The 56,799-nt window shown below is 71.7% G+C and carries 51 protein-coding genes, 6 tRNA genes and 1 other RNA gene (1 of these 58 only partly in view); 22 read left to right on the top strand and 36 right to left on the bottom strand.

The window, feature by feature from the left end; all coding sequences use genetic code 11:
- On the top strand, positions 1-643 hold the 3' portion of the coding sequence (locus ACWC24_RS34510; protein WP_450666842.1) for a TetR/AcrR family transcriptional regulator. Its footprint begins 167 nt before the window's first position; the window shows 643 of its 810 coding nt (coding positions 168-810); its start codon lies off the left edge, out of view; the stop codon is at positions 641-643.
- Positions 644-666: 23 nt separating this feature from the next.
- Here ACWC24_RS34510 and ACWC24_RS34505 read toward each other — a convergent pair whose 3' ends face one another.
- Positions 667-1,137 carry a PPOX class F420-dependent oxidoreductase gene (locus tag ACWC24_RS34505; protein WP_450666841.1) on the bottom strand — a complete coding sequence of 157 codons (471 nt, stop codon included), beginning with the start codon at positions 1,135-1,137 and terminating at the stop codon, positions 667-669.
- Between the two features lie 22 nt (positions 1,138-1,159).
- Complete coding sequence (locus ACWC24_RS34500; protein WP_450666840.1) at positions 1,160-1,513, bottom strand: STAS domain-containing protein; 354 nt, start codon at positions 1,511-1,513, stop codon at positions 1,160-1,162.
- Between the two features lie 223 nt (positions 1,514-1,736).
- Here ACWC24_RS34500 and ACWC24_RS34495 point away from each other — a divergent pair, with 223 nt between their 5' ends.
- Positions 1,737-2,471: a GAF and ANTAR domain-containing protein gene (locus ACWC24_RS34495; RefSeq protein WP_450666839.1), complete on the top strand. Its 735-nt coding sequence runs from the start codon at positions 1,737-1,739 to the stop codon at positions 2,469-2,471.
- 35 nt (positions 2,472-2,506) lie between these two features.
- On the opposite strand, the gene ACWC24_RS34490 is transcribed toward ACWC24_RS34495, so the two are convergent.
- The 3 genes from ACWC24_RS34490 to ACWC24_RS34480 all read right to left on the bottom strand — a co-directional run bounded on the left by ACWC24_RS34490 (position 2,507) and on the right by ACWC24_RS34480 (position 6,448).
- A complete protein-coding gene (locus ACWC24_RS34490; protein WP_450666838.1) occupies positions 2,507-3,328 on the bottom strand; it encodes a YceI family protein in 822 nt (273 codons plus the stop codon).
- A 107-nt stretch (positions 3,329-3,435) separates the two neighbouring features.
- Positions 3,436-5,943 (bottom strand): MFS transporter, encoded by a 2,508-nt coding sequence (locus ACWC24_RS34485; RefSeq protein WP_450666837.1) that lies wholly within the window; start codon positions 5,941-5,943, stop codon positions 3,436-3,438.
- Positions 5,944-5,956: 13 nt separating this feature from the next.
- The gene (locus tag ACWC24_RS34480; protein WP_450666836.1) at positions 5,957-6,448 is read right to left on the bottom strand and encodes a MarR family winged helix-turn-helix transcriptional regulator; all 492 of its coding nucleotides are present in this window, start codon (positions 6,446-6,448) and stop codon (positions 5,957-5,959) included.
- Between the two features lie 205 nt (positions 6,449-6,653).
- Here ACWC24_RS34480 and ACWC24_RS34475 point away from each other — a divergent pair, with 205 nt between their 5' ends.
- Complete coding sequence (locus tag ACWC24_RS34475) at positions 6,654-6,854, top strand: hypothetical protein (RefSeq protein WP_450666835.1); 201 nt, start codon at positions 6,654-6,656, stop codon at positions 6,852-6,854.
- Between the two features lie 69 nt (positions 6,855-6,923).
- On the opposite strand, the gene ACWC24_RS34470 is transcribed toward ACWC24_RS34475, so the two are convergent.
- The 10 genes from ACWC24_RS34470 to ACWC24_RS34425 form a co-directional block, all read right to left on the bottom strand.
- The gene (locus ACWC24_RS34470; protein WP_450666834.1) at positions 6,924-7,520 is read right to left on the bottom strand and encodes a hypothetical protein; all 597 of its coding nucleotides are present in this window, start codon (positions 7,518-7,520) and stop codon (positions 6,924-6,926) included.
- Between the two features lie 298 nt (positions 7,521-7,818).
- Entirely contained in the window at positions 7,819-8,712 is an 894-nt protein-coding gene (locus ACWC24_RS34465; RefSeq protein ID WP_152893627.1) for an RNA polymerase sigma factor SigF, read from the bottom strand.
- A gap of 410 nt (positions 8,713-9,122) precedes the next feature.
- Entirely contained in the window at positions 9,123-10,091 is a 969-nt protein-coding gene (locus tag ACWC24_RS34460) for a SigB/SigF/SigG family RNA polymerase sigma factor (protein ID WP_450666833.1), read from the bottom strand.
- Positions 10,092-10,286: 195 nt separating this feature from the next.
- Positions 10,287-10,580 (bottom strand): Dabb family protein, encoded by a 294-nt coding sequence (locus ACWC24_RS34455; RefSeq protein ID WP_450666832.1) that lies wholly within the window; start codon positions 10,578-10,580, stop codon positions 10,287-10,289.
- A 103-nt stretch (positions 10,581-10,683) separates the two neighbouring features.
- Positions 10,684-10,863, bottom strand: coding sequence for a hypothetical protein (locus ACWC24_RS34450; protein ID WP_152893628.1), 180 nt, complete (start codon positions 10,861-10,863; stop codon positions 10,684-10,686).
- 221 nt (positions 10,864-11,084) lie between these two features.
- Positions 11,085-12,725, bottom strand: coding sequence for a hypothetical protein (locus ACWC24_RS34445; RefSeq protein ID WP_450666831.1), 1,641 nt, complete (start codon positions 12,723-12,725; stop codon positions 11,085-11,087).
- A 411-nt stretch (positions 12,726-13,136) separates the two neighbouring features.
- Positions 13,137-13,221 (bottom strand) — tRNA-Ser (locus ACWC24_RS34440).
- Between the two features lie 81 nt (positions 13,222-13,302).
- Complete coding sequence (gene tadA / locus ACWC24_RS34435) at positions 13,303-13,734, bottom strand: tRNA adenosine(34) deaminase TadA (protein WP_450666830.1); 432 nt, start codon at positions 13,732-13,734, stop codon at positions 13,303-13,305.
- Positions 13,735-13,790: 56 nt separating this feature from the next.
- Positions 13,791-14,342 (bottom strand): tRNA adenosine deaminase-associated protein, encoded by a 552-nt coding sequence (locus ACWC24_RS34430; protein WP_450666861.1) that lies wholly within the window; start codon positions 14,340-14,342, stop codon positions 13,791-13,793.
- Positions 14,343-14,644: 302 nt separating this feature from the next.
- Positions 14,645-14,839 carry a hypothetical protein gene (locus ACWC24_RS34425; protein WP_450666829.1) on the bottom strand — a complete coding sequence of 65 codons (195 nt, stop codon included), beginning with the start codon at positions 14,837-14,839 and terminating at the stop codon, positions 14,645-14,647.
- A 138-nt stretch (positions 14,840-14,977) separates the two neighbouring features.
- Between ACWC24_RS34425 and upp the strand changes: the two genes are divergently transcribed.
- On the top strand, positions 14,978-15,613 hold the full coding sequence (gene upp, locus ACWC24_RS34420; RefSeq protein ID WP_152893632.1) for a uracil phosphoribosyltransferase: 636 nt from the start codon (positions 14,978-14,980) through the stop codon (positions 15,611-15,613).
- Positions 15,614-15,975: 362 nt separating this feature from the next.
- Here the strand turns inward: upp and ACWC24_RS34415 are convergent, their stop codons facing one another.
- The 6 genes from ACWC24_RS34415 to ACWC24_RS34390 all read right to left on the bottom strand — a co-directional run bounded on the left by ACWC24_RS34415 (position 15,976) and on the right by ACWC24_RS34390 (position 19,606).
- Entirely contained in the window at positions 15,976-16,623 is a 648-nt protein-coding gene (locus tag ACWC24_RS34415; protein ID WP_450666828.1) for a LytR C-terminal domain-containing protein, read from the bottom strand.
- Between the two features lie 98 nt (positions 16,624-16,721).
- Positions 16,722-17,018 carry a type II toxin-antitoxin system VapB family antitoxin gene (locus ACWC24_RS34410; protein ID WP_004943146.1) on the bottom strand — a complete coding sequence of 99 codons (297 nt, stop codon included), beginning with the start codon at positions 17,016-17,018 and terminating at the stop codon, positions 16,722-16,724.
- Between the two features lie 624 nt (positions 17,019-17,642).
- Positions 17,643-17,798 carry a hypothetical protein gene (locus ACWC24_RS34405; RefSeq protein ID WP_450666827.1) on the bottom strand — a complete coding sequence of 52 codons (156 nt, stop codon included), beginning with the start codon at positions 17,796-17,798 and terminating at the stop codon, positions 17,643-17,645.
- Positions 17,799-17,856: 58 nt separating this feature from the next.
- Positions 17,857-18,198, bottom strand: a complete 342-nt coding sequence (locus ACWC24_RS34400; protein ID WP_450666826.1) for a hypothetical protein — start codon at positions 18,196-18,198, stop codon at positions 17,857-17,859.
- Positions 18,199-18,288: 90 nt separating this feature from the next.
- Positions 18,289-18,960: an HdeD family acid-resistance protein gene (locus ACWC24_RS34395; RefSeq protein ID WP_450666825.1), complete on the bottom strand. Its 672-nt coding sequence runs from the start codon at positions 18,958-18,960 to the stop codon at positions 18,289-18,291.
- Positions 18,961-19,021: 61 nt separating this feature from the next.
- Positions 19,022-19,606, bottom strand: coding sequence for an HhH-GPD-type base excision DNA repair protein (locus tag ACWC24_RS34390; RefSeq protein ID WP_450666824.1), 585 nt, complete (start codon positions 19,604-19,606; stop codon positions 19,022-19,024).
- 310 nt (positions 19,607-19,916) lie between these two features.
- Here ACWC24_RS34390 and ACWC24_RS34385 point away from each other — a divergent pair, with 310 nt between their 5' ends.
- From ACWC24_RS34385 to ACWC24_RS34370, 4 genes are all read left to right on the top strand, one after another.
- Entirely contained in the window at positions 19,917-22,052 is a 2,136-nt protein-coding gene (locus ACWC24_RS34385) for a penicillin acylase family protein (RefSeq protein WP_450666823.1), read from the top strand.
- Positions 22,045-22,659 (top strand): GNAT family N-acetyltransferase, encoded by a 615-nt coding sequence (locus ACWC24_RS34380; RefSeq protein WP_450666822.1) that lies wholly within the window; start codon positions 22,045-22,047, stop codon positions 22,657-22,659. Before ACWC24_RS34385 ends, ACWC24_RS34380 begins: the two co-directional genes overlap by 8 nt.
- A 292-nt stretch (positions 22,660-22,951) precedes the next feature.
- Complete coding sequence (locus tag ACWC24_RS34375; protein ID WP_450666860.1) at positions 22,952-24,787, top strand: copper resistance CopC/CopD family protein; 1,836 nt, start codon at positions 22,952-22,954, stop codon at positions 24,785-24,787.
- A 380-nt stretch (positions 24,788-25,167) separates the two neighbouring features.
- The gene (locus tag ACWC24_RS34370; protein WP_450666821.1) at positions 25,168-25,983 is read left to right on the top strand and encodes a lamin tail domain-containing protein; all 816 of its coding nucleotides are present in this window, start codon (positions 25,168-25,170) and stop codon (positions 25,981-25,983) included.
- A 122-nt stretch (positions 25,984-26,105) separates the two neighbouring features.
- Here ACWC24_RS34370 and ACWC24_RS34365 read toward each other — a convergent pair.
- Positions 26,106-26,193 (bottom strand) — tRNA-Ser (locus ACWC24_RS34365).
- A gap of 72 nt (positions 26,194-26,265) precedes the next feature.
- Between ACWC24_RS34365 and ffs the strand changes: the two genes are divergently transcribed.
- The 6 genes from ffs to ACWC24_RS34335 all read left to right on the top strand — a co-directional run bounded on the left by ffs (position 26,266) and on the right by ACWC24_RS34335 (position 34,945).
- Positions 26,266-26,364, top strand: an RNA gene (ffs, locus tag ACWC24_RS34360) — signal recognition particle sRNA small type.
- A 45-nt stretch (positions 26,365-26,409) separates the two neighbouring features.
- On the top strand, positions 26,410-28,689 hold the full coding sequence (locus tag ACWC24_RS34355) for a DNA polymerase III subunit gamma and tau (protein WP_450666820.1): 2,280 nt from the start codon (positions 26,410-26,412) through the stop codon (positions 28,687-28,689).
- Positions 28,690-28,817: 128 nt separating this feature from the next.
- Positions 28,818-30,071: a phosphoribosylamine--glycine ligase gene (purD, locus tag ACWC24_RS34350; RefSeq protein ID WP_450666819.1), complete on the top strand. Its 1,254-nt coding sequence runs from the start codon at positions 28,818-28,820 to the stop codon at positions 30,069-30,071.
- A gap of 289 nt (positions 30,072-30,360) precedes the next feature.
- Complete coding sequence (locus ACWC24_RS34345) at positions 30,361-32,145, top strand: hypothetical protein (protein ID WP_450666859.1); 1,785 nt, start codon at positions 30,361-30,363, stop codon at positions 32,143-32,145.
- Between the two features lie 332 nt (positions 32,146-32,477).
- Complete coding sequence (locus ACWC24_RS34340; RefSeq protein ID WP_450666818.1) at positions 32,478-33,980, top strand: N,N-dimethylformamidase beta subunit family domain-containing protein; 1,503 nt, start codon at positions 32,478-32,480, stop codon at positions 33,978-33,980.
- A gap of 68 nt (positions 33,981-34,048) precedes the next feature.
- A complete protein-coding gene (locus ACWC24_RS34335) occupies positions 34,049-34,945 on the top strand; it encodes a phosphoribosylaminoimidazolesuccinocarboxamide synthase (protein WP_450666817.1) in 897 nt (298 codons plus the stop codon).
- A gap of 109 nt (positions 34,946-35,054) precedes the next feature.
- Here the strand turns inward: ACWC24_RS34335 and ACWC24_RS34330 are convergent.
- From ACWC24_RS34330 to ACWC24_RS34295, 8 genes are all read right to left on the bottom strand, one after another.
- A tRNA-Gly gene (locus ACWC24_RS34330) sits at positions 35,055-35,130 on the bottom strand.
- Positions 35,131-35,153: 23 nt separating this feature from the next.
- Positions 35,154-35,768 (bottom strand): response regulator, encoded by a 615-nt coding sequence (locus tag ACWC24_RS34325; RefSeq protein ID WP_450666816.1) that lies wholly within the window; start codon positions 35,766-35,768, stop codon positions 35,154-35,156.
- Positions 35,765-37,189, bottom strand: a complete 1,425-nt coding sequence (locus ACWC24_RS34320) for a sensor histidine kinase (RefSeq protein WP_450666815.1) — start codon at positions 37,187-37,189, stop codon at positions 35,765-35,767. The genes ACWC24_RS34325 and ACWC24_RS34320 overlap by 4 nt, the downstream gene beginning before the upstream one ends.
- Before the next feature lie 18 nt (positions 37,190-37,207).
- Positions 37,208-38,005, bottom strand: a complete 798-nt coding sequence (locus tag ACWC24_RS34315) for an ABC transporter permease (RefSeq protein WP_450666814.1) — start codon at positions 38,003-38,005, stop codon at positions 37,208-37,210.
- Entirely contained in the window at positions 38,002-38,952 is a 951-nt protein-coding gene (locus tag ACWC24_RS34310) for an ABC transporter ATP-binding protein (RefSeq protein ID WP_450666813.1), read from the bottom strand. The genes ACWC24_RS34315 and ACWC24_RS34310 overlap by 4 nt, the downstream gene beginning before the upstream one ends.
- A 126-nt stretch (positions 38,953-39,078) precedes the next feature.
- Positions 39,079-39,154: transfer RNA gene (locus ACWC24_RS34305), tRNA-Gly, on the bottom strand.
- Positions 39,155-39,239: 85 nt separating this feature from the next.
- A tRNA-Gly gene (locus ACWC24_RS34300) sits at positions 39,240-39,311 on the bottom strand.
- 125 nt (positions 39,312-39,436) lie between these two features.
- Complete coding sequence (locus ACWC24_RS34295; RefSeq protein WP_162469301.1) at positions 39,437-39,754, bottom strand: Lsr2 dimerization domain-containing protein; 318 nt, start codon at positions 39,752-39,754, stop codon at positions 39,437-39,439.
- 339 nt (positions 39,755-40,093) lie between these two features.
- Here ACWC24_RS34295 and purS point away from each other — a divergent pair, with 339 nt between their 5' ends.
- The 6 genes from purS to purM all read left to right on the top strand — a co-directional run bounded on the left by purS (position 40,094) and on the right by purM (position 47,289).
- Positions 40,094-40,357: a phosphoribosylformylglycinamidine synthase subunit PurS gene (gene purS, locus ACWC24_RS34290; RefSeq protein WP_015659417.1), complete on the top strand. Its 264-nt coding sequence runs from the start codon at positions 40,094-40,096 to the stop codon at positions 40,355-40,357.
- Positions 40,354-41,034, top strand: coding sequence for a phosphoribosylformylglycinamidine synthase subunit PurQ (purQ, locus tag ACWC24_RS34285; protein ID WP_450666812.1), 681 nt, complete (start codon positions 40,354-40,356; stop codon positions 41,032-41,034). Before purS ends, purQ begins: the two co-directional genes overlap by 4 nt.
- Complete coding sequence (gene purL, locus ACWC24_RS34280) at positions 41,031-43,289, top strand: phosphoribosylformylglycinamidine synthase subunit PurL (RefSeq protein ID WP_450666811.1); 2,259 nt, start codon at positions 41,031-41,033, stop codon at positions 43,287-43,289. The genes purQ and purL overlap by 4 nt, the downstream gene beginning before the upstream one ends.
- A 291-nt stretch (positions 43,290-43,580) precedes the next feature.
- Positions 43,581-44,378: a sterol carrier family protein gene (locus ACWC24_RS34275; RefSeq protein ID WP_450666810.1), complete on the top strand. Its 798-nt coding sequence runs from the start codon at positions 43,581-43,583 to the stop codon at positions 44,376-44,378.
- A gap of 270 nt (positions 44,379-44,648) precedes the next feature.
- Positions 44,649-46,178 carry an amidophosphoribosyltransferase gene (gene purF, locus ACWC24_RS34270; RefSeq protein WP_162469303.1) on the top strand — a complete coding sequence of 510 codons (1,530 nt, stop codon included), beginning with the start codon at positions 44,649-44,651 and terminating at the stop codon, positions 46,176-46,178.
- A 43-nt stretch (positions 46,179-46,221) separates the two neighbouring features.
- Positions 46,222-47,289: a phosphoribosylformylglycinamidine cyclo-ligase gene (purM, locus tag ACWC24_RS34265; RefSeq protein WP_450666809.1), complete on the top strand. Its 1,068-nt coding sequence runs from the start codon at positions 46,222-46,224 to the stop codon at positions 47,287-47,289.
- A 112-nt stretch (positions 47,290-47,401) separates the two neighbouring features.
- Here the strand turns inward: purM and ACWC24_RS34260 are convergent, their stop codons facing one another.
- Positions 47,402-47,662, bottom strand: coding sequence for a DUF3073 domain-containing protein (locus tag ACWC24_RS34260; RefSeq protein WP_450666808.1), 261 nt, complete (start codon positions 47,660-47,662; stop codon positions 47,402-47,404).
- A 309-nt stretch (positions 47,663-47,971) separates the two neighbouring features.
- Positions 47,972-49,069 carry a Leu/Phe/Val dehydrogenase gene (locus ACWC24_RS34255; RefSeq protein ID WP_450666807.1) on the bottom strand — a complete coding sequence of 366 codons (1,098 nt, stop codon included), beginning with the start codon at positions 49,067-49,069 and terminating at the stop codon, positions 47,972-47,974.
- 245 nt (positions 49,070-49,314) lie between these two features.
- On the opposite strand from ACWC24_RS34255, the gene ACWC24_RS34250 reads away from it, so the two are divergent.
- On the top strand, positions 49,315-50,166 hold the full coding sequence (locus tag ACWC24_RS34250) for a hypothetical protein (RefSeq protein WP_450666806.1): 852 nt from the start codon (positions 49,315-49,317) through the stop codon (positions 50,164-50,166).
- Positions 50,167-50,707: 541 nt separating this feature from the next.
- Positions 50,708-50,914 carry a developmental transcriptional regulator BldC gene (gene bldC / locus ACWC24_RS34245; RefSeq protein WP_003949541.1) on the top strand — a complete coding sequence of 69 codons (207 nt, stop codon included), beginning with the start codon at positions 50,708-50,710 and terminating at the stop codon, positions 50,912-50,914.
- 545 nt (positions 50,915-51,459) lie between these two features.
- Here bldC and ACWC24_RS34240 read toward each other — a convergent pair.
- The 4 genes from ACWC24_RS34240 to ACWC24_RS34225 form a co-directional block, all read right to left on the bottom strand.
- Positions 51,460-51,651, bottom strand: a complete 192-nt coding sequence (locus ACWC24_RS34240; RefSeq protein ID WP_450666805.1) for a DUF6274 family protein — start codon at positions 51,649-51,651, stop codon at positions 51,460-51,462.
- A 455-nt stretch (positions 51,652-52,106) separates the two neighbouring features.
- A tRNA-Asp gene (locus ACWC24_RS34235) sits at positions 52,107-52,181 on the bottom strand.
- Between the two features lie 92 nt (positions 52,182-52,273).
- The gene (gene hrpA, locus ACWC24_RS34230; protein ID WP_450666804.1) at positions 52,274-56,242 is read right to left on the bottom strand and encodes an ATP-dependent RNA helicase HrpA; all 3,969 of its coding nucleotides are present in this window, start codon (positions 56,240-56,242) and stop codon (positions 52,274-52,276) included.
- A 69-nt stretch (positions 56,243-56,311) separates the two neighbouring features.
- A complete protein-coding gene (locus tag ACWC24_RS34225; RefSeq protein WP_450666803.1) occupies positions 56,312-56,677 on the bottom strand; it encodes a hypothetical protein in 366 nt (121 codons plus the stop codon).
- Between the last annotated feature and the right edge of the window lie 122 nt (positions 56,678-56,799).

Raw genomic sequence — 56,799 nt, 5'->3', positions numbered from 1 at the left:
GGTCCGCCTCCTGGACGCCGAGGGGCTGGCCAGGTTCTCCATGCGGCGGCTGGCCGCCGAGCTCAACGTGACCGCGATGTCCGTCTACTGGTACGTCGACACCAAGGACGACCTCCTCGAACTCGCCCTGGACGCGGCCTTCGGCGAGCTGGACCTGCCCGATCCGGACGCCGGGGACGCGAAGGACTGGCGCGACGGGCTGCGGACACTGGCCGCCGGGTACCGGGCGCTGCTGGTGCGGCACCCCTGGCTGTCGCCGCTCGCCGGGCGGTACTTCAACATCGGCCCCAACTCGATGGCCTTCTCCCGCCAGGTGCAGCGCGTCGTGCGTCGCACGGGGCTGCCCGCGCACCGCGTCACGGGCGCGATCTCCGCCGTCTTCCAGTTCGTGTACGGCTACGGCACGATCGAGGGCCATTTCCTCGCTCGCGTCGCCGACGCCGGTGTCGGCCCGGACGACTACTTCCGGCAGGCCATGAGCGCGGCGGACGAGGCCCCGGACTCCGCCGACGTGATCCAGGAGTCCCGGGACCTGATGGCCGCCCGCGGCGGCGACACGGTCGCGGAGATGCTGGACCGCGACTTCGCCTTCGCCCTGGACCTGCTGGTGGCGGGCATCGAGGCGATGGTGGAACGCGGCTGACCTGGGCCCGCTCGCCCGGCCCGCTACTCCTCGGGCGCGAGCCGTGCCGGGAAGCCACCGGTCGCCACCGGGCCCCAGCGCTCCGGGGTGATCCGGATGATCGACTTGCCCTGCTTGACCATCGCGGCCCGGTACTCGTCCCAGTCGGGGTGCTCGCCGGCGATGTTGCGGTAGTACTCGACCAGGGGCTCCACGGAGTCGGGGCTGTCGATGACCTCGGCCGTGCCGTCGACCTGGACCCAGGGGCCGTTCCATTCGTCGCTGAGCACGATCACGCTGACCCGGTCGTCCCGCCGGGCGTTGCGGGTCTTGGCCCGCTCCGGGTAGGTGGAGACCACGATCCGGCCCGAGTCGTCGACCCCGCAGGTCAGCGGCGATCCCTGGGGACCGCCGTCGGCCCGCCGGGTCAGCAGCAGGGCGCGATGGCGGGGACGTACGAAGTCGAGCAACTCGTCCAGCGTCACGGAGGTGTTGGTCGCGATGTTCGGTGCCATGGAGCCAGCCTAGGACAGCGGCTCAGGCCGACCGGGCCTGCGACGCGTCGTCGTACACGGGCACGTCGCGGCGTACCCCGGTCAGCTCCAGTACGCGGCGCGGCACCCCTGAGGGTGAGGCGGCGACCCGGAGCGGGACCCCTGGGCCCAGCAGCCGGCGTACGTCGTCGACCAGGCGGGCGCCCTGGGAGTCCATGAAACGGGTGCCGGTGAGGTCCAGAATCAGCATGGCCAGCCGGTCGCCACGGGCATGCACGGCGTCGGCGACGGCGTCGAACACCGCGGTCGCGTTGGAGAGGTCCATTTCCGGGGGAAGGGTCAACAAGGTGCAGCCGGGCAGGTCGCGCACCCGGCAGGGTGTCGGGAGGTAGGTCACGTCACTCACCTGGCAGAAGGCGTACTCGTCCGGACTCCGGGGAGGCCACTTCCTGACCTGCCGCCCATTCCACCATGCCCGCGGCCGCTGTGAAAGGGCGGCCGGACGCCCCGTCAGCCGGGCGTCACCTCTGCCCGACGGAGCGGATAAAGTGCTCTTCGTCCTTTGCTCGCAGTCGGGAATGTGCTGCGGAGCTCTCCTGCGCGCGACCGGTCGGTCGTGCATGCCGAAGAGGTTCGTGGTGACTGCGTCCGAGTTTTCTGAATTGCCCCGATTTCCGGTCGGCTTCGAGCTGGCCGAGGCCCTGACGACGGCGGCTCGGCAGCTGCACGACACGGACACCCCGCACGGCACCCTGCGCACCGCGGTCCGGCTGGCCGTGCACCTGCTGCCCGGGGCCGAGCACGCGGGGATCTCGGTGCTCGACGGCGCCGACCGCAGGCACGCGGTCGCCTGGTCCGACGACGTCGTCCGTGCCGCCGAGTCCCCGGCACGGTCCGGTGCCGAACGACCGTACTGGCACCGGTTGTGGAACACACCGGTCGTACGCCTCGACGACAGCGAGTCCGTGGACGGCGAGGGCGAGGGCGACGCCGAGCTGGCCGGTCTCGGGCTGCGTTCGGCGCTGGCGCTGCGGCTGCGGGCCGACCGGCAGCGCCTGACCGTGCTGACCGTGTACGCCCGCAAGCCGCGCACCTTCGACGAGGCCACCACCCGCGTCGGCCGGCTGTTCACCGCGCACGTCGGCCTGGCCCTCGACTCGGCGACCGTGCGCGAGCAGCTCACCGAGGCCATGCGCACCAGGGACCTGATCGGCCAGGCCACCGGCATTCTGATGGAGCGTCTGAACATCGACGCGGCGGAGGCGTTCGACAGTCTGGTACGCGCCTCGCAGCGCGAGAACATCAAGCTGCGCGACCTCGCCCGCACGGTCGTGAACGCGAACCCCCGTTCCTGAGCCGGGTCTCGCGAGCCCGGCCCGTCCGGCCGCGGTCAGGCCTGTGGCAGCGACTCGCCCTGCACCGCCTGGATGTCCAGCTCGATCCTGAGAGTGGTGCCGATGGCCGCGATGCCCGCCTGGACGACCTGGTTGTAGTTCATGGCGAAGTCCTCGCGGTGCAGCTCCGTGGTCGCCCGGAAGGCGGCCCGGGTGCCGCCCCACGGGTCGGAGCCGGTGCCGAGGTAGGCGAGGTCCAGGTCGACGGGCCGTACGACCCCGCGCATGGCCAGCTCGCCGTGGACGGTCCAGCGGTCGGAGCCCGCCGCCGTCAGGCCGGTGGAGCGGAAGGTGATCTCGGGGAAGACCTCGGCGTCCAGGAAGTCCGCGGAACGCAGGTGGGCGTCGCGCGTCCCGTTGCCGGTGTCGATGGAGGCGGCGCGGATCACCGCCTCGACCCGGGACTTGGTGACGTCGTCCGGGGCGATCTCCACCGTGGCCGCGAACTCCGTGAACCGGCCGCGCACGCTGGAGATGCCCAGGTGCTGGGCGATCGCGCCGACCGTGGAGTGCGCCGGGTCGACGGTCCACGGCCCCGGCGGCGGCAGCTCGGTGCCGCCCTGCCGGGCCAGCGTCACCGTCCCGACCTCGGCCCGCCCGCTCGCGGTGACGATCGCGCTCGCGGCGGCCGGCGCGTACCCGACGGCCGTGACGATCACCGTGTACGCCCCCGGCACCAGCGGGTTCGCGTCCCGCACCGCGCCCTCGGCGTCCGCCTCGGCCCGCAGCACCTGGCTGCCGGTCATGTCGGTCACCGTGACGACCGCGTGCGACACGGCCCATCCGTCCCGGGTGCGGATCCTCGCGGTCAGTCCCATCCCGTTTTCTCCCTGCAAAGCATCAGAAATTGGTCGTAATGAAACCGGCCCGTGGCAGGGGCGCGCCGCCGCTCCGGGCGCGCCGACCGCCACGGGCCGGAGTGTGACTACTCGCCGGGGTGGGCGAGCCGGATGTCGTGTCCGTCGACGCCGGGACCGGCGACCTTCAGCGCGGTGGCCACCGGCGGGTAGCCCGTCGCGATCACGGTGTAATCGCCGCCGTCCAGGTCGGTGAAGGCGTACGCGCCGTCCGTCCCGGTGGTGGCCGTGCCGACCACGTTGCCCGCCGCGTCCACCAGCGTGACGCGGGCATCGGCCAACGGACCCTGCGGGGCCCGCACCACACCCTGGAGCCGGGCGCCCGGGGCGAGGTCGATCTCGATCCGGGTGACGCCGGTGCCGCCCACCTCGACGGGCAGGGCGCGGGGCCGGTGGCCGTCGGCGTTGACGGCGAGGGTCACCGTGCCGGGCACCAGCTCGGCGAAGGAGAACTCGCCCTGCTCACCGGTGGCGGCGGTGGCCAGCAGGTCCCCGCGCACATCGGTGACGATCACCATCGCGTCCTTGACCGGCAGCGCGCTCTCGGCCTCGCGGACGACACCGGTGAGCCCGCTGGTGCCGCTGAGCAGGATGTCGTACGCCACCGGCTCGCCGTCCACGACGATCGTGGAGGCCTGCGGCTGGTAGCCGTCGGCGGAGGCGATCAGGACGTACGAGCCCGTGCCGGGCGCGTCCACCGCGTAGGAGCCGTCGGCCTGCGCGACCGACCGGCCCAGCTGCTGTCCCGCCAGGGAGATCAGCGTGACCGCGGCCCGCGGGACGGGCGTGCTCTCGGCGCCGCGCACGAAGCCGCGCACCGGGGTGCCGCCGCCCGTGGCCTCGCCTGCGGCCGGCGTGGCGACCGCGGCCAGGCGCTGCGTGCCCTCGGGACCGGTCTGCGCGAGGGCGGGCTCGGGAGCGGCGGCCGGGGCCGGAGCGCTCTCCTCGGCCGGGGACGCGACCTCGGCCGGGGCCTCGGCGGCGGAGTCCTCCGAGGCGGCCTGCGCCAGGGAGCCCTTGCTGCGCAGCGGGACCTCCTTGATGAACAGCGTGATGAGGAAGGCGAGCAGTGCCAGACCGGCCGCGATCAGGAAGACGTCCGCGATGCCGTGGCCGTACGCGCTCTCCATGACGGTGCGCAGCGGCGCGGGCAGCGTGTCCATGTCGGGGATGCTGCCGGTGGAGTTGGACGCGGCGGCGGCGTACTGCGGGCCGAGGCCGCGCAGGCCGTCCATGACGTAGTCGGTGATGCGGTGGGCCATGACCGCGCCGAGCGCGGAGACGCCGATCGCGCCGCCGAGGGAACGGAAGAAGGTGACCGTGGAGCTCGCCGCGCCGATGTCGGAGGGCGCCACCTGGTTCTGCGTGGCCAGGACCAGGTTCTGCATCATCATGCCGATGCCGAGGCCCAGCATGGCCATGAAGACGGCCATCTTCCAGTAGTCCGTGTCGTACCGGATGGTGCCCAGCAGACCGAGACCGGCCGTCACCAGCACACCACCGCTGACCAGCCACGCCTTCCACTTGCCGGTCCGGGTGATGAACTGGCCGGACACGGTGGAGGAGACGAACAGACCGCCGATCATCGGGATGGTCAGGACGCCGGACATCGTCGGGGACTTGTCGCGGGCCAGCTGGAAGTACTGGCTGAAGAAGACCGTGCCGCTGAACATCGCGACACCGACGAAGAGCGAGGCGAGCGACGACAGGGTGATGGTGCGGTTGCGGAACAGGCGCAGCGGGATGATCGGCTCGCTGGCCTTCGACTCGACCAGGACGAACAGCAGTCCGAGGACGATCGAGCCGCCGACCATCGTCCACGTCTGCCACGAGATCCAGTCGTACTTGTCACCGGCGAAGGTGACCCAGACCAGCAGCAGCGAGACCGCGGCGGAGATGAAGAACGCGCCGCTCCAGTCGACCTTGACCTGGCGCTTGACGACGGGCAGGTGCAGGGTCTTCTGCAGCACGATCAGCGCGATGACCGCGAAGGGCACGCCGACGTAGAAGCACCAGCGCCAGCCGAGCCAGTCGGTGTCGGTGATCACGCCGCCGAGCAGCGGGCCGCCGACGGTCGCGACCGCGAACGTGGCGCCCAGGTAGCCGGAGTAACGTCCGCGCTCACGCGGGGAGATCATCGCGGCCATGACGATCTGGGCGAGGGCGGACAGACCGCCGACACCGACGCCCTGGACGACACGGCAGGCGATGAGCATGCCGGGGTTCTGCGACAGACCGGCGGCGGCCGATCCCAGCACGTAGATGATCAGCGCTATCTGGACGAGCGCCTTCTTGCTGTACAGGTCGGACAGCTTGCCCCACAGGGGGGTGGTCGCGGTCATCGCCAGCAGCGAGGCGGTGACGACCCAGGTGTAGGCGGACTGGCCGCCGCCCAGGTCTCCGATGATCTTGGGCAGGGCGTTGGAGACGATCGTGGACGACAGGATCGCCACGAACATGCCGAGCAGCAGCCCGGAGAGCGCCTCCATGATCTGCCGGTGGGTCATCGGGGCGTCGGAGGAGCCTCCCCCGTGCTTGGCGTGAGCCCGCACACCGGCTGGTGTGGTCGTTGCCATGGGCTTCCTTCTCTTACGTGCTTGCGGGTGTACGGGTGGTCGTCTCGAGTGCGGGAGGCGGCAGCCGGGGCGAGGAGCGGCAGTCGCCGAAGCTCGCTCTCAGGCGTGTCATCAGCCCTATGAGCTGTCCGACCTCGTCGTCGGTCCAGTCGCTCAGCCGGTCGGCGAGCAACTGGGTGCTCCGCCGGTACAGCGTGTCGAGCTGGTCGCGGCCCGTGTCCGTGAGGTGCAGGATGCGCGAGCGCTTGTCCGCCGGGTCGGGGGACCGGTCGATCCAGCCCCGCTCGGCGACGTGCGCGACGTGCCGGCTGGTGACCGACATGTCCACGGCGAGCAGCTCGGCGAGCTTGCTCATGCGCATGTCTCCATGACGGCCGAGCAGCGTCAGCACGGCCGCCGAGCCGGCCGGGCAGTCGTGCGGCAGGATCCGCCCGAGGTCCCGTTTCACGGCTCCGACGGCGCTGAGCTGATGGGCCAGCTCCTGGAACTGCGCCTGCTCGGCCATCACACCTCCGGTATTCGTTGCTTAGGGCAACCATAGGGATGTTGGTTGCTACAGGCAAATAAAACGGCGGGGTGTGGGCTCAAAACTTGGCAAAGGCAAGTATTGCTAACGTAAATCCGCAGGTGGGTCCGGGTGACGGGGGGAGGGTCCGGGACCGGAGCCCCCACTTGGGCCGGACCCGCCGAATTCGCTAGTGTCCTGGCCCATGGCTAACTCCCAGAACCCGCAGGGCAACCACGACCCCGCCGGCAGCACCCAGATGTTCCGCGCGTTCGTCGACGAGGCCCCCCAGGGCCGTCAGCAGCAGGCGGTGGCCTCCTCGGGCGGTCCCCGTATCGGCCTGATCGTGGGCGTCGTCGTCGCCGTCGCGATCGTCGCCGCGGTGGCCTGGCTCGCCCTCAAGTAGGCCGGACCACCACCCCCGCCCCCACCACCGCTACCGCATCCGTTCCAACCGTCACGTCCGTCGTGTCCGTCACTCCCATTCGACGGACACGTCCCGCGTCTCCACGTGCATCCCGAGCGGCACGCGCCACGCGTCGACGCACACCGTCCAGGTCCGCTCCTGGCGGGCGCCGGCCTCGATCGGGACCGGAAGCCCCACGGTCGACCCGATCGTGGCCCAGTCGACGCCCAGCGCGCCGATGATGTGCGTCCCGAAGGTCACCGTGCCCGAACGCACCTCGGTTCCGCCGGTGTTGCGCAGCGCGAGGCTCACCTTCTCGCACCACCGCTCGTCCGCCGCCGTACGCACCGGCTCGCCCACGCTCAGGGCGGCGGGTGCGGCGGACGCGGTGGGCGCAGAGGGTGCCGACGGCGGGTGGGAGCTCGTACCGGATCCGGCCGGGACGGACGGCGGTGCCCCGGGGCTCGTGCCACCGGAGGATCCCGCGTCACCGGCCATGCCGCTGCCGGCCGAGGAGCCGCCCGCGGGAGAGCCGTCGGATGCGGAGCCCACCCTTCCGGTCGTGGTGCCCGGCCCGGAGCCGGCCGCGCGGCCGTCCCTCGGACCGTCCTCGGCACTCGGCGAGCCGTCCCGGCCGCCGGTCCCGTCGAGCGGCACCAGCGTCACGTCTCCCGTCGGCCGCACCGCACCGCCCGGCGCCGGTGACGGACCTCCGCCCGCACCGACCGCGGCGTAACCCCCGCCGCCCCCGTCGCTCCCGCAGGAGCCCAGCACCGCGCCCAGACAGACGACGACGGCCGCCGACGCGCCCAGTGCGGCGCCCCGGCGGCCGGATGTCGATGTCGTCCGTACCTTCCGTACGGCCCGTACAGCTCGTTCAACCCGTGCAGCCCGTGTCGCTCGAAGCATCGCGCCATGGTGACCGACGCTCCGGCAAAGAGGAAGCCTCGCGACCCGGGCGGACTCAGTCCGAGATGAGCCCCTCGCGCAGCTGTGCCAGCGTCCGGGTGAGCAGCCGGGAGACGTGCATCTGGGAGATGCCGACCTCCTCGCCGATCTGCGACTGGGTCATGTTGGCGAAGAAGCGCAGCATGATGATGCGCCGCTCCCGGGAGGGGAGCTTGGCCAGCAGCGGCTTCAGGGACTCCCGGTACTCCACGCCCTCCAGCGCGGTGTCCTCGTAGCCGAGACGGTCGGCCAGGGAGCCCTCGCCGCCGTCGTCCTCGGGGGCCGGGGAGTCCAGCGACGACGCCGTGTACGCGTTGCCCACCGCGAGGCCGTCGACGACGTCCTCCTCCGACACGCCCAGGACGGCGGCGAGTTCGGTGACGGTGGGGGAACGGTCCAGCTTCTGGGAGAGCTCGTCGCTGGCCTTGGTGAGGGCCAGCCGCAGCTCCTGGAGGCGGCGCGGCACCCGCACCGACCACGAGGTGTCGCGGAAGAACCGCTTGATCTCGCCGACGACCGTCGGCATCGCGAAGGTCGGGAACTCCACCCCGCGTTCGCAGTCGAACCGGTCGATCGCCTTGATCAGGCCGATGGTGCCGACCTGGACGATGTCCTCCATCGGCTCGTTGCGGGAGCGGAAGCGGGCGGCCGCGTAGCGCACCAGCGGGAGGTTGAGCTCGATCAGGGTGTCCCGGACGTACGCGCGCTCGGGGCTCTCCTCGTCGAGGGCGGCGAGCCGCAGGAAGAGCGAGCGGGAGAGGGTGCGGGTGTCGATCGCTCCCGAGGTGGGGAGCGCCGGGGCCGGCACTGCCTCGAGGGCCGTAACGGCGTCGAGCACGTCGGGCACGACGGGCGCCTCAGCACTCTTCGTGAGTGTGAGCACCTTCGAGCTGCCCTGGTCTTCGGACATGCCACCCCCTTTGGGTCGCGGGACGGTCGCGGCGGAAGTTCCGGCGAGGAACATCAGCTTTCACCTGAATACCGGAGCCGGAGCCGCGGCAAACGCTCTTCCCGCAGAATGTCACATGTCGGCAACGCGCTGTAGTGACATGTCGACATGTGAGTAACGAATCAGCCCTGGAAAGACGGGGTCTGACGATCTTTCACCGCACAACTGTCGGGAACGCCCCTGGTGAGCGATTCGCTCTCGAAGGTGACCGTTCGATCCCGCGTGCGGTTATGCCTTGATCCCGTGTCCGGTGCGCCCGTGCCGTGATCCGGTGCGCGGTCGTGCCGTGATCCGGTGCGCGGTCGTGCCGTGATCCGGTGCGCGGTCGTGCCGTGATCCGGTGCGCGGGCCGGTCGTGGGCCGGTGCGCGGTCACGCCTCGATGCGGTTCGCGGAGCGCAGTCGCTGGAAGCTGCGCGCCAGCAGCCGTGAGACGTGCATCTGGGAGACGCCGAGCTCCGCGCTGATCTGCGACTGGGTCAGATTGCTGTAGTAGCGCAGCAGCAGGATTCGCTGTTCGCGTTCGGGTAGTTGGACCAGGAGGTGGCGGACCAGGTCGCGGTGCTCGACGCCGTCCAGCGCCGGATCCTCGTAGCCGAGCCGGTCGAGCAGCCCGGGCAGCCCGTCGCCCTCCTGCGCGGCCTCCAGCGAGGTGGCGTGGTACGACCGCCCGGCCTCGATGCAGGACAGCACCTCGTCCTCGCCGATGCGCAGCCGTTCGGCGATCTCGGCGGTGGTCGGGATGCGGCCGAAGGCGGTGGTCAGGTCCTCGGTCGCGCTGTTGACCTGCACCCACAGCTCATGCAGCCGGCGCGGTACGTGGACCGTGCGGACGTTGTCCCGGAAGTATCGTTTGATCTCGCCGACGACCGTCGGCATCGCGAACGTCGGGAACTGCACGCCCCGCTCCGGGTCGAAGCGGTCGATGGCGTTGATGAGCCCGATGGTGCCGACCTGGACGACGTCCTCCATCGGCTCGTTGCGGCTGCGGAAGCGGGCGGCGGCGTAGCGCACGAGCGGGAGATTGGCCTCGATGAGCGCCCCGCGCACCCGGTTGTGCTCCGGCGTACCCGGCTGAAGCTCCTTGAGCTGGGAGAAGAGCACCTGGGTGAGTGCCCGGGTGTCGGCGCCGCGGCGCTTCTCCGGGGCCGGGACGGGGGTCTCCGGGCTCCCGGAGCCCTCGGGGTCCTCAGGGCCCGCCGGTGCTCCTGGTGTTGCCGGCACGCCGGGTGCCCCCGGGGCAGGAGAGGTCCCAGCGGCCGGGGGTGTCGCGAAGGTCGTCGCGGAGGTCGTCTCCCGGATGGCGGTCTCCTCCTGGGGCGGCGCAGTACTGGCCGACACGGTCAACGCCACCTCTTCATCGGTCAATCATCCGTCAAAAGCGGTCATAGCATCACAAGACATGTGCACAGTGTGCAAGCACCGCATAATGCCGTGTTGAGGGCGAGTTGACACAGAGGGCACCGGAAAGCCCCGCAACGTTCGCTCCGATGCGGGGCTTCGCGGGGCTGTTCGTGTGTGCGTGGGGCCGACGGCTCAGAACGTGTAGTCCGCGATCACCCAGGTGGCGAACTCCCGCCAGAGGGCGACGCCGGCCTGGTGGGCCGGGTGTTCCAGGTAGCGCTTGAGGGCGTCCGCGTCCTCGACCGCCGAGTTGATCGCGAAGTCGTAGGCGATGGGCCGGTCGCTGGTGTTCCAGCCGAGCTCCCAGAAGCGCAGCTCGTCGATCTGGCCGTCGAGCGCGCGGAAGGCGGCGACGCCCGCCACGACGCGCGGGTCGTCGCGTTCCACGCCCTCGTCGAGCTTGAAGAGGACCAGGTGGCGGATCACGGGCACTCCTAGGGTCGTTCGTACGGATCGGGCCGTCCGGGGCTGTCCGGGACCGTCCGGGCCGCTCCGAGGGCGCGAGGCCGGCCGATCCGGGCGGCCGGTCCTAGTTCTTGGCCCCGTTGGCGATCCAGGTCATGAAGTCGCCTATGGCCTGGGCGGCGTCCGATATGCCCTCGAAGGCTATCTGGACGTAGTCGGCCGCTTTGGCCGGGTCCGTGATGATCACGTACAGCGCGAAGACCACGAGCACATAGACGGCGATCTTCTTCGCATTCACCGCCACCGCGGCCTCCCCTGTGACTGGCGTGCCCCTGGAGCCCTGGCAACGGGCCCTGTTACCGGCGGCGAGTTTAACTTCACGGCGTGTTGAAGGACCAACGATCTTCCGCGACTTTCCGCCCGGGACGCGCGAAAGGGCCCCGGCTTTCGGCGAGGCCCTTCTTCGGCGGTGGCGGAGGGGTCCGCACCCTCGGTGACTTGCGCCACACTCGCTTTCGAGGTCTCTTACCCGACCACGCGGAAGAGCACTTCCCCCGCCGGCCCCGTGGCCGTGAGACGCAGTGCGGGGTCGTCGGGCGGCATGCCGCCCTGGCCGACGGGCCACTGCAGCACCCAGGCGGCGTGGTAGCGGTGCAGAGCGGAGAGCCGGTCCGGGCGGGAGGCATCGGCGGAGAAGTAGGTGTTGGTCGCGGCCCAGCGGGCGTCGGAGTCCGGCAGGAAGGTGTCCGGGTAGGCCGGTGCCACCGTGTACGCGCCGTGCGCGGGCAATTGGGACGCGATGTCGGCCGGCGTCATGACGGTGTCGCCGTGGTGCACCCATCGCATCGCCCACGCGTAACCCGACCGCGACGGCCAGGCCTTCGCGCGCACCGCCTCGGGCAGCAGCTCGTGCGGGACGACATATCCGAGGGCGGTGGACTGCGTCCACGCCCCGAACGCCAGAGCCGCCGCCAGCAGCCCGGCGAGCGCCTTGCGCCGGGAGCGTGACCAGTGCCCTTCCACGACGGCGATGGCGCAGGCGATGTGTGCCGGGATCAGGACGGCGGGCAGCACCCGCCCCCACGACAAGTGACCTGACACACCTCCGTAGGCGACCGTGGCCACGCCCAGCAAGAAGAAGGCCACCAGGGGATCGCGCCGGTTCCGCTCCCACCGCAGCCACAGCGCCCCGGCGCCGAGCAGCGCCAGGCACAGCCGGCTCGGCAGCTGTTCGTACAGCGGCGCGTGCCAGGGGTCGAGGACGTTGTCACCGAGGAGCTTGAAGATGGAGTAGTAGGGCCAGGCGACGAGCAGGGCGGCGCCGACGAGAGTGCCGATGGCGAGCCGCAGCCAGAGCTGCCTGCCCACACCGGCGGTCCACAGGAGCGCCGCCCCACCGAGCGTGGCGACGAATCCGGTGAACTGGTGGCTGAGCAGCATCACCCCCCACAACAGCCCGAGCAGCGCGAACACCCGCGGACCGGCCGGGCCGGTGACCGCCCGGCCCAGCAGCGCCCAGAAGTGGAAGGACAGGCCGATCACGAAGGTGGACGGATACGCGATGGTGATGGCCAGCGAGCCGAGCTCGAGGAAGCCGCTCCACGCGAAGAGCGGCGGCCCCCACAGCAGCGTCAGGCACAGCAGCGCCAGCGGCGGCGCGTCGGTGTGCCCGCTGAGGGTGCGGGTGAAGCGCCAGACGCCGGTGACCAGCAGGGCGACGTTGACCAGCGCGGCGACCCGCAGCACCGTGAAGGTGTCGGCTCCCGTCGCCCTGGCGAACAGTGCCTGCAGCACCGTCCACGGCGAGTAGTACGGGCTGGCGACGGGGGCGTCCACCATCGGGCTGCCCGGGTGCAGCAGGTCGGTGTGCAGCCGCTCGAGGACTGCCGCGTGTACGCCGAGGTCACCGTTCCACGGCAGCCGCGTCGCGAGGGCGACCAGGAGCGCGGTCAGGCCGAGCGCCGCCGCCCACACCGCCGCCGACGCCAGGCTGCGGCCGGTGCCGCGCGGGCCGCCGGCCGGTCCGGTTCCCGTGGACGGGCGCGGGGTCGCCTTCTTCGCCGATGTCTCCGGCTGCGGCACGATCGTGTCCGGCGTGCGGCGGGCGCCCACGACGGCTCGCGGCCGGTCACCGTCCACGACACTCCCGGTCTCGGGCTGCTCCACGCGCATCTCCCTCGTCGCTGCGATTTCCTCGTCGTCGGAATTGCTGAGACAAAACCCTGACATTTCGCCGCGCCGCCAACCGCGAATCAGTCGCCGCGAAAGGGTGTGTCGCCGGAGGGGATGAGTAGGAAATTACGACTTCTCGACCGAATGGGAGACGGGCGGCATCAGTCGAAGGGGCATGGCCTCTTGGCGGGTGGTGCTGCTGCTGAGACTGCGCCGTGGCCTGCGCGGCGCCGGACGAACGGCGCAAAAATACCCGTGACGGGAATCAGGCTGATCAGGCCTTCCCCTCGTCCGGCGCGGATCCGGGCGACGATGACGACGGGCTCGCCGGAGCGCTCGTACGGGCCGACCGGGACGGACATGCGCGAAGGGCCCGACTCGATGAGTCGGGCCCTTCGTCTACCGCGGTAGCGGAGGGATTTGAACCCTCGGTGACTTGCGCCACACTCGCTTTCGAGGCGAGCTCCTTCGGCCGCTCGGACACGCTACCGAGGGAGACACTACCCCAAGGTGGGCCGTGCTCTGAAATCCGTTTCCCGGGGCCGCCCGGTTCGGGGCGTCCGGGCGGGTTTCAGCGGTCCCGGAAGAACTCGGTGAGCAGCCGTGCGCAGTCCTCGGCCAGGACGCCCTGGACGACCTCCGGGCGGTGGTTGAGGCGCCGGTCGCGCACGACGTCCCACAGGGAGCCGGCCGCGCCCGCCTTGTCGTCCCGGGCGCCGTAGACGACCCGGTCCACGCGGGACTGCACGAGCGCGCCCGCGCACATCGTGCACGGCTCCAGCGTGACGACGAGTGTGCAGCCGGTCAGCCGCCACTCGCCGAGCACGGCGGCCGCCCGCCGGACGGCGAGGACCTCCGCGTGCGCGGTCGGGTCGCCGACCGCCTCGCGTTCGTTGTGCCCGGTCGCGAGCACGGTGGTGCCGTCCGGAGCCAGTACGACGGCGCCGACGGGGACGTCCCCGCCCCGGACGGCCAGACCGGCCTCGTCCAGGGCGAGCCGCATCGCGGCCCGCCAGCGGTCGCGTACCGGATCCGGCGCCCGTGCCGCGTCCGGTGCGGTCAGCGGACCGTCTCCAGGACGTCGGCGGCGCCGAGGGCTTCGGCGATCTCGGTCAGCGCGTCGTCCGACAGCAGCTTCAGCTCCTTCTCGCTGATGCCGAGGTCGTCGAGGATGCCGGGGTCGCCGACCGGGCCGTGGGGCACGATCTCGCCGGAGCCGCCGTCACCGGCGGTCCCGTCCCCGTCCCCGTCCTCGTCGTCGGCCTGGTCGTCGCCGTCCTCGGTGCCGTCGAGGTCGAGCGAGTCCAGCTCGTCGTCCGGGTCACCCGGATCGCGGCCGAGCAGTTCGTCGGTGAGCAGGATCTCGCCGTAGCTGCTGCGGGCAGCGGCGGCGGCGTCGGAGACATAGATACGAGGGTCGTCCTCGCCGTCCACCCGGACGACACCGAACCACCCGTCCTCCTGCTCGATGAGTACGAGCACCGTGTCGTCGTCGGGAGAGGCCTCCCGGGCCAGGTCGGCCAGATCCGACAGGGTCTCCACATCGTCGAGCTCCGTGTCGCTCGCTTCCCACCCGTCTTCGGTGCGCGCGAGCAGTGCGGCGAAGTACACCGTGACTCTCCCACTGGTCATAGGCGTGCCGGTTGGGGGTCCCCCCGGCGGAGGTTGCGGGCGGGGAGAGCTGTGCTCCGAGCCCACCCACTCGGAATCGTGGCAGAAACAAGGCCTCCAGGGGACGTCTTCGGCTCCCTGTGTCTGGCAGTTTTGATCGCACGGAGGCAAGTACGTCCGAACAGGACTCACCAGCACACTCGTTGCTGCCACCTGCGGATCGTACGCGGCTTTCCACCTCGCCCACGCACGACCACCCTCAGGATCGCCTCCGCCCGGCCGTGTCCGCGGCGTGCCGCGTGCTACCAGCGGAAGGTCCGCATGCGCATGGCGTGCCGCAGCCTGGCGGTCCTGGCACGGCGCGGTTGGACGCGGTCGCGCAACTCCCGGGCCTCGGTGAGGTCGCGCAGGAACTGGGCGCGTCGCCGACGCCGCTCGGCGGCCGTCTCCGGCGCGTCGCGGGCGGGCGGGTCAGGCAGCTCTGGAGGCTCTGGCACGGCACCACCCCATCCCGGTCGTCATCACCACCTTCCCCCTGACGGGCGGTTCGACGCCAGGGAACGTCCCGAGTCCGCGACGGGAGCCCGCCGAGTGCGGGAGCGCCGGGCGGGTCCGGCCCGGCTAGTGTTGGGGTCATGCGTCTCCACGTCGTCGACCACCCCCTGGTCGCCCACAAGCTCACCACCCTGCGCGACCGCCGCACCGACTCCGCGACCTTCCGCCGTCTCGCCGACGAGCTGGTCACCCTGCTCGCGTACGAGGCCACGCGTGACGTGCGCACCGAACAGGTCGACATCGTCACGCCGGTCGCCGAGACCACCGGGGTGAAGCTGTCCTACCCGCGCCCGCTGGTCGTGCCGATCCTGCGGGCCGGCCTGGGCATGCTGGACGGCATGGTCCGGCTGCTGCCGACCGCCGAGGTGGGCTTCCTGGGCATGGTGCGCGACGAGGAGACCCTGAAGGCCTCCACGTACGCCTCGCGCATGCCGGAGGACCTCTCCGGCCGTCAGGTGTACGTCCTGGACCCGATGCTCGCCACCGGCGGCACGCTGGTCGCGGCGATCCAGGAGCTGATCGCCCGCGGCGCCGACGACGTCACCGCCGTGGTGCTGCTCGCCGCCCCCGAGGGCGTGGAGATCGTGGAGCGCGAGCTGGCCGGCACCCCGGTCACCGTGGTCACGGCGGCCGTCGACGACCACCTCAACGAGCACGGCTACATCGTGCCGGGCCTGGGCGACGCGGGCGACCGGCTCTACGGCGCCGCGGAGTAGGCGTACGACCCGGCCCGTACCTGCCTCTGGCCACGACTCGGCCGTACGTGACCGGGAGTGGCCCCGGACGGCGTGCGCGGCCCTTGGGCCTCTGCCGGGGTCCCGTGGGGCCCGGCCCACGCGTACGGCCCCGTCCGCAGGAGTCCTGTGCGGCCTCTTTCCCCTGAGGTCCGCGCGGGGCCGCCGACGTCCCCGCGCAGGGATTTCCCGGCGGTTCCGGGACGGCGGTGTTCTCCGGCGGCGGTTCCGGGAGGGTGTTCCCCGGGCGGTTTCGCGCCGCGAACGGCGTTCTCCGGGGTCGCCCGGGGCCCCGCGGGCGTCCGCGGGGTCGCGTTCGGGCGGTCAAGCCGGCCGTACGGCCGTCAGCAGCCGTTCTTCTTCGTGGCGGCGGCCGGCTCGGGCGCGTTCAGCACGGTTAGTGCCTTGTCGGCGTCCGTCTTCGCGGTCAGCTGCTTGAAGGCGGTGCCGATGACGAGGTCGACGTCGGTGCCCTTGCGGGCGGCGTCGGTGCGGAGCTCGGCGGCGGTCAGCTGGGTGCCGAGCACCGGCAGCGAGGTCTTCAGCGAGGACGCGGGGCCGAGCAGCAGCCCGGTGCCCGCGACCTTCTTGTCGAACTCCTTGGACGCGTTGCCCACTTCGCCGATGTGGAAGCCGCGCTTGGCGAGCTCGTCCGCCGTCTGCTTGGCGAGCCCGCTGCGGGGCGTGGCGTTGAAGACGTTGACGGTGATCTGGGCGGGCTTGGGCAGCACCAGCACGGCGGCGGCCGCCGAGGGGCTCACCTTGATCTTCTGCGCGCAGGCCGCCTTGGTGTCGGCCGCGGCCTTGTCGCCGTTGCCGGTGAAGACGTCCACGAGCTGAAGTGTTCCCCAGCCCACCACACCCAGCACGGCGACGGAGACGATGCCCACGACGACGAGCCTGCCGCGCCGCCGGGGAGGGCGCATACGCGGGTATTTGTCCCCCGTGATCCGGTACTGTCCGCCCATCCCGGGGGGAGTCAGCATGCTCATGGGCGCAGCGTAGTGCTCGAGAGCGGCGCTGCCTAATAGATGATCATCCGACTTGGTCGAGGAGCACCCGAAAGGGGCAACCGGGACCTGAGCGGGGGTCAGTCCAGTTCGAGGACGCGCGCGTGCAGCACCTGACGCTGCTGGAGGGCCGCCCGTACCGCGCGGTGCAGTCCGTCCTCCAGGTACAGGTCGCCCTGCCACTTCACGACGTGCGCGAAGAGGTCGCCGTAGAAGGTCGAGTCCTCCGCGAGGAGGGTCTCCAGGTCGAGTTGCTGCTTGGTGGTCACCAACTGATCGAGGCGGACCGGGCGCGGCGCGACGTCCGCCCACTGCCGGGTGCTTTCCCGGCCGTGGTCGGGGTACGGCCGGCCGTTTCCGATGCGCTTGAAGATCACACGGAAAGCCTACCGGCCCAGACGTTCCGGGCGCAGCCATGGCGACGGAGTGCGGCGCCGGAAAAGACAGTCCAAAGCGGGGCGTTCGGGGACGGAGGCCGGGGGCGGGCGACAACGAGACGGTGCCGCAGGCTGTTGCCCCGGGGCCTTCGGGTGGTCGTCGCCTCCTGGCCTCCGACCGGGGAAGGAGCGAACTCGGGGGAGTCGGCGGCCTGTCCGTGACTGTGTCCGCGGCCGTCCGCACGTGGCCCCTCCGTCTCGTTCGCTCGAAAGGAGTCGGCGTCCTCTTTGTCGCGCAGACGTCGAGGGGCGCGCCCGGCGACATCGGCGGGGCGATACGGTTCGCTGCCGCCGCACGGGCGTTGTGCACAGGCTGTGGACGTCCGGACCGGATGGACGGTCCGGACCGGTCTGGACCGACCGGACCGGTCTGGACCGGTCTGGACCGACCGGACCGGACGCCGACAGCGCCCGGTCCGGCTCCGGATCGAACCTCCGGATCGAACTGCCGGATCGAGTCTCCGGATCAGGCTTACGGATCAGGCTTCCGGATCAGACCGTCGCGGCGGCCGTCGGATCGAGCCGCAGGGCCGGTCCCCGGATCGGCCTGCGGCTCCGCATCCCTCACGGGCACGGCTGCGGGGGTTCCCCTTCGCTCACCCTTCGCGCCTTGCTCGTCCTGCGTGCCTCGCTCGCCTTCTCGGCTTCCGGCTTCGGCGTGTTGCGGGCGGCCTCGGCGCGCAGCAGCGCGCGCAGGACCGCGTACGGGTCAGTGGGCATGGCTGTTCGTGTTCCTTGCGTCGTACGGGACCGAGCGGACCGGGAGAACCGGGTCCCGTCAGCAGCGCAGGACCACCGAGCGTGCGGCGGCGCGCGGGGCGTACGCGCGGTACGGGGCCGTGGGGCGGTGCCCGTCGGCACCGGCCGCCGGGTCCGGCAGGGGTGCGGGACGCAGGGCCTCGGCGGGGCGCGCGGTGGCGCGGCCGGGCGGTCGCAGGGCGGTGTCGAGGACGTCGTACTCGACCGTCTCGCCGGTCCCGCAGGCGGCGACGGCCGGTGCCGGGTGGAGCACCGCGTGGGCGCCCGGCGCCGGCAGGGCCAGCAGCAGGAGGAGCAGCAGGACGAGCACCCGCGGCCGGACCCGGCCGGACGGGTGAAGGTGGGGTGCGTCGCTGCTCACGAAGGTTCATCTCCCCGGGTGGCGTACGGCGTCCATCGCGCCGGACGCGAGATCCGCCCGCTCGGCCCAGCGCCGTGCGGCGGGAGCGGGTCAGATGGTGCGTGGGGTCCGGTGGGTCAGGCCGCGCATCCGGACCGAGGTGACGATCTCGACGATGCCGACCACGATCAGCCAGATCCCGCCCAGCAGCGTGAGGATGGCGACGGACTCCAGCGGTGCGTCGATCAGGACGATCCCGGCGACGAAGGTGACGATCCCGAGGAAGATCTGCCAGCCGCGCGCGGGCATGCCGGAGTCCTGTACGGCGGCCAGCGTCTGGGTGATGCCGCGGATCAGCCAGCCGATGCCGATCCACAGGGCGAGCAGCAGGGTCGACTGCATGACGCCGCGGAAGCAGAACAGGCCCAGCACGATCGACAGGGCGCCGCTGATGAAGGCCAGCACGCGCAGCGAGGTCCGGCGGTGGGTGCCGAACGCGGAGATCAGCTGGAGCACACCGCTGAGCAGCAGGTAGATGCCGAAGAGGAAGCCGGCGATCTTCACCGAGGCGTGCGGCCAGATCAGGACCAGGACGCCCAGGACGAGGGAGGCGACACCGGTGAGCAGGACGACCTGCCAGGCGGCCTCGGAGAGGGCGTGCAGCAGTCCGTCGAACGGCGGCTCCGGCTCGTGTCCGTCACGCGGGTCGGACGTGCGCTCGGCGTGCACCTTGCGGTCGTCGAACTCCGGTCCCCAGGAGGGTCCGGTCGGTGGCTCGGTCATGATCCATGCTCGGACCGGGATCCGGCGTGCCGCCACCCGGGACGGTCCGGGTGGCTGACGGTCACCCGCCGGCCGTCTTCGCCGCGGCCTTCATCTCCTGCTTGTGCGCCCGCACCTTCGCCAGCGACTCGGGCCCGGTGATGTCGGCGACGGAGCGGTACGACTTCGCCTCCCCGTAGGGTCCGGCCGCCTCCCGCCATCCGGTGGGCCGCACCCCGAGCTGCTTGCCGAGCAGCGCCAGGAAGATCTGTGCCTTCTGCTTGCCGAACCCGGGCAGTTCCTGGAGCGCCGCGAGCAGTTCCCGGCCGCTGCCGGTGTCCCGCCAGACGGCCTCGGCGTCACCGTCGTAGTGCTCGACGAGGTACTGGCACAGCTGCTGGATCCGCTTGGCCATGGACCCCGGGTAGCGGTGGACTGCGGGCTTCTCGGACAGCAGCGCCGAGAACGCCTCCGGGTCCATGACGGCGATCGCGGCGGCGTCCAGGTCGTCGGAGCCCATCCGCCTCGCGATCGTCGCGGGCCCCTTGAACGCCCACTCCATCGGGACCTGTTGGTCCAGCAGCATCCCGACCAGCGCGGCGAGCGGGGAGCGGCCGAGGAGCTCGTCGGCCGCGGGGTCCTGGGCGAGGTGCAGGGTGACGTCCATGGGTCGATGATGGCGCGTGCCCCGGCGGGCGCGCGCACCCGGTGCCGGTCGACGCCCGGGACCTCGCGCATGTACGACGACAGCGTCCGCGCCCGGTCGCGTGCGCACGTACGACGACAGCGCCCCTGCCCGGTCGCGTGCGCATACCCGGTGCGGCACCGTGCAGTCGAAGTGCCTGGCGCGCGCCGGCCCGAGGCCCGTGCGCCCGACCCCGCCCCTGCCTCACGGCACTTCTTCGCGCCTCGCGTACGATTCCCCCACCTAGCCGATTAGTTAGGCAAGGCTAACCTAAAACGCAAAGGGGCCAGGGGTGACCACCGAGATCTACCGGGACACATGGGGAATCCCGCACCTGCGCGCCGACGACGCCCGTGAACTGGCCCGCGCTCAGGGCCGGGTCACCGCCCGCGACCGCGCCTGGCAGCTGGAGGTCGAGCGGCACCGCGCCCAGGGCACCTCCGCGTCCTTCCTCGGCCCCGAGGCCCTGTCCTGGGACCTCTTCGCGCGCCGCGTCCGCCTGGAGGACACCGCCCAGCGCTGCTACGCCCTGCTCGAGGACACCGATCCCGAGACCGCCGAGTGGACACGGGCCTACGCCGACGGCGTCACCGAGGGACTGACGACGGTCGACGCGCCGGAGTTCGCCCAGGTCGACCTCGTCCCCGGCCGCTGGGAACCCTGGACCCCGCTCGCCGTCTGGCTCTCCACCCACATCCTGTTCGCCGGCTTCCCCGCCAAGTTGTGGCGGGAGGAGGCCGTACGCCATCTCGGCCCGGACGCGGTCGGCCTGTTCGCCACCGACGGCCCCGGCACCTCCGGCAGCAACGGCTGGCTGGTCGGCGGCGAGCGCACCACCACCGGACGGGCCGTCATCGCCGGGGACCCGCACCGCTTCATCGAGAACCCCGGCGTCTACCAGCAGATCCGCCTCGCCTGCCCCGAGTTCGACGTGGTCGGCCTCGCCGTCCCCGGCGTCCCCGGCATCGCCCACTTCGGCCACACCGGCACGGTCGCCTGGGCCATCACCAACGCCATGGCCGACTACCAGGACCTCTACCGCGAACGGCTGCGCCGCACCGGCGCCGGTGTCGAGGCCCTCGGCCCGGACGGCCGCTGGCACCGCGCCACCCGCCACACCGAACTGATCCGGGTGGCCGGCGCGGAGCCGGTCGAGGTCGAGGTGATCGAGACCGACCGCGGGCCCGTCGTCGCCGGCGGTCCCGAGGGCCTCGACGACGGCACCCCGCTCGCCCTCAGCCTGCGCTACCCGCCCCGCGTCACCGCCGACCTCGGCTTCGGCGCGCTCCTGCCGCTGCTGCGCGCCCGCCGGGTCGCCGACGTCGACCGCGCCCTCGACGCCTGGGCCGAACCCGTCAACGTCGTCCAGGCCGCCGACACCGAGGGAGGGGTGCTGCACAGGGTCGCGGGCCGGGTGCCGGTGCGCGCCGAGGCCAACCGGGTCCGGCTGGTCCCCGCCTGGGAGCCCGGCCACGAGTGGACCGGCTGGCACCCCACCCCCCGCGCCGGCCTGACCGACGGCATCGCGGTGATGGCCAACCAGCGCGGCCTCGCGGCCCCCCTCGGCGTCGAGTTCGCGCCGCCGCACCGGGCCGACCGCATCCGCGCCCTGCTCGACCGGCACCGCACCCTGTCCGCAGCCGACATGCCCGCCGTCCACACCGACACCCATCTCGCCTCTGCCGGGCCCCTGTTGGAGGCGGTGGCGGCCCTCGACGGCCTCTCCCCGCGGGCCGCCGCCCTGCGCGACCGCCTCCTGGGCTGGAACCGCAGGATGGACGCCGACAGCGCGGACGCGGCCCGGTACGCGGCCCTGCGCGGCGCGGTCGTCCGCCGGATCGCCGCCCACCCCGCGCTCGCGGCCCTGACCGGCCCGCCCGCCTACCCCGAGGTGCTGCTCCCCTGGCTCGCCCTCGCCCCGCGCGTCGGCTTCGCCCTGGAACACCTGCTGCGGGCCGAGGAGCTGTACGGCATCGACCGTCCCGCCGTCGTGCGTGCCGCGCTGGAGGAGTCGGCCGCCGAACAGACGGGCACTGTCGAACAGTTGCCCCCTGCCGAACAGGCGGCCCCCGCCGAACCGGGGGCCGTCGCCCCGGCCGACCCGGTCTGGGGCGACACCCATCGCCTTGCGCCCTGGCAGGCGCTGCCCGACCCGTCGTACACCGGACCCGCGCTCTCCGGCGACCACGACTGCGTGCTGTGCACCTCCGGCGTGCCCGGCCTCACCGACCTCGGCGCGCGCGGCCCGGCCGCCCGCTACGTGTGGGACCTGGCCCGCCGCGAGGACAGCCGCTGGGTGGTGCCGTTCGGCGCCGACGGCGTCCCCGGCAGCCCGCACCACAGTGACCAGCTCCCGCTGTGGCTCGCGGGAGACCTCGTCCCGGTCGTCACCGACTGGGACCGGCTGGAGAAGGAGACCGATGTCTGACCCGTACGCCGCCCCCGCCCGCGAGGCCGTCCACGAGGAGGTGACCGACGGCTTCGGCACCGTCCGCATCCTCGCGCTGGACGCGGCCGCCGACGCCGAGGTCGTCCATCGCTGGGTGAGCCAGGAGCGGGCCGTCTTCTGGGGCATGAACGGCCTCACCCGGGACCAGGTGGCGGAGATCTACGCCCACCTGGACACCCTCGACACCCACCACGCCTTCCTCGCCGTCCGGGACGGCGAACCGGCGGGCCTGTTCCAGACCTACGAGCCCGAGGCCGACCGGGTCTCCGAGTGCTACGAGGTCCGGCCCGGCGACATCGGCGTACACGTGCTGCTCGCGCCCGCCGGGGACGGCGGAGCACGCCCCGGCTGGTCGTCCGCCCTGCTGGGCGCCTTCGTCTCGTACGCGCTGCTGGTCCTGGACCGGCGCCGGATCGTGGTCGACCCCGACGTGCGCAACGAGCGGGCGATCAGCCGTTTCCTGCGCCAAGGCTTCGAGGCGGGCCCGGTCGTCGTCCTGCCGGAGATCGACCTCCCTGACGTGTATCTGCCCGAGAAGAACGCCCGACTGGCCTTCCTGCGCCGGGAGGCGGCCTTCCCCGGCTGACCCCGGGGGCACGACGACGGGCCTGAGGCGGGCACACCCGGCATGACGTGTCCCGCGGCGGTCGTGCGGGCCCTCGTGGCGGCCGAGCGGGGGGCCGTGGCCGCCCGCCCACGGCCGGTGTGCACGATGGTGCCCGTGCCCGCCCGTCGGCCGGTGGTGAGCACGGCGCCGCTCCCGTCCGTACGTATCCAGGAGCGCACGAGTGCGAAGGCGGAGCGGTGACGTGAGCGAAGGGCGCGATGGCGGACGGCGGTACGGCGCACGGCACGGAGACCGGCGACTTCAAGGGCTGGTGCTGCTGGGCTCCGTGTTGGTCCTGCTCCTCTTCGGCGGCGCGGGGCCGGCCTCGGCCCACGCCGCCCTCCGCACCACCGATCCCGCCGACGGAGCCGTCCTAGAGTCCGCCCCTCGCTCCCTCACCCTGACCTTCACGGAGTCCGTCGGCCTGCTCGACGACTCCTTCCGCGTCTTCGACCCCCGCAACCACCGGGTGCGCACGGGCGAGCCGCAGCACGCGGCGGACCGCTCGGACACGGCCCGGGTCACCCTGCCCGCGAAGCTGGGCCGGGGCACCTTCACCGTGGCCTGGCGGGTGGTCTCGGCGGACAGCCATCCGGTCTCCGGCGCGTTCACCTTCTCGGTCGGCGCACCCACCCCGACCACCGCAGCGGTGAACGCCGGCCCCACCGAGGACCCGGCCACCGCCCGCCTCTACGACACGGCCCGCTACGCCGCCTATCTCGCCGCGGCCCTGCTCATCGGCACGGCCGCGTTCGTCCTGCTGTGCCGCCCGATCGACACCGCCCCGCTGCGCACCCCGCTCAGGGCGGGCTGGTGGACCCTTCTCGCGTCCACCGTCGTCCTGCTGGCCCTGCGCGCTCCGTACGAGGCGGGCACGGGCCCGGCCGGGGCCCTCGACCCGTCCGCCCTGGTCCGCACCCTGAGCACCCGGCCGGGCCTGGCGCTGACGGCCCGTCTCGCCCTGCTGGCCCCGGCCGCCGTGCTCCTGGTACGAGCCCGCAGGCGCCCCCTCGACCCCGTGCCGACCGTGCCTGCCCTCGCGGTCGCCGTCGGACTGGCCCTGACCTGGGCGGCCGCCGAGCACGCCTCGGCCGGCCTCCAGGTCCCGCTGGCGATCACGTCCTCGGTCCTGCACCTGCTGGCGATGGCGGTCTGGCTGGGCGGTCTGGCGGCGCTGCTGATCCTGCTCCACCGCACCACGCTCGCGGCCGGTGCGGTCGCCCGCTTCTCCCGGGTCGCGTTCATCGCCGTCACCGTGCTGGTGGTGACCGGCCTCTACCAGTCCTGGCGCGGTCTCGGTTCCTGGTCCGCGCTCACCGGGACGGAGTACGGCCACCTCCTGCTCGCCAAGCTGGCCGGGGTGACGCTGCTGCTGACGGCGGCGTCCTTCTCCCGCAACTGGACGGCACGGCCCGCGGCGGCCAGGGCGGCCGCCGGGGAACGGGTGCCGGCGACGGTGGGCGGACCGCCGCTCCCGGCCCGGGAGCCGGAGACGGGTACGGGTACGGGGACTGCCACGGAGACGGAAGCGGAGACCGTCCCGGGACCGGAGGCGGAGGCGGAGGCGGGGACGGAGGCGGGGACGGAGCCGGAGCCGGCGGCCGACGCCGACACCGTGCGCGGCCTGCGCCGCTCCGTCCTGGCCGAGGTCGCCGTCGCGGCGGTGGTGCTGATGGTCACGACGGCCTTGACGGGCACCACGCCCGGCCGGGCCGAGACCGAGGCGGCCGACGCGCGGGCGGGCGCGTCGGCCACCGGGATCGCCACCGCGTCGGTGACCCTGATCCCGTTCGATGTCGGCACCCCCGCGGTCCACGGCACGGTGCAGGTGACGCTCGACCCCGGCCGGGTGGGCGACAACTCGGTCGAGGCCGTGGTCTTCGGTCCCGACGGCGGCCTGTCCTCGGTGCCCGAACTGCGCCTGACCTTCACCCTCGCCGGTCAGGAGATCGGCCCGCTGGACACCAAGGTCACCGACAGGGGCGGCTATTGGGCGGCCGACGCCTTCAACCTGCCGCTGCCCGGAACCTGGACGATGAAGGCGACGGTCCGGGTCTCGGACGTGGACCAGGTGAGCGAGACCCGCCCGGTACGGATCGAGCGTTAGAAGCTCGGCCGGACCTGGGAACGCCCGTTCGCGCAGGGTGATCGGGCCCGCCCGAAATTGTTACCCACTATCGGGTGATAGGGGTGAATGCATCCCATTTGTAATACAGAGGGCCGAGTGCCGCGGCCCAGTTGCCGCAAGGGTTGATGAGGTGGCGAGGCGTCAACATCGTGCATAACTCACATAGATGGATATTGCATCCGAGAGTAACGGCAATGTGATCACTTGGTCACACCGTGCGCGTATCGCCTTCACGTCGACGCCGGGCGGCCAGAGTGTGAGTGCGCGGCCAGCCGGTCGTCGCAAGCACACCGCACTACCCCTGACCAGGTCGTATCGTCACGGTCGGGGAAGGTGCCCGCACCATGCAAGGGGACCCCGTGTCCGTTTTCGTTAGCCCCCGTCGTCTGGCCGCCGCCACGCTCGCGGCCGGTGCCCTCATCGGAGTGGGGGCCCTGCCGGCGTCCGCCGCCGACCACGTTCGCGCGGACCGGTCGCGGGTCGAGATCAGCGACGTGCACCGCGACGTCCTGAACCGTCACGACCGCTTCTACGGCTCGAACTACTCGCTCAACAGGGAGTGGGTGCAGATCAGCAACTACGGGAGCCGTGACGTCAACCTGAACGGCTGGACCCTCAGGGACGAGGACGGCCACAGGTACACCTTCCGGAACGTCCGGCTGGACGGCCGGTCCACGGTCCGTGTCCACACGGGCATCGGCCGGGACACGCGCACCGACGTCTACCAGGACCGCCGCGGCTACGTGCTGGACGACCGGTCCGACACGCTCACCCTGCGCAACGACCGCAACCGTTTCGTCGACTCCTACTCGTGGCGCGACCGTGACGACCGGAACTGGAACTGGAACGGCCGGAACGACCGGCACGACCGGAACTGGAACGGCCGCGACGACCGGCACGACCGGAACTGGAACGGCCGCGACGACCGGCACGACCGCAACAACCACGACCGTGGCGACCGCAACAACCACGACCGCGGTGACCGCAACAACCACGACCGTGGCGACCGCAACAACCACGACCGCGGTGACCGCAACAACCAGAACCCGCCGGTCCAGAACCCCCCGGTCCAGAACCCCCCGGTCCAGAACCCCCCGGTCCAGAACCCGCCGGTCCAGAACCCGCCGGTTCAGCACAACCAGGACAACCACAACCACAACCACAACAACGGCTGACCGACCGCCGCCGGACGTGACCTCTGAAGGTTCCGCCGGCAGCTAGACGCGAATCCTTGGTCAACGTAGAAGGGCCCCACCGCAAGCGGTGGGGCCCTTCTACAACGTGCCCGGTGAGGCACTGGCGGAGGATACGAGATTCGAACTCGTGAGGGGTTGCCCCCAACACGCTTTCCAAGCGTGCGCCCTAGGCCTCTAGGCGAATCCTCCGGTGGGAACATTACATGACCGAGAAGGGTGCTCGCGAACTCGATCCGCACCGCCGTCATCAGGTACTGTTTGGGCAGCCCCTCACGCGGCGCTATCTGACTGAACTCCCCCAGGGCCGGAAGGCAGCAAGGGTAGGTCGGCTCTGGCGGGTGCGTGGGGGGCGCTTGCGTTTGCGGGCGGGGCCGGTTGTCGGCGGGCGCCTATAACCTCGTAGATGTGTCGTCTCTCGCGCTGTACCGCCGCTATCGCCCGGAGTCTTTCGCCGAGGTCATCGGGCAGGAGCATGTCACCGACCCGTTGCAGCAGGCGCTGCGGAACAACCGGGTCAATCACGCGTACCTGTTCAGCGGGCCCCGCGGCTGCGGCAAGACGACCAGCGCGCGCATTCTCGCCCGGTGCCTGAACTGTGAGCAGGGCCCCACGCCGACCCCGTGCGGGGAGTGCGACTCATGCCGTGACCTGGCGCGGACCGGGCCCGGCTCCATCGATGTCATCGAGATCGACGCCGCGTCGCACGGTGGTGTGGACGACGCCCGTGACCTGCGGGAGAAGGCCTTCTTCGGGCCCGCGCGCAGCCGGTACAAGATCTACATCATCGACGAGGCCCACATGGTCACGCCGGCCGGTTTCAACGCGCTGCTGAAGGTCGTCGAGGAGCCTCCGGAGCATCTGAAGTTCATCTTCGCGACCACCGAGCCCGAGAAGGTCATCGGCACGATCCGGTCGCGGACCCATCACTACCCCTTCCGGCTCGTGCCGCCCGGCACCCTCCGGGACTACCTCGGCGAGGTGTGCCAGAAGGAGGCCATCCCCGTCGAGGACGGTGTGCTGCCGCTGGTCGTGCGCTCCGGCGCCGGGTCCGTGCGTGACTCCATGTCCGTCATGGACCAGCTGCTGGCCGGTGCAGCGGCCGACGGTGTGACGTACGCCATGGCGACCTCCCTCCTCGGCTACACCGACAGCTCGCTGCTCGACTCCGTCGTCGAGGCCTTCGCCACCGGTGACGGTGCCGCCGCCTTCGAGGTCGTCGACCGCATCATCGAGGGCGGAAACGACCCACGGCGCTTCGTCGCCGACCTGCTGGAGCGGCTGCGGGACCTGGTGATCCTGGCGGCCGTACCGGACGCGGCCGAGAAGGGGCTGATCGACGCCCCCGTCGACGTCGTCGAGCGGATGCAGGCCCAGGCCGGCATCTTCGGCGCCGCCGAGCTCAGCCGGGCCGCCGACCTCGTCAACGAGGGCCTGACGGAGATGCGCGGCGCCAACTCGCCCCGTCTCCAGCTCGAACTCATCTGCGCCCGCGTGCTGCTGCCCGCCGCCTACGGCGACGAGCGCTCCGTGATGGCCCGCCTGGACCGCATCGAGCGGGGCGTGAACTTCTCCGCGGGCGGCGGCGCGCCCGCGGTGGCGTACGTACCCGGTCCCGAGGCGCACGGGGCGGTGGCGACGGAAGGCGCTCCGGTCCGGCAGCAGCCCGCCGACGCCGCGCCGATCCCGCCCGGTGGCGGGGCCGCGGCGGCCCGTGCCGCGGTGCGAGGCCCCGGAGCCCCCGGCGTCCCGGCACCGGGCGCGGGGCACCCCCGGACCGTTCCGCAGGCACCGGCCGTCCCGCAGCCGCCGGTCGCCGCCCAGCCCCCGGCGCCCGCCGCGGCACAGGACGCCCCGGCCGCCGCCCCCGCCGGGGCGGGCGCGCCGACGCCCGGCGCCTGGCCCACCGCGGCCCCCGCCGGCGGCGGTCGTCGTCCGGGCGGCTGGCCCACCGCGGCCCCCGCCGGAGGCGGCGCCCGCCCGTCGGCCGCACCCGCCCCCGCGCCTGCCGCGGCCGCCCCCACCCCCGCGTCCGCGGCGGCCCCGGGCGCGGCCGCCTACGCGCCCCCCGCCGGCGGCCTCGACCCGCGCATGCTCTGGCCGAACATCCTGGAGGCGGTCAAGAACCGCCGCCGGTTCACCTGGATCCTGCTCAGCCAGAACGCCCACGTCTCGGGCTTCGACGGCACCACGCTCCAGCTCGGCTTCGCCAGCGCCGGGGCCCGTGACAACTTCACGAGCAGCGGCAGCGAGGACGTGCTGCGGCAGGCGCTGCTCGAACAGTTCGGCGTGCAGTGGAAGGTCGACGCGGTGGTCGATCCGTCGGGCGGCGGCTCGGCGGCCCCCGCGACGGGCGTCCCGTCCGGCTACGGCGGCGGGTACGGCCCGGGCGCGGGCGCCGGTGGGTACGGCGGCGCGGCCGCCCCCGCCGCACAGCGCCCGGCGTCCCCGCAGCCCGCCCCGCCCGCCCCGGCCCCCGCCGGCCCGGCGGGCCACTCCCCGTCGGCCCCCCTGGCGCAGGCCCCGGTGTCCCGGCCCGCCGCCCCCGAGCCGCCGCCCCCGGTCGCCCCCGAGGACGACATCCCCGAGGACGACGACCCCGACCTCGACGAGTCGGCCCTCTCCGGGCACGAACTGATCGTGCGGGAACTCGGAGCGACGGTCGTGGAGGAGATCATCAACGAGTAGCCCCAGGTCAGGGGTGTGACGGGCGACGGATCGCGGGTCCCGGTTCGGAGGAAGCCACAAGCATCGCGCGCCCTCGGCCTCGGAAGCCCGCACAAAGTGCCCGGTCCCGCGCCGGTTAGGCTGACCCCGTGAAGGTCCTTGTCATCGGCAGCGGCGCCCGCGAACACGCCCTGTGCCGCTCCCTGTCCCTCGACCCCGACGTCACGGCGCTGTACTGCGCCCCCGGCAATGCCGGCATCGCCGAGGTCGCCGAGCTGCACCACGTCGACGCCCTGGACGGCGCGGCCGTGACCGCGCTGGCCGGCGAGCTCGGCGCCGAACTGGTGGTGGTGGGCCCGGAGGCCCCGCTGGTGGCCGGTGTCGCCGACGCCGTCCGCGCGGCGGGCATCCCGGTCTTCGGCCCGTCCGGCGAGGCCGCGCAGCTCGAGGGCTCGAAGGCCTTCGCCAAGGACGTGATGGCCTGTGCCGGCGTCCCCACCGCGCGGTCCTACGTCTGCACGACCGCCGACGAGGTCGCCGAGGCCCTCGACGCCTTCGGCGCCCCCTACGTGGTCAAGGACGACGGCCTCGCCGCGGGCAAGGGCGTCGTGGTGACCTCCGACCTGGAGACGGCCAAGGCGCACGCGGCCGGCTGCGACCGGGTGGTCATCGAGGAGTTCCTCGACGGCCCCGAGGTCTCCCTCTTCGCGATCACCGACGGCGAGACGGTCGTCCCGCTCCAGCCCGCCCAGGACTTCAAGCGCGCGCTGGACGGCGACGAGGGTCCGAACACCGGCGGCATGGGCGCGTACTCCCCGCTGCCGTGGGCCGACCCGAAGCTGGTGGAGGAGGTGCTGGAGACCGTCCTCAGGCCCACCGTCGACGAGATGCGCCGCCGCGGCACTCCGTTCTCCGGCCTGCTCTACGCCGGGCTCGCGATCACCGGCCGGGGCGTCCGGGTCATCGAGTTCAACGCCCGGTTCGGCGACCCCGAGACCCAGGTGGTGCTGGCCCGGCTGCGGACGCCGCTGGCCGGTGTCCTGCTGGCCTCCGCCAACGGCACCCTGGACGACCTCGCCCCGCTGCGCTGGAGCGACGACGCCGCGGTCACCGTGGTCGTCGCCTCGCACAACTACCCCGACACCCCGCGCACCGGCGACCCGATCACGGGCCTCGACGAGGTGGCCGCCCAGGACGCGCCGCACGCGTACGTCCTGCACGCGGGTACCAGGCACGACGGCGACGCCGTTGTCAGCGCGGGCGGCCGGGTGCTCTCGGTGACCGCGACCGGCACCGACCTCTCCGAGGCCCGTGACCGCGCCTATCAGGCGGTCTCGCGCATCGGACTCGACGGTTCCCAGCACCGTACGGACATCGCGGCGAAGGCGGCCCAGGGCGCCTGAACACCCCACTGACCTCGTGTTCCGCAGAGATCGGGCCCCGGAGAGATCCGAGGCCCGATCTTTGCTTTCCGTTGCCCACCTCTGACCAAAGCCATTCCATCGAGTGACCGATGCCCTATCCGGCTGACGGGAACCGGAGCCCCAACTAGGGTGCGGCGCAAGCATTCCGGCACTTGGCCCACCGGCATTGCGATGTCGGCGGCGGGTGCCACAGTGGGGGAGTGAGCTTCACCAGGACAGCCGGGACAACCGGGACAACCAGGTCGGCAGGGAGGGGGTGAGTCCGGACGTGACCGGGATCGGTGTGGAGGTGGGCGCGCAGGCCGCGCGGACGAGGGCCCTGGCCGTGCTGCGCGTCAGGAGCCGGGCACTGGCGGTCGCCCTGCTGCCCGCGGCCGTGGCGGTGGTGCTGCTGGCTGGCGGGTCCACCGGGCATCTGGTGGGGCGGGGCTGGGACCTCGCCCGCTGGATCGTGACGGTGGTCGCGGTCCTCGTGCTGCTGGCCGCCGCCGGCGTCGGCCTGGTGGTGGCCAGAGCCCGTCCCGCCGTGAGCCCGACGGTCCCGATCGCCGAGGAGTCCGCCCCCGACCTGTACCGACTGGTGCGCGACCTCGCCGACCGTCTGGACGTCCCCGTGCCCTCGGCCATAGCGCTCACTCCGGACTGCGACAGCTGGCTGGAGGACCGCACCCACGCGTCGCACGACCCGTCCCCGCCGCACGGCCGCGACCACGAAGAGATGACCGGCCTGGGCAGACCGCCGCGCAGTGCCGCCGCCACCGTGCTCGTCATCGGCTCCCCGTTCCTGTGGTGGATGCGGGTGGGTGAACTGCGTGCCGTCCTCGCCCCGGTCGTCGCCGGTACGGAACCGTCGGCGCAGCCGGACATAGCCGCCGCCCGCCGTTTCGTACGCGGCCTGGACGCGGCGGTGGCCGTCGCCTCCACGCCCGGCCGGAGTCTGCCCCTGCGGATGGTGTGCGCGGCCCTCGGCTGGGCGGCCAGGCTCCTGCTGCGCGGCTGCCGGGAGCACGCGACGCTGATGGAGCGGGGCGTGGCGTCGGCCGCGGCCGAGCGTGCGCAGGCCGTGGACTACGGGCTCAGGATCGTCGCCCAGGAGCAGGTGGGCCTCGCCTACGCGGGCTGGGACCGGCTGCTGACCCGGGTCGCGCTGCCCGCCTGGCGGATGGGCCGCTGGCCCTCCCGGCTGGACGCGGGGGTGGTGGCCGCCCTCACCGAGCTGTCCCGCCGGGACCGGCTGGCCGAGGGCTTCACCTCCAGACTGGGCGAGCGCCCCGCCTGCGACCTGCTCGAAGAGCCCGGCCTGGTGGACGAGGCCGCCTCGCTGCTGGCCGCCCGGCTGTTCCACGGCGGTCCCGCCGAGCCCGGTCCGGACTGGGCCCCGGTGGACTGGCAGGAGTATCCGGACGAGGTCGTCGACCGCAAGTGGCGGGCGGACGCCGCCCGGCTGCACCGCGTCCTGGACACGCTGGGCGTGCGCCGCGTCGGCGACCGCACCGCCTCCCATCCCGGCGGGCCCACCCTGGCCCGGGTGCTCGACCATCTGACGGCCCCGGACCGGGCGGGTTCGACGGGCCTGCCGAAACCCCTGTCCCAGCCCTACGCGGCGATGGCCGCCGACGCCGACGAGGACGCGCTGGAGGGCGGTACCGAGCGCAGCATGGCGCTGGCCTGCGGGCTGACCGCGGAGCTGGCCCGAGAAGAGGCCGCGGCCCCGGCGGTCCGCGGGCCGGCCGCAGGCACGGCCCAGGGCCCCGAAGCGGCCTTCTGGGACGGCGACGCCCTCCCGCTCTTCCCGCTCCAGCCGCCCCGCACCCCCCGGGAACTCCTCGCCGACCATGTCACCGCGATGGTCTGCTGCGCCGCGATGGACACCGCGGGCGCAGCCCCCGGTCTCGACTGGCTGGACGGTCCGTCCCTGCTGATCGACGGCATCCGCGCGACCGACCTGACCCCGAAGGTCCTGAGCCTCATAGAGGACGGGGACCCGGTGCCGCTGCGGACCTGGATGGTCGAGTGCGGGATACGGCCGGAGAAGCCGGTACGGCTCGTCTGACGGACGGCGGGAAGGCAAGATCCCTGCCGGAGCACCCGATTCCACTTTCGGCCAATTCGCAACGAATAGTGACAGCATCGGTGCGTAATGTGATGTGCTGGGACTGAACGCGCTCCTGGCATGCGCGCCCGACATACGACAGACGACACAGTCGTACGGCTGTGCACTCGTGCAGCCGTACGCGACCGCGGTCGGACCGTGCGCCCGCCGCGCGTCCGGCCGGGCCCCCACCGTGCCGGGCACCGCACGACGCACATCGCGCACGACACACGGCACGGCACACGGCACAGCACACGGCACGACGTACATCGCAGCGAGGGAGGGGAGCGAGCATGGGGTCGGAGCAGGTCCGTCGCTGGGAGTCGGGAGCACTGGCGCACGCGGTGACGGACCCCTTCGGCCAGGGCCCGGTCCCCTGGCTGCGCGGCAGCGAGACGTACTTCGACGACACCGGCCAGGTCGTCCCCTGGTACGTGGACCCGGCTCCCGTCCACACCGGCCGGCGGGGCGACCCCAGGGTTCCCGCCCCCCGTCCCGCCCCGGTCGGCGGCCCGCGCGCCGCCGACGACGTGCACCGCCAGATCAAGGGCTTCATCTCCACCGGCGCGGTCGCCCCCGGCGAGGCCGTCGACTTCCATGTCACGGTCGACCCGCCGCAGGAGTTCGCGGTCGACATCTACCGCATCGGCCACTACGGCGGCGACGGCGCCGCCAAGATCACCACCAGTCCCCGGCTGTCCGGCATCGTCCAGCCGCCCCCGCTCACGGCCGACCGGACGGTCTCCTGCCACCACTGGTGGCTGTCCTGGCGGCTCCAGATCCCGCCCCACTGGAACACGGGCGCGTACGTGGCCGTCCTCACCACCGCCGACGGCTACCGCTCCCACATCCCGTTCACGGTCCGCGACGACCATCCCAGGGACCTGCTGCTGGTCCTGCCCGACATCACCTGGCAGGCCTACAACCTCTACCCGGAGGACGGCCACACCGGCGCCAGCCTCTACCACGCCTGGGACGAACAGGGCCGACTGCTCGGCGAGGCCGACGCCGCCACGACCGTCTCCTTCGACCGCCCGTACGCCGGCGCGGGCCTGCCGCTGCACGTCGGTCACGCCTACGACTTCATCCGCTGGGCCGAGCGCTACGGCTACGACCTCGCCTATGCCGACGCCCGCGACCTGCACGCCGGCCGGGTCGACCCCACCCGCTACCGGGGCCTGGTCTTCCCCGGCCACGACGAGTACTGGTCCTCGGCCATGCGCCGCAACGCGGAGCTCGCCCGGGAACAGGGCACCTCGCTCGTCTTCCTCTCCGCCAACAGCATGTACTGGCAGGTGGAGCTGGGCCCCTCCCCGTCCGCCGTCCCCGACCGCCTGCTGACCTGCCGCAAGCGCAAGGGCCCCGGCAAGGCCGTGCTGTGGCGCGAGATCGACCGGCCCGAACAGCAACTGGTCGGCATCCAGTACGCGGGCCGGGTCCCCGAGCCCCACCCCTTGATCGTCCGTAACGCCGACCATTGGCTGTGGGACGCCACCGGCGCGCGCGAGGGCGACGAACTCGACGGCCTGGTCGCGGGCGAGGCCGACCGCTACTTCCCGCGCACCCCGCTCCCCGAGCACGACGAGCGCATCCTGCTCGCCCATTCCCCGTACACCGACCACGAGGGTGTCCGGCGCCATCAGGAGACGTCCCTGTACCGCGCCCCGTCCGGCGCGCTGGTCTTCGCCTCGGGGACATTCGCCTGGTCACCGGCCCTGGACCGGCCGGGCCATGTCGACACCCGGATACAGCGGGCCACCGCGAACCTCCTTGACCGCATCTGCAAGCACGGCTGACCCGCTGTCCTGGCCCGTCCTGGCATACGGGACAATCGAGCCATTGGACAGAACCACGGGGAGGAACCGTGTCCGGATTCGTAGAAAAGCCCGAACCGATCGAGGTTCCGGGCCTGGTGCACCTGCACACCGGCAAGGTGCGCGATCTGTACCAGAACGAGGCGGGCGACCTCGTGATGGTCGCCAGCGACCGCATGTCCGCCTATGACTGGGTGCTGCCCACCGAGATCCCGGACAAGGGCCGCGTTCTCACCCAGCTCTCCCTGTGGTGGTTCGACCAGCTCGCCGACCTGGCCCCCAACCACGTGCTGAGCACGGAGCTGCCCACGGGCGCCCCCGCCGACTGGCGCGGCCGCACCCTGGTCTGCAAGTCCCTGCGGATGGTCCCGGTGGAATGCGTGGCCCGCGGCTACCTCACCGGCTCGGGTCTCGCCGAGTACCAGGAGTCCCGCACGGTCTGCGGCCTCGCCCTGCCCGAGGGCCTGACCGACGGCTCCGAGCTGCCCGCCCCGATCTTCACCCCGGCCACCAAGGCGGCCGTCGGCGAGCACGACGAGAACGTGTCGTACGAGGAGGTCGCCCGCCAGGTCGGCGCCGACACCGCCGCCCGGCTGCGCCAGGCGACCCTCGCGGTGTACGGACGCGCCCGCGACATCGCCCGGGACCGCGGGATCATCCTGGCGGACACGAAGTTCGAGTTCGGCTTCGAGGGCGAGACGCTGGTCCTCGCGGACGAGGTGCTCACCCCGGACTCCTCCCGCTTCTGGCCGGCCGACCAGTGGCAGCCGGGGCGCGCGCAGGCGTCGTACGACAAGCAGTTCGTGCGGGACTGGCTGACCTCCGCCGAGTCCGGCTGGGACCGCCGTGGCGAGCAGCCCCCGCCGTCGCTGCCGCAGCAGGTGGTGGACGCCACCCGCGCCAAGTACGTGGAGGCGTACGAGCGGCTGACGGGCGTCGGCTGGTGAGCGGCGCCCGGTGAACGGTGTCCGGTGCGGGCCGTCCGACGGCCGGCACCGGACGGGCGGTGCCCGATGAACGAAGAAGCCCCCCGGCCGGAGCCGGGGGGCTTCTTTCTGGAGCGGACGACGAGGCTCGAACTCGCGACCTCAACCTTGGCAAGGTTGCGCTCTACCAACTGAGCTACGTCCGCACTGCGCCGTGGCGCGAGGCCAACTATACCCAACCTCGCTGCCGTGCGAGACGCACTGCCGCGTGCCGGTTCTCCGCACCGAGTTTCGTCACGGCGGACGAGAGGTAGTTCCGCACGGTCCCCGGCGACAGCGAGGCCCGCTCGGCGATCTCCGAGACGGGCGCCCCGTCGGCGGCCAGTTCCAGGACCTCGGCCTCGCGCGCGGTGAGCGGTGAGTCCCCGGCGGAGATCGCGTCGGCGGCCAACTCCGGGTCGATGTAACGGTTTCCGGCGTGCACGGTGCGGATGATCTCCCCGAGCCGCTGGGCGCTGACCGTCTTCGGGACGAATCCACGCACGCCGGCCGCAAGGGCCCGTTTCAGATGGCCGGGCCGTCCGTGACCGGTGACGATCAGCACCTGGCAGCCCGGCAGTTCGGCCCGCAGGGATGTGGCGACCTTCACACCGTCGGCGCCGGGCATCTGAAGATCCAGCACGGCCACATCGGGTTCGTGGGCCCGCGCCATGGCGAGCGCCTCGGGCCCGGTCGCCGCCTCGGCGACCACGACCAGGTCGTCCTCCAGGGAGAGCAGCGCGGCCAGTGCCCCGCGGATCAGATGCTCGTCGTCGGCCAGCAACAGCCGCACCGGGGGTTTCATGACGTCACTCCGCTCACATCCGCCAACGGTACTTCCGCCACCAGACGGAACCCGTCCCCGCCCACGGCCCCCGCCGTCAGCGTGCCGTCCACCACGGCCAGCCGCTCGCGCAGCCCCGCGATCCCGGAACCCCCGCCCGCGCCGGAACCCCCGCCCGCGCCGGAACCCCCGCCCGCGCCGGAACCGCCGTCCGCGCCGGAACCGCCGTCCGCGCCGGAACCACCGCCGGAACCGCCGTCCGCGCCGGAACTGCCGCCGGAACTCCCGCCCGCGCCGGAACCCCCGCCCGCGCCGGAACCCCCGCCCGCGCCGGAACCCCCGCCCGCGCCGGAACCACCGCCGGAAGCTCCGGACGCCCCGTCGTTCTCCACCGTCAGCACCACACGCCCCTCCAGCATCCGCAGACTTACGGCACACCGCGCGGCGTCCCCGTGCCGCAGCACATTGGTGGTGGCCTCCCGCACCACCCAGCCGAGCGCGGACTGCACTTCGCCCGGGAGCAGGGCCGCCCGGTGCTCGCCGCTCATCGCGCAGTCGATCCCGGCGGCCTTCAACACGCCCTGCGCTCCCCTGAGTTCGATACCGAGATCGGCCTCCCGGTATCCCCGTACGACGTCCCGGACCTCGCGCTGCGACTCCTGCGCGACGCGCTGCACCTCGGTCATCTGGTCCACCGCCTCCGGCCGCCCGCGCCGGGCGAGCTGCACCGCCAGCTCGCTCTTGAGGGCGATCACGGCCAGGTTCCGGCCCAGGACGTCGTGCAGATCGCGCCCGAAGCGCAGCCGCTCCTCGGCGACGGCCAGCCGGGCCCGGGTCTCCCGGGCCGCGTCGAGTTCGTAGACGGCGTCGAGCAGCCATACGGAGAACATGGAGGTGAAGGCGAGGAACGCGCCGCCGGCCAGGACCGCGATCGTGGCCGCCACGGCGGCGGGCCCGGGGACGCCCAGCAGGAGGGAGACCGCGCCCGCCCCGGCCGCGAACCCCGCCACCAGGGCGAACACCCGGCGCCGGGCGCGGACTCCGAGCGCGGTGGTGCCCGCGCCGAAGATCATCACGCCGCCGAAGACCGTGCCCGTGGCCGTGTCGACGCCGTCGCCCTTGGGGCCGTACTCCTGGATCACCAGCATGGCGACGGCGAGCGCGTAGCTGACCGCGCCGAGTGCCCACCGCAGCCGCACGGGCTGATCGCGCCGGCCGCGGGTCCAGTCGAGCGCCCGCGAGGCGGTGACCGCGCACAGGGCCGCGTGCCCGGTCACCATGGCCATCAGCCAGCCCGCGAGGCCCGGTCCCGCCTGTCCGAAGACCGGCAGTCCGAGCGCCGCCACCTCGATCACCGCGAAGAAGTGGAACGACCAGCGGGTGTACGTCTCGACCTTGGCCGGCGTGCTCTTGCGCCGCCACCAGCCGCGCCCAGCGCTCATCGCTTCGTGCCCCCCCCGTCAGCGCCGGGGTTCCCACCGGAACCACCGCCGTACAGCAAACACCGCCACGACCGTCCAGGCCAGCGCGGTCGCCGTGGCACCCAGCGCCTCGGACGCAGCCATGCTGCCGGTCCAGCCGGCGCCGACCAGCCGGATCGCGGGCGAGAGCGGGAGGAGTTCGCAGACGGCCGCGAGCCGGTCGGGCAGGACCTGGAGGGGGACGGCGATGCCCGAGCCGATCATCGACACGAACACCAGCGGCAGCGCGGTGACCTGGGCGCTCTCCGTGGTCCTGGTGAAGGCCGAGGTGAGCGCGGCGAGCGCGGCGCACAGGACGAGGCCGGTCAGCAGCCCGAGGACGGTCAGGTACGGCGCCCGGGGCGCCCCGGCGTCGAGCAGCACCGCGCAGCCCGTGGACAGCACCAGCGCCTGGGCGAGCCCGATGCACGCGGCGGGCAGGCAGGTGCCGACGAGGATCTCCAGGTCGCCGAGCTCGCCGGTGCGCAGCCGCTTGAGGACCAGTTCCTCGCGGCGGGCGACGAACGCGCCCACCAGGGAGGTGTAGACGGCGAAGAGGAGGGAGTAGCCGATCGCGGCGGTCAGTGTCACCGTGCCGAGGGTCAGGCCCTCGGCACGCAGGTCGATCCGGTCGACCGCGGGCCGCACGGTGAACGGCAGCGCCAGCGGTACGAGCAGCGCGGTCAGCACCGCGCTCCGGTTGCGGCCGAGCAGGGTGAGTTCGGCGCGGGCGAGGGCGCCCAGGCGCCGGACCGTGCGGGCGTACGCCGGTGCGGCCGGCCGGGTGAGGGTACTCATGCCGCCGCTCCCGCCGTGGGCTGCTGTTCTCGCGCAATGCTCAGGAACGCCTCTTCCAGCGAGGCCGACCGCACGTCGAGGCCGCGCAGTTCGACCCCGGCCCGTGCGGCCCACACCAGCAGTCCGGTGGCCGCCCGCTGAAGCTCCCGGGTACTCAGCCGCATGGTCCGCCCCACCACCTCGTGCCCGCACACGCCGAGTTCGGCGAGCGGCGGCAGGTCGCCGGGGAAATAGCCCTCGGGCAATTCGAAGGAGATGCGGGACGGCCGGTCCGCGGTCACCTCGGCAGGGGTGCCGGAGGCGGCGATGCGTCCCTCGTGCAGGATCGCGAGCCGGTCGGCGAGGCCCTCCGCCTCCTCCAGGTAGTGCGTGGTCAGCAGCACGGTGGTGCCGCCGTCGCGCAGTGCGCGCACCAACTCCCAGGTGTCCCGGCGCCCTTCGGCGTCGAGTCCGGTGGTCGGCTCGTCCAGGAACAGCACCTCGGGTTCGCCGAGCAGCGCGAGCGCCAGATCCAGGCGCCGCCGCTCGCCCCCGGAGAGCTGCTTCACCCGCACCCCGGCCTTCCCGGCCAGCCCGACCAGGGCGAGTGCCTCCGCCTCGGGCCGGGCGCCGCTGGTGCAGGCGGCCCACATCCGGGCGGTCTCGCCGACGGTCAGCTCCGAGGGGAAACCGCCCTCCTGGAGCATCACGCCGGTGCGCGGCCGTACGGCGGCCCGCTCGCGGAAGGGGTCGTGGCCGAGGATCCGCACCCGGCCGCCGGACGCAGGCGCGAGCCCCTCCAGCAGTTCGACGGTCGACGTCTTGCCCGCACCGTTGGTGCCCAGCAGCGCGAAGATCTCGCCGCGGGCCACGGAGAAGGAGATGCCACGCACCGCCTCGAACCCGCCCCCGTAGACACGCCGGAGGTCTGTGACCTCGATCACGTGCTCGTGCTCGTTGATGTCCATGACCTCAGCGTCCCGGCGGACGGGGCCGGGCAGCAGTGCGCGGTGTCATCGCTCGGCATGACAAATGTCAGGCGATCGCCCGCGGGTGGGAACGAAAAAACCCCGGTCCGAAGACCGGGGCTTTCGTGGAGCGGACGACGAGGCTCGAACTCGCGACCTCAACCTTGGCAAGGTTGCGCTCTACCAACTGAGCTACGTCCGCATTGCCTCCGACCGGCTTTCACCGATCGGCGCGAGCACCAGCCTACCTGATCCACCAGAGTGGTCCGGCAAGGCCGTGCAAGCAGAGCGGGTGACAGGAATTGCACACTGCGCCTTCCCCCTGGAAGGGGGATGTTCTGCTACTGAACTACACCCGCATGTACTCCGTGAGGTGGGCTTTTCGGCCTTGCCCCTCGGTGTGCTCCAGACTCTAGCTGACCAGGAGGGGTGCAGCGCAAGTCGGTTCTTCCGAGGGGTGCGTGACCGGCTGTCGGCCGAGGCCTCACTGGGCCGCGGTGAACGCCTCGTAGACCTTCTTGGGGATGCGTCCGCGAGCGGGGACGTCCATCTTGTTCGCCTGGGCCCAGGCCCGCACGGCCGCCGGGTCGGGGGCGACCTCCGTCTGCCGGAAGGCCTTGCCCGACTTCGACCGCTTGCGGCCGGCGTCCACGTAGGGGGCGAGCGCCTCGCGCAGTTCCCTGGCGTTGACTTCATTCAGATCGATCTCGTACGACTTGCCGTCGAGTCCGAAGGCGATCGTTTCCGCCGCTTCCGAGCCGTCGATGTCGTCAAAGAGAGTGACCACGACCTTCTGCGCCACGAATATCGGTCCCTTCGTGCGGCATCTCCGCGATGACGTGCCATGACGTCTCCGAGATGCCGACTGTCCGCTTGTTATTGGACAAACTATCGGCTAATGCCAATTTATTTGTACCGCGTCCGGCATTGCAATGTGAAGCCCGACTAAATCTCTCCGCGTGTCCGGACGCAATAGGTGTCGGGTGTGGATCCCGGATCTTTCCCGGAAATTTTCGCGAGCGCACCCCTTCGATGCCGGATCGTGATGGCCGTCACGTATGTTCCTACAACTCTACTCGCGTAGAAATTTTGTGCGGGTAGTCTGAAGGAACCTGCTCAGCACCACACATCGGGAGTGCCAGTGGCACGCGTCGTAGTCGACGTCATGCTCAAGCCGGAGATCCTCGACCCCCAGGGCCAGGCGGTCCAGCGCGCGCTGCCGCGACTGGGATTCGAAGGCATCTCCGACGTCCGTCAGGGAAAGCGATTCGAACTGGAAGTTGACGGGCCGGTCGACGAGGCCGCCCTCGCCCGCATCCACGATCTCGCTGAATCCTTCCTCGCCAACACCGTGATCGAGGACTTCACCGTCAAGGTGGAGGAAGTCGCGGAGGCCGCGAAGTGACCGCTCGTATTGGCGTCGTCACTTTCCCCGGCAGCCTCGACGACCGGGACACCCAGCGCGCGATCCGCCTCGCGGGCGCCGAACCGGTGGCGCTCTGGCACAAGGACAAGAACCTCCACCAGGTCGACGCGGTCGTCCTCCCCGGCGGTTTCTCCTACGGCGACTATCTGCGCGCCGGCGCCATCTCGCGCTTCTCGCCGGTGATGGAGACCGTCATCGAGCAGGCGAAGTCCGGAATGCCGGTCCTCGGCATCTGCAACGGCTTCCAGATCCTCACCGAGGCGCACCTGCTCCCGGGCGGGATGCTCGGCAACGACCACCTCCACTTCATCTGCCGCGACCAGAAGCTGCGGGTGGAGAACGCGGACACCGCCTGGACCGCCGACTACACGGCCGGCCAGGAGATCCACATTCCGCTGAAGAACATGGACGGCCGCTACGTGGCCGACGAGTACACGCTCGACAAGCTGGAGGCGGAGGGCCGGGTGGCGTTCCGCTATCTGGACGTCAACCCCAACGGCTCGCTGCGGGACATCGCCGGCATCACCAACGAGGCGGGCAACGTCGTCGGTCTCATGCCGCACCCGGAGCACGCCGTCGAGCCGCTCATCGGGTCCGGCCGCACCGACGGCCTGCCGTTCTTCACCTCGATCCTCAAGAAGCTGGTCAACGCATGAGCCGGACGCCTCTGGACACGGTCGAGCACGCGGCCGAGACCCCCGACGTCGAGCTGCCCTGGGCCGAACTCGGTCTGAAGAAGGACGAGTACGAGCGGGTCGTGGAGATCCTCGGCCGCCGCCCGACCGGTGCCGAGCTCGCCATGTACTCGGTCATGTGGTCCGAGCACTGCTCGTACAAGTCCTCCAAGGTCCACCTGCGCCAGTTCGGCGAGAAGGCCCCGCAGTCCGACGCGCTGCTCGTCGGCATCGGCGAGAACGCCGGTGTCGTCGACGTCGGCCAGGGCTACGCGGTCACCTTCAAGGTCGAGTCGCACAACCACCCCTCGTACGTGGAGCCCTACCAGGGCGCGGCGACCGGCGTCGGCGGCATCGTGCGCGACATCATCGCGATGGGCGCCCGTCCGGTCGCGGTCGTCGACCCGCTGCGCTTCGGCGCGGCCGACCACCCCGACACCAAGCGCGTGCTGCCGGGCGTCGTCGCCGGCATCGGCGGCTACGGCAACTGCCTGGGCCTGCCCAACATCGGCGGCGAGGTCGTCTTCGACGCCTGCTACCAGGGCAACCCGCTGGTCAACGCCGGTGCCATCGGCGTGATGCGGCACGAGGACATCCACCTCGCGAAGGCGTCCGGCGCGGGCAACAAGGTCATCCTGTACGGGGCCCGCACGGGTGGCGACGGCATCGGCGGCGCGTCGATCCTGGCCTCCGAGACCTTCGACGACGCCAAGCCGTCGAAGCGCCCGGCCGTCCAGGTCGGCGACCCCTTCCAGGAGAAGCTCCTCATCGAGTGCACCCTGGAGGCCTTCAAGGAGAAGCTGGTCGTCGGCATCCAGGACCTCGGCGCGGCCGGTCTGTCCTGCGCGACCTCCGAGCTCGCCTCCAACGGCTCCGGCGGTATGCGCGTCACCCTCGACGACGTACCGCTGCGCGACTCCACGCTCTCGCCCGAGGAGATCCTCATGAGCGAGTCGCAGGAACGCATGTGCGCGGTCGTCGAGCCGGAGAAGGTCGACCGGTTCCTGGAGATCTGCGACAAGTGGGACGTCATCGCCACCGTCATCGGTGAGGTCACCGACGGCGACCGGCTGGAGATCTTCTGGCACGGCGGCAAGATCGTCGACGTCGACCCGCGCACGGTCGCGCACGACGGCCCGGTCTACGAGCGCCCGTACGCCCGTCCGGACTGGCAGGACGCCCTCCAGGCCGACTCCGCGGGCAAGCTGCTCCGCCCGGCGACCGGAGAGGAGCTGAAGGACCAGGTCCTGAAGCTGGTCTCCTCCCCGAACCAGGCCTCCAAGTCCTGGATCACCTCCCAGTACGACCACTTCGTGCAGGGCAACACGGTGCTGGCCCAGCCCGAGGACTCCGGGATGATCCGCATCGACGAGGAGACCGGGCTCGGCGTCGCCATCGCGACCGACGGCAACGGCCGCTTCGCCAAGCTCGACCCGTACACGGGCGCGCAACTGGCCCTCGCGGAGGCGTACCGCAACGTCGCCACCACCGGTGCCAAGCCCCTCGCGGTCTCCGACTGCCTGAACTTCGGCTCGCCCGAGGACCCGGCCGTCATGTGGCAGTTCGCCGAGGCCGTCCGCGGTCTCGCCGACGCCTGCCTCCAGCTCGGCACCCCGGTGACCGGCGGCAACGTCTCGCTCTACAACCAGACGGGCGAGGCGGCCATCCACCCGACCCCGGTCGTGGCCGTGCTGGGCGTCATCGACGACGTCGCCCGCCGCACCCCGGTCGCCTTCCAGGAGGACGGCCAGCTGCTCTACCTCCTCGGCGACACCCGTGAGGAGTTCGACGGTTCGGCCTGGTCGCAGGTGGTCCACGACCACCTCGGCGGGCTGCCGCCGAAGGTCGACCTGGAGCGTGAGCGGCTGCTCGGCGAGATCCTGATCTCCGCCTCCCGCGACGGCATGATCGACTCCGCGCACGACCTGTCCGACGGCGGTCTGATCCAGGCCGTGGTCGAGTCGGCACTGCTCGGCGGCAAGGGCGCGCGGCTGGTCGTACCGGACGGGCTCGACGCGTTCACCTTCCTGTTCTCGGAGTCGGCGGGCCGCGCGGTCGTCGCCGTCCCGCGCTCGGAGGAGGTCCGCTTCAACGACATGTGCGGCGCCCGGGGTCTGCCCGTCGCCCGCATCGGCGTGGTCGACGGCGACACGGTCGAGCTCCAGGGCGAGTTCGCGCTCTCCCTGGAGGAGCTGCGCGAGGCCCACGAGGCCACCATCCCGGCACTGCTCGCCTGACGCGTCCCCGGCGCGCGGACGTTCCGCTTGCGCGCCGCGGTCCGGCAGTACGACGGCGAAGGCCCCGCCCGTTCCCACGAGCGGGGCCTTCGCCGTGCCCTGGGGCCTGTCTGACAATTCCCGACTGTCCCGCGACGCCATGCACGCCCTCTCGCCGCGCCGGGCGCAGTCCCAAGTACGTCCAAGTACGAGGGACCACGCCCGGCACGCCGAGAGAACGCACCTGACGCCGCGGAACCCGCCCTCCGGGCGGACGACGGGAATTGCCGGACAGGCCCTAGGCTCACCGCCATGCCCCCGGCGAAGAAGCGCACCCGGACCTACGACCCCGCGAAGACCCGTGCGGCGGTTCTCGCCCAGTTCGGGAACGTGCGGGCGGCCGTCCACACCCTCACGCCCGAGCAGCTCGCGCTGCCCACCCGGCTCGGCGAGTGGACCGTACGGGACCTGGTCGCGCACACCGGGACGGCCCTCGCGGCCGTCGGCCGGTTCCTGGACGAGCCGGAGCCGGCGCGCCAGGACGCCACGGTGCTCGACTGGCCGTCCGGGACCTCGGCCCGCTCCGGGGCGGTCGCCGACCTGGCCCGGCAGCTCGCGGAGCGCCACCCGGACCTCGGCGCCTTCCTCTCCGAGGTCGAACGGCGCTTCGAGGAGCGGCTTGCCGAACACCCCGGCACCCGACTGCTGGCCACGAACGCGGGCGCCATGCCGCTGGCCGACTACCTGGTCACCCGCACCGTCGAACTCGTCGTCCACACCGACGACCTGAACGCCGCCGTGCCGGGCCTGGACGTCCCCCAGGACCGCCAGGCCCTCGCCGCCTGCACCCGCCTGCTCGCCGACGCGCTCGCGGTGAAGGCGCCCGGCGGCTCCACGGAGGTGCGGATCCCGCCGTACGCCGTGGTGCAGTGCGTGGAGGGGCCCCGGCACACCCGCGGCACCCCGCCCAACGTCGTCGAGACCGATCCGTTGACCTGGATCCGGCTGGCGACCGGGCGGCTGGCCTGGAAGGAAGCGCTCGACGCGGCCCGGGTCAGCGCGAGCGGGGAGCGGGCGGACCTCGGCGGACTGCTGCCGCTGATGGCCTAGCGGGACGGTCCGGTCCGTCGTACCGGGTCCGGTCTGTCGTACCGAGTCGGGTTCCGGCCACGCGAAGGGTGTGCGAAGCCTCACTCATGTCCACGGAACGAGAGGTTCCGGGTCGGCCCGCCGCGCTGTCCTGCCGTTCGCCTGATCCCGATGGCGACGCGCTGACCAGCGAGAACGCCGCGTTCCTTCCGTCGGCCGACGGCGAGCGGTCAGTTACCGTCGAGTATCGCCAATTCGGACCAGTGGTCGATCTCGCCTACACTCGGTGGCGTGCCACGTGGTGACGGTCGACTCAGTCATGATCTGCTCCCCGGTGAGAAAGGCCCCCAGGACGCTTGCGGCGTCTTCGGTGTCTGGGCTCCCGGCGAAGAGGTCGCCAAGCTCACTTACTTCGGGCTCTACGCCCTCCAGCATCGGGGTCAGGAATCCGCGGGAATCGCGGTCAGCAACGGCTCCCAGATCCTCGTCTTCAAGGACATGGGCCTTGTCTCCCAGGTCTTCGACGAGACCTCGCTCGGTTCGCTCCAGGGTCACATCGCGGTCGGACACGCCCGCTACTCGACCACCGGTGCCTCCGTGTGGGAGAACGCCCAGCCGACGTTCCGTGCCACGGCGCACGGCTCCATCGCGCTCGGTCACAACGGCAACCTGGTGAACACGGCGCGGCTCGCCGAGATGGTCGCCGAGCTGCCGAAGGACACCAACGGCCGCTCCACCCGGGTGGCCGCCACCAACGACACCGACCTCCTCACCGCCCTCCTGGCGGCGCAGGTCGACGCCGACGGCAAGCCGCTGACCATCGAAGAGGGCGCGCACGCGATCCTTCCGCAGGTCAAGGGCGCCTTCAGCCTCGTCTTCATGGACGAGCACACGCTCTACGCCGCGCGTGACCCGCAGGGCATCCGCCCGCTGGTCCTCGGCCGTCTGGAGCGTGGCTGGGTCGTCGCCTCCGAGTCCGCCGCCCTCGACATCTGCGGCGCCAGCTTCGTCCGCGAGATCGAGCCCGGCGAGTTCGTGGCGATCGACGAGAACGGTCTGCGCACCTCTCGATTCGCAGAAGCGAAGCCCAAGGGCTGTGTCTTCGAGTATGTGTACCTGGCCCGCCCCGACACCGACATCGCCGGCCGCAACGTGTACCTCTCCCGGGTGGAGATGGGCCGCCGCCTGGCGAAGGAGGCCCCGGCCGAGGCGGATCTCGTCATAGCGACCCCGGAGTCCGGCACCCCGGCCGCGATCGGTTACGCGGAGGCGTCCGGCATCCCCTTCGGCGCCGGACTGGTCAAGAACGCCTACGTCGGCCGGACCTTCATCCAGCCCTCGCAGACCATCCGCCAGCTCGGCATCCGCCTGAAGCTGAACCCGCTCAAGGAAGTCATCAAGGGCAAGCGCCTGGTCGTCGTCGACGACTCGATCGTGCGCGGCAACACCCAGCGGGCCCTGGTCCGCATGCTCCGCGAGGCGGGCGCGGCCGAGGTCCACATCCGGATCTCCTCGCCGCCGGTGAAGTGGCCCTGCTTCTTCGGCATCGACTTCGCCACCCGCGCCGAGCTCATCGCGAACGGCATGACGATCGACGAGATCGGCACCTCGCTGGGCGCCGACTCCCTGGCGTACATCTCCATCGACGGCATGATCGAGGCGACCGCCATCGACAAGCCGAACCTCTGCCGTGCCTGCTTCGACGGCGAGTACCCGATGGAGCTCCCGGACCCCGAACTGCTCGGCAAGCAGCTCCTGGAGACCGAGCTGGCCGCCGGGCCCGCCGCCACGGCCGCGACCGACGCGATCCGTCGCCCGTAGCGCCCCGCCATACCTGCCGTACGACACGAAAGTTCTCACCGTCATGTCTGAGACAACTGGTGCCAGCTACGCAGCCGCGGGCGTCGACATCGAAGCGGGCGACCGCGCCGTCGAGCTGATGAAGGAGTGGGTGAAGAAGACCCAGCGCCCCGAGGTCCTCGGCGGCCTCGGCGGTTTCGCCGGACTCTTCGACGCCTCCGCCCTCAAGCGTTACGAGCGCCCGCTGCTCGCCTCCGCCACGGACGGCGTCGGCACGAAGGTCGACATCGCCCGGCAGCTGGGCGTGTACGACACCATCGGCCACGACCTGGTCGCGATGGTCATGGACGACATCGTCGTGTGCGGCGCCGAGCCGCTGTTCATGACCGACTACATCTGCGTCGGAAAGGTCCACCCCGAGCGGGTCGCCGCGATCGTCAAGGGCATCGCCGAAGGCTGTGTGCTGGCGGGATGCGCCCTGGTGGGCGGCGAGACGGCCGAACACCCCGGCCTGCTGGGCGCGGACGACTTCGACGTCGCCGGCGCCGGTACGGGCGTCGTGGAGGCCGACCGGCTGCTGGGCGCGGACCGTATCCGCGAGGGTGACGCGGTGATCGCCATGGCGGCGTCCGGGCTTCACTCCAACGGGTACTCCCTGGTCCGGCACGTCCTGCTGAACCAGGCCGGTCTGTCTCTGGACGCCCGGATCGAGGAGCTCGGCCGCACGCTGGGCGAGGAGCTCCTGGAGCCCACCAAGATCTACTCGCTGGACTGCCTGGCCCTGACCCGCACCGCCGACGTGCACGCCTTCTCGCACATCACCGGCGGCGGACTCGCGGCCAACCTGGCCCGGGTGATCCCGGACGGCCTGCACGCCGTCGTGGACCGCTCCACCTGGACCCCGGCGCCGATCTTCGACCTCGTCGGCCGGACCGGCGACGTGGCGCGGCTGGAGCTGGAGAAGACCCTGAACATGGGGGTCGGCATGATCGCGATCGTGCCCGAGGAGTCGGCCGACGTGGCGCTGGCGACGCTGGCGGACCGCGGCGTCGAGGCCTGGGTCGCCGGCGAGATCACCGGCCGCGGCGAGCACACGACGGGCGCCGAGCTGGTCGGCGACTACGCGGTCTGAGACCGACCGATCCCGTGGACGACAGCACGAAACCCGGTCCGGCGCTGATGCCCCGGACCGGGTGAAGTGCAGTTGCTACGAGAGCCGCGGAAACTGCCGAGTCGCTACTGCGTCAAGCGCCGCGACGATGTTGCGACGAAGGACCGGACTCGTCGTCCTCGTCCTCGTCGTCATCGTTGTACAGATCCGCGTACTGCGCGTACGGGTCGTCTTCTTCTTCGTCGTCGTCCTCGAACGGCTCGCCGTTCGGCGGCTGGCTCGAAGTCGATGCGCCCAGCTCGCTGGCCAGACGCGACAGGTCAGTCCCACCGCTGTTGTACTTCAGCTGGCGGGCGACCTTCGTCTGCTTGGCCTTGGCCCGGCCGCGCCCCATGGCTCGACCCCCTCGGTGACGGGGCTCGACGGCCCCAGAGTCTGACACGCGTTCATGATCCGGAACGGACTCTCCGTAGAGAGGCCGGTCCGTAGGGCTTCCACGGTACCTGAGCCCGCGCCCATACGGTACGTCGCCCACAGGACGCGCGTGTGCGCAGGGCCTTCGAGGCGCCCTGTCCTCGCTGGTCAGTGGCGATTTTAACCACTTATCCGGGCACGACCCGCCGGTGGACGTGAGAGTTCTCTCGAAGTTCCCGCCGGCGGGTACCGCCCGAAGCCGCGAGCACACCTGGCGTGTGCTCGTGGATCAGTGTGCCGCGCGCCCCTCGGCCATCCGCTGCTCGGCGATCCGGTCGGCCGCCGCGGCCGGCGGAATCCCGTCTTCCTTCGCACGTGCGAAGATGGCCAGCGTGGTGTCGAAGATCTTCGCGGCCTTCGCCTTGCACCGCTCGAAGTCGAAGCCGTGCAGCTCGTCGGCGACCTGGATGACCCCGCCGGCGTTCACCACGTAGTCCGGGGCGTAGAGGATCCCGCGGTCGGCGAGGTCCTTCTCCACACCCGGGTGGGCGAGCTGGTTGTTGGCCGCGCCGCAGACGACCTTGGCGGTCAGCACCGGCACGCTGTCGTCGTTCAGGGCGCCGCCGAGCGCGCAGGGGGCGTAGATGTCGAGGCCCTCGGTCCGGATCAGCGCGTCGGTGCCCGGGACCGCGGTGACGCCCTCCGGGTGCCGGTCGAGGATCCGCTGCACGGCGTCCTCGCGCACGTCCGTGATCACGACCTGGGCGCCCTCCGCCCGCAGGTGCTCCACCAGGTGGTGGCCGACCTTGCCGACGCCCGCGATGCCGACCGTGCGGCCGCGCAGCGAGGGGTCGCCCCACAGGTGCTGGGCGCTGGCCCGCATGCCCTGGTAGACGCCGAAGGAGGTCAGCACCGAGGAGTCGCCCGCGCCGCCGTTCTCGGGCGAACGCCCGGTGGTCCAGCGGCACTCGCGGGCGACGACGTCCATGTCGGCGACATAGGTGCCGACGTCGCAGGCCGTGACGTACCGGCCGCCCAGCGAGGCGACGAAACGGCCGTAGGCGAGGAGCAGTTCCTCGGTCTTGATCAGGTCGGGATCACCGATGATCACGGCCTTGCCGCCGCCGTGGTCGAGACCGGCCATGGCGTTCTTGTACGACATCCCGCGCGCGAGGTTCAGGGCGTCGGCGACGGCCTCCGCCTCGGAGGCGTACGGGTAGAAGCGCGTACCGCCGAGGGCCGGGCCCAGAGCGGTGGAGTGGATGGCGATGACGGCCTTGAGGCCGCTGGCGCGGTCCTGGCAGAGCACGACTTGCTCATGACCCCCCTGGTCCGAGTGGAACAGGGTGTGCAGTACATCAGCGTGCGCGCCGGTTACGTCGGTCACTGTGGTGACTCCTGGGTAAGTAGCGGCTTGGAGACCAGCTCCCATGGGGTCCCCCGGGCTTTTGGCAGTGGGGGAGGGGTGGGGGCTGTGGCACGAGGGTAGAGCCTGCCCCGGCCCGCCGGCCTCCCGGTGCTCGGGATCACCTCCTCCTGGAGTACTGCCGTGCGACGATTTGCATGTTTTTCCCACGTGTCCGGGTGCGGTGCGGCCGTTTTCCGGGTCGATCCGCGGGGGAGGGAGCAGGCGTGCCCAAGGTGTCCTCGGTGATCGTCCCGTACGCGACCTATCTGCGCGTCTACGAACCGCTGGCCGCCTTCCCGGAACCGGAGCGCAGCCACTGGGCGCGCTACGCGCGGCGCGAGAAGCGCCCCTCGTACCAGGACGAACTGCGCCGCTCGTTGGCCGATCTGCTGCCCACCCCGCCGGTCCCGGTGCCGGTGCACGAGAGCGGCGACGCGTTCGTGCTGGAGGTGGAGGGGGTGCTGTGCGTCTGCCCCTGGCGCACCCGGCTGCGCGGCTGGCAGGCACTGGAGGGACTGTCCGGGGAACTGCCGCGGACGGTCCTGGACGCCGTGCTCCCCCCACTCGTACGGGGCCAGGCCGCCCAGGACTACGAGCGCTGGCTGGCCCGCAATCCCGACGCCCGCCCCTGGATCCGCACGTCGACCTGGCAGGTACCGCTGAACTGGTTCGTGCTCGTGTCCGACGAGGAGCGGGAGTACGCGAAGGGGGGCGGCGCCGCCGAGGGCGAGCCGCCCGTGCTGCGCTACCGCACTCCGATGGTGCAGGCGCGGCGCCGGGTCGCGCGGGCGCTGCGCACGCTGCGGGACGCGATGGACGAAGGGCCGCTCATCGACGGCCTGGTGGACGTGGGCCGCTGGCTGGAGGAGTTCCATCCGCGTTCGCTGGTGGAACTGGACTACGGCGGTCTGGTGCACACGCTGCCGGCCGACGCGCTGGAGGACGACCACTCCGCCGCGGACGTGGCCGAGGGGATCGACGCGCTGCGCCGCGGCGACGGCTCCGCGGCGGGCGAGGCGTACGCCCGGCTGGTGGAGCGGTGGCGCTCGGCACGGGACCGGCGTTCGGCGAACTGACGGATCGACAGCACCCGATGGGTGACGTAGATCACGATCGAAAAATGCTGCGAACGACGTACGGTCTACCGAACTTCGGGAACGCGGCGGGACGTAGGTCCCGATCCGGGCTTTCACGTCAAGCGTGACAGACCGCACTTTCCAGTCTCTTGCGCCCCTTGCCCCTCCTCATGCCAAAATAGGACAAGGAGCCCGGGGAGGGCTCCGTCTGTCCAACTATGCTCCACCATGGGCGGAATCTCGGCATCACGCAGTTTGGGATGTCTGGTAACTCCTGATCGCCCTGTGACTGATCGTCACAGTGGCGTGACTGTCCGCTATGGCATGGTCCATCGGCTTCCGTCGCTGATGGCCACCTGGGAGGGCAATTCCATCGGTTTGGCCGACGCGGCTGGACAGATGGTGTAGTTGTAGTGCCGAGGACAAGCCGTTCGTCCTATAACCGACTCGACTCGCGTCCGCCATTTCGGGCAACGCGGGTCAAGGTGCAGAATTTAGAGGAAAGAACCGAGAAGGTTCGGTTCTCCCGAGGAGGCCGCTCATGACCGCTCGCACCCCTGATGCCGAGCCGCTGCTGACCCCGGCTGAGGTCGCCACCATGTTCCGTGTCGACCCCAAGACGGTCACGCGGTGGGCGAAGGCCGGCAAGCTGACATCCATCCGCACGCTCGGCGGTCACCGCCGTTACCGCGAGGCTGAGGTCCGCGCTCTGCTCGCGGGTATCCCGCAGCAGCGCAGCGAGGCCTGATCAGCCTGGACAACTGAATACCGGGCATGTCGACAGGTCCCCAACCCGTCGAGCGGCCCGAACCCACAGCTACAAGCGACGCGGGTCCTGCCCCAACAGGTCCCCCGCCCGACCGTTCAGGCAACCGAACAGGGTGCGTCGTGGATCGCGCTGGACTCCGCCGGGTCCAGCGCGATCTTTTTTTGCGCCCGAAAGGCGCCCCCGAGGCGCCACGGAACCGCTCCGGCAGCACTCCCGACCGCACTTCGGAAGCGCTTCGGGGTGGGCCTTGTGATGCCTCTGTGGCGGACCTGTGGTGCCTTCCTGACGACCTGTCCGACTCTCGGCGGCCAGCCTGTGAGCGGCCTTGTCGGAGTCTGGGGAGGGCTGTCGGATCTGCTGTGCGTGACCGTCGAGGTCAGTGCAATGGCACATATTAAATTGACTGGTTGTAGGACTCGGGTAAGTACCGTGCTTTCAAAAAATCATGCCGTGACACCCGTCACATGCCAGGGGCCTTGTTGCCTCTGGCTCGTGTGCGCTAGTGAAACGGGTCACGGCGGCGGTCACGGCGGCGCGGGCCGCTCGTCCGCGGCGGCCTCCGGGGAGCCCTCCGCGTCCGGGGGAGCGGTGTCCATCGCCAGCCGCAGCAGTCGGTGGCAGACGGGGCAGTGCCGGGTCAGGTGCCGGTAGGACGAAGCGGCCGCCAGATGTGCGCGGAGCAATGCCCGCGTCTCGTGCCTGACCGACGCCGCCATGCGCCACCTCCGGGATCCACGCGGGAAGGTGCCCTGCTCTCTGGGTACTGGCCGCGGGTGGCTGCGTCAAGACGGCACGGCGGGTGCGAGACGGCGACCGCGCCGCTTCCGGGGGCCCGGACTGCCGTTCCTGGCCCGGGTGGTGGCCGCGGGAGGCCGCCGCGGCGAACGGGGTGACGGATCGGCACGGGCCGCGGGCTGACGGGGTGACGGATCGGCACGGGCCGCGGGCTGACGGGGTGGCAGGCCGGCGCCGGTCGCGGCGACGGGTCGGCGCGGTTCGCGGGCTGACGGGTCGGCGCCGGTCGCGGCGGACCGGCCGGTGGACCGACGGGCGCGGACTCCGGTAGGCGGTCGACGGTCGATGTGGAACCCGGCCCCGCCGGGACGGCCCGCGTGGAAAAACGACCGAGGCCCGCTTCCCCCGGAAGGGAACGGGCCTCGGTCGATCAATGCGGTCCTGACGGGATTTGAACCCGCGGCCTCCACCTTGACAGGGTGGCGAGCACTCCAAACTGCTCCACAGGACCAGGTTTCGCTGCGCTTTTCTTCGTTGCGCTGCGAGACAGACTGTACAGGAGGGTGAGCCCCCTGGTCGAACTCACCCAGCGTGCGGATCCCGTCACGGGGCGGCCGCGTCGATCGCCTTCACGATCCGCTTGTCCGAGACGGGGTACGCCGTGCCCAGCGCGTGGGCGAAATAGCTGACCCGCAGCTCCTCGATCATCCAGCGGATGTCCAGGACGGCGGAGGGCACCGGGCGGCCCTGGGGCAGCTGCTCCAGCAGCCAGGCGTACTCGTCCTGCATCTCGTGGACCTTCTCCATGCGGGTGGTGTCCCGCTGGACGTTGGTCGGCATCTGCTGCAGCCGCCGGTCGACGGCCACCAGATAGCGCATCAGGTCGGGCAGGCGCCGCAACCCGGTCTCCGTGACGAAGCCGGGCCGCACGAGGGCGTCCACCTGCTTGCGCACGTCCTGGAGGTTCGCCAGCAGCACGGCGCTGCGTACGCCCTTCAGACGGCGCTCACAGGCCTGCCAGGCGGCCAGGACCTGCTGCACCTGGCCGACCGTGCGGACCGTGGTGTCGACGATCTCGGCGCGCACCTTGTCGTACAGCTTGCGGTGCGACTCCTGGTCCCAGGCCGGGCCCCCGAAGTCGGCGATCAGCTTGTCCGCCGCCGCCATCGCGCAGTCGTCGAACAGGGCCTGGATCGAGCCGTGCGGGTTCGCCGACAGGGCGAGCTTCTGGGCGTTCGTCAGCTTCTCGGAGGCGAACTTGGCCGGGTTCACCGGGATGTTGCGCAGGATCAGCCGCCGGGCGCCCTTCCACATGGCCTCGGCCTGCTCCGCCTCCGTGTCGAAGAGGCGTACGGAGACCGTGTCGCCGTCGTCGACCAGCGCCGGGTACGCCTTGACCGGCTGACCGGCCCGACGGGTCTCGAAGACCCGGGTGAGCGTGCCGATGCTCCAGTCCGTCAGACCCTTGCGCTCCAGGGACTCGCCGCCCTGCCGCTCGGCGCTGGCCGCCGCGGCCTGGGAGAGGGCCTGGCGGGCCTTGGGCCTGAGCCGGAGCTTCAGGGCTTCCAGGTCCTTGTCCTCGGCCAGCTTGCGGCGCCGCTCGTCGACGATCCGGAAGGTGATCTTCAGATGGTCCGGGAGCCTGCCCCAGTCGAAGTCGTCGGCCTCGAAGGGCACGCCGACCATCCGCTTGAGCTCACGCGCCATGGTGGTGGTCAGCGGCTCCTGCAGGGGCACGGCCCGCTCCAGGAAGGCCTTCGCGTAGTTCGGCGCGGGCACGTAGTGGCGGCGGATCGGCTTCGGCAGGGAGCGGATCAGCTCGGTGACCACCTCCTCGCGCAGGCCCGGGATCTGCCAGTCGAAGCCCTCGTCCGTGACCTGGTTGAGGACCTGGAGCGGGACGTGCACGGTCACACCGTCCGCGTCCGCGCCCGGCTCGAACTGGTAGGTCACCCGGAACTTCAGCGGCCCCTGCCGCCAGGAGTCCGGGTAGTCGGCCTTGGTGACCGCCTCCGCCGACTCCCGGATGAGCATCTCCCGCTCGAAGTCCAGGAAGTCGGGCTGCTCATGGCGCTTGTGCTTCCACCAGGAGTCGAAGTGGGCGCCCGACACGACGTGTTCGGGGACCCGCTGCTCGTAGAAGTCGAACAGGGTGTCGTCGTCGACCACGATGTCCCGGCGCCGGGCGCGGTGCTCCAGCTCCTCGACCTCGCTGAGGAGCTTCCGGTTGTCGGCGAAGAACTTGTGGTGGGTCCGCCAGTCGCCCTCGACCAGCGCGTTGCGAATGAAAAGTTCGCGCGAGGTCTCCGGGTCGATCCGCCCGTAGTTGACCTTCCGCTGGGCGATGATCGGCACGCCGTACAGCGTGACCTTCTCGTACGCCATCACGGCCGCCTGGTCCTTCTCCCAGTGCGGCTCGCTGTAGGTGCGCTTGAGCAGGTGCCCGGCGAGCGGCTCGATCCACTCCGGCTCGATCCTCGCGTTGACGCGGGCCCACAGGCGGCTGGTCTCCACCAGCTCCGCCGACATCACGAAGCGCGGGGGCTTCTTGAAGAGGGCCGAGCCGGGGAAGATCGCGAACTTGGCGTTGCGGGCGCCGAGGTACTCGTTCCTGCCGCCGCCCCGGCCGCTCTCGCCGCCGGTCTCCTTCACGTCCTTCATCCCGATGTGGGAGAGCAGACCGGCCAGCAGCGAGACGTGCACGCTCTGCTCGGCGGCGTCGTCCTCGTTGGGGTGGATCCCCAGCTGCCGGGCGACCGTGCGCAGCTGGGTGTAGATGTCCTGCCACTCCCGGATGCGCAGGAAGTTCAGGTACTCCTGCTTGCACATCCGGCGGAAGGAGGAGGAGCCCCGCTCCTTCTGCTGCTCACGGATGTAGCGCCAGAGGTTGAGATAGGCGAGGAAGTCGCTCGTCTCGTCCTTGAAGCGGGCGTGCTGCTGGTCGGCCTGGGTCTGCTTGTCGGCCGGGCGCTCGCGCGGGTCCTGGATGGAGAGCGCGGCCGCTATGACCATGACCTCGCGGACACAGCCGTTCTTGTCGGCCTCCAGGACCATCCGGGCCAGCCGCGGGTCGACGGGCAGCTGGGCGAGCTTGCGGCCGGTGTCGGTGAGCCGCTTGCGTACGTCCTTCTGCGCCGGGTCGAGCGCGCCGAGCTCCTGGAGGAGCTGGACGCCGTCGCGGATGTTGCGGTGGTCCGGCGGGTCGATGAAGGGGAACTTCTCGATGTCGCCGAGGCCGGCCGCGGTCATCTGGAGGATGACGGAGGCGAGGTTGGTGCGCAGGATCTCCGCGTCCGTGAACTCCGGCCGGGCCAGGAAGTCGTCCTCGGAGTACAGCCGGATGCAGACGCCGTCGGACGTGCGGCCGCAGCGGCCCTTGCGCTGGTTGGCGCTGGCCTGGGAGACCGCCTCGATGGGCAGCCGCTGGACCTTGGTGCGGTGGCTGTAGCGGGAGATGCGGGCGAAGCCGGGGTCGATGACGTACTTGATGCCCGGCACGGTCAGCGAGGTCTCGGCGACGTTGGTCGCCAGAACGATCCTGCGGCCGGTGTGCGGCTGGAAGACGCGGTGCTGCTCGGCGTGCGAGAGCCGGGCGTAGAGCGGCAGGACTTCCGTGAAGCGGTAGTTTTTTTTCACCAGCGCGTCCGCGGTGTCGCGGATCTCGCGCTCGCCGGAGAGGAAGACCAGGATGTCGCCCTTGCCCTCGCCCTGGAGCTCCTCGACGGCGTCGCAGATCGCGGTGATCTGGTCGCGGTCGGCGTCCTCGGAGTCCTCCTCCAGGAGCGGGCGGTAGCGCACCTCGACCGGGTAGGTGCGCCCGCTGACCTCGACGATCGGGGCGTCGCCGAAGTGCCGGGAGAAGCGCTCCGGGTCGATCGTCGCGGAGGTGATGACCACCTTGAGGTCGGGCCGCTTGGGCAGCAGCTGGGCGAGGTAGCCGAGCAGGAAGTCGATGTTGAGGGACCGCTCGTGGGCCTCGTCGATGATGATCGTGTCGTAGGCGCGCAGCTCGCGGTCGGTCTGGATCTCGGCGAGCAGGATGCCGTCCGTCATCAGCTTCACGAAGGTGGCGTCCGGGTTCACCTGGTCGGTGAACCGCACCTTCCAGCCGACGGCCTCCCCGAGCGGGGTGTCCAGCTCCTCGGCGACCCGCTCGGCGACGGTACGGGCGGCGATCCGGCGGGGCTGGGTGTGCCCGATCATGCCGCGTACGCCGCGCCCCAGCTCCATACAGATCTTGGGGATCTGCGTGGTCTTCCCGGACCCGGTCTCACCGGCGACGATGACGACCTGGTGATCGCGGATGGCGGCCGCGATCTCGTCCTTCTTCTGGCTGACCGGCAGCTGCTCGGGATAGGTGACGGCCGGCACGCGGGTGCGCCGCGCGGCCATCCGCTCCTCGGCCTTCGCGACCTCCGCCTCTATCTCGGCGAGGACGGCGGCGCGGGCCTCCGGGTTACGGATCTTGCGCGCGCCCTCGAGCCTGCGTCCGAGCCGGTGCGCGTCGCGCAGGGTCAGCTCGGTCAGGCGGGGGGCGAGGGCGCCGAGGGCGGGGGCAGGGTGCGTAGACATACGCGATCCAGGATCTCATCCCGGCCAAATCCGTGGCGAACCCTTTTGCCCCCGGCGTGGGGGGCCGGGTCAGGGGGCGCGCTGGGCCGGGGGTGCGGACGGGGGCGCGGCGGGTGTCGTGTCCGGGGCGGGGGCGGCGGCCGGTGCCTCGGGAGGTGCCGGGGCGGCCGGTGTCGACGTGGGCGTGGCGGGTGCGGGTGCGGGTGCGGGTGCGGGTGCGGCGGGCGCGGGTTCCCGGCGGGTGCCCTCTCCCAGGGCGATGGAGCGGGCGGTGTTGGAGACGGCCTTGATGCCCAGGTAGGCGGTGGTCATCCCGCTGATCGCGGTGAACGCGGCGGTCAGCACACCGACGATCACGGCCCGGTCGCCGTCGAGCCGCCAGACGCCGAAGGCTGCGACGCCCGAGATCGCGACGATGCTGATGACGACGGCCATCAGTCCGTAGCGGGCCCGGTCCTTCTCTAAGAAGTCATCTCATTTGGCGAGTCGGCGGTAGCAGATGAGGGTGCAGGCGATGGCGGCGAAGGCGAGAAAGTGTTCGGCTTTGCGTTCGTAGC

The sequence above is a fragment of the Streptomyces sp. NPDC001443 genome (genome assembly GCF_053597355.1).
The sequence above is the reverse complement of the archived record's forward strand: the minus strand, read 5'-3'. Positions and strand labels throughout refer to the sequence as shown.

What these genes read in the sequence shown, in the direction of transcription:
- ACWC24_RS34505 (WP_450666841.1), bottom strand. Translation starts at nt 1,137, where the DNA reads ATGGCACCGAACATCGCGACCAACACCTCCGTGACGCTGGACGAGTTG.
- ACWC24_RS34495 (WP_450666839.1), top strand. Translation starts at nt 1,737, where the DNA reads ATGCCGAAGAGGTTCGTGGTGACTGCGTCCGAGTTTTCTGAATTGCCC.
- ACWC24_RS34490 (WP_450666838.1), bottom strand. Translation starts at nt 3,328, where the DNA reads ATGGGACTGACCGCGAGGATCCGCACCCGGGACGGATGGGCCGTGTCG.
- ACWC24_RS34485 (WP_450666837.1), bottom strand. Translation starts at nt 5,943, where the DNA reads ATGGCAACGACCACACCAGCCGGTGTGCGGGCTCACGCCAAGCACGGG.
- ACWC24_RS34480 (WP_450666836.1), bottom strand. Translation starts at nt 6,448, where the DNA reads ATGGCCGAGCAGGCGCAGTTCCAGGAGCTGGCCCATCAGCTCAGCGCC.
- ACWC24_RS34475 (WP_450666835.1), top strand. Translation starts at nt 6,654, where the DNA reads ATGGCTAACTCCCAGAACCCGCAGGGCAACCACGACCCCGCCGGCAGC.
- ACWC24_RS34465 (WP_152893627.1), bottom strand. Translation starts at nt 8,712, where the DNA reads ATGTCCGAAGACCAGGGCAGCTCGAAGGTGCTCACACTCACGAAGAGT.
- tadA (WP_450666830.1), bottom strand. Translation starts at nt 13,734, where the DNA reads ATGCGGCTCGCCCTGGACGAGGCCGGTCTGGCCGTCCGGGGCGGGGAC.
- upp (WP_152893632.1), top strand. Translation starts at nt 14,978, where the DNA reads ATGCGTCTCCACGTCGTCGACCACCCCCTGGTCGCCCACAAGCTCACC.
- ACWC24_RS34415 (WP_450666828.1), bottom strand. Translation starts at nt 16,623, where the DNA reads ATGAGCATGCTGACTCCCCCCGGGATGGGCGGACAGTACCGGATCACG.
- ACWC24_RS34405 (WP_450666827.1), bottom strand. Translation starts at nt 17,798, where the DNA reads ATGCCCACTGACCCGTACGCGGTCCTGCGCGCGCTGCTGCGCGCCGAG.
- ACWC24_RS34395 (WP_450666825.1), bottom strand. Translation starts at nt 18,960, where the DNA reads ATGACCGAGCCACCGACCGGACCCTCCTGGGGACCGGAGTTCGACGAC.
- ACWC24_RS34390 (WP_450666824.1), bottom strand. Translation starts at nt 19,606, where the DNA reads ATGGACGTCACCCTGCACCTCGCCCAGGACCCCGCGGCCGACGAGCTC.
- ACWC24_RS34380 (WP_450666822.1), top strand. Translation starts at nt 22,045, where the DNA reads ATGTCTGACCCGTACGCCGCCCCCGCCCGCGAGGCCGTCCACGAGGAG.
- ACWC24_RS34340 (WP_450666818.1), top strand. Translation starts at nt 32,478, where the DNA reads ATGGGGTCGGAGCAGGTCCGTCGCTGGGAGTCGGGAGCACTGGCGCAC.
- ACWC24_RS34325 (WP_450666816.1), bottom strand. Translation starts at nt 35,768, where the DNA reads ATGAAACCCCCGGTGCGGCTGTTGCTGGCCGACGACGAGCATCTGATC.
- ACWC24_RS34320 (WP_450666815.1), bottom strand. Translation starts at nt 37,189, where the DNA reads ATGAGCGCTGGGCGCGGCTGGTGGCGGCGCAAGAGCACGCCGGCCAAG.
- ACWC24_RS34315 (WP_450666814.1), bottom strand. Translation starts at nt 38,005, where the DNA reads ATGAGTACCCTCACCCGGCCGGCCGCACCGGCGTACGCCCGCACGGTC.
- ACWC24_RS34310 (WP_450666813.1), bottom strand. Translation starts at nt 38,952, where the DNA reads ATGGACATCAACGAGCACGAGCACGTGATCGAGGTCACAGACCTCCGG.
- purL (WP_450666811.1), top strand. Translation starts at nt 41,031, where the DNA reads ATGAGCCGGACGCCTCTGGACACGGTCGAGCACGCGGCCGAGACCCCC.
- ACWC24_RS34275 (WP_450666810.1), top strand. Translation starts at nt 43,581, where the DNA reads ATGCCCCCGGCGAAGAAGCGCACCCGGACCTACGACCCCGCGAAGACC.
- purM (WP_450666809.1), top strand. Translation starts at nt 46,222, where the DNA reads ATGTCTGAGACAACTGGTGCCAGCTACGCAGCCGCGGGCGTCGACATC.
- ACWC24_RS34260 (WP_450666808.1), bottom strand. Translation starts at nt 47,662, where the DNA reads ATGGGGCGCGGCCGGGCCAAGGCCAAGCAGACGAAGGTCGCCCGCCAG.
- bldC (WP_003949541.1), top strand. Translation starts at nt 50,708, where the DNA reads ATGACCGCTCGCACCCCTGATGCCGAGCCGCTGCTGACCCCGGCTGAG.
- ACWC24_RS34240 (WP_450666805.1), bottom strand. Translation starts at nt 51,651, where the DNA reads ATGGCGGCGTCGGTCAGGCACGAGACGCGGGCATTGCTCCGCGCACAT.
- hrpA (WP_450666804.1), bottom strand. Translation starts at nt 56,242, where the DNA reads ATGTCTACGCACCCTGCCCCCGCCCTCGGCGCCCTCGCCCCCCGCCTG.
- ACWC24_RS34225 (WP_450666803.1), bottom strand. Translation starts at nt 56,677, where the DNA reads ATGGCCGTCGTCATCAGCATCGTCGCGATCTCGGGCGTCGCAGCCTTC.